Below are 57,033 nucleotides of genomic sequence, written 5' to 3'. Positions count from 1 at the left end.
TATGGCGCGAGCTACCCGTCCCGTGATCGCGGCCGTTCACGGCATTGCGCTCGGCGGTGCCGAGTTGGAGCAACCCGTGAATAGGAACTGTCGCAGCGAACGCATTAACGCCAACGCTGCAGCAACCCCGTATCACCACGGAAAAGTTCCGTACTACTACGGCAGCGCTTCCTCGCTAGTCCCGCTTTCGCTCAGCACAAAAGTAGTTCCGCGCGCGGTTCCGGATCGCGCGATTCAATCAATCAAATGCCCACTAACGGGCAGATAGATCGAGATCTTCCGTAGAATCCCTGATGTATTCAACCATTGTACATTCACTCTTTACGTGCGGATAACTACGCCCTCGGAAGCTGCAAGAAAATTAAGGAGTCGAATAGCCAGCGCGGGTAACCATGGTGAGGTACAACCATGGCCGAATGACATGTTCCGCGTTCTTAGCTGCCTTACGGTCGAACACGACTGGCGATTTGTTCTCCTCGCCGGCCTCGTTTGCTTCGTTGCAAGCGTCGTCGCCATCCATATCTTTCATCGCGCGATCTCGTCGCAATCGAGGACGCGGCTGATCTGGATTGCAATTGCGGGCGCCGCGATCGGGTACGGGATCTGGGCGACGCACTTCATCGCGATGCTCGCCTACGAGCCCGGCGTTGCGACCGGATACGGCGTGGCCTTGACGGCACTGTCGCTCGCCGTGGCAATGATACTGACTTCCGGCGGGTTCGGCTTCTCCGCCAATGCGCCCGGCCGGTGGCGCGCACCCATCGGCGGCGGAATCATCGGCGCCGGCATTGCCAGCATGCACTATCTCGGCATGTGGGCGCTTGAAGTCCCGGGCCGGGTCACCTGGTCGCTCGATCTCGTGTTCGCCTCGATCATTGTCGGCATGGCGTTCGGTTACGCGGCGCTCGCGTTCGCGGTCCGCTACAAGGATTTGTGGGGAACATTTGTCGCGGCGGTTTTCCTGACGCTCGCAATTGTCTCGCATCATTTCACGGCAATGGGCGCGGTAGAGATTGTCCCCGATCCGACGCGGACACCTGACGAGATGTCACTTTCACCCGCCTTTCTCGCCGTGGCGATTGCGGGCGTGGCTCTGTCGGTGCTCGGGATGAGCCTGGTCGGCGTGCTGGCGGATCGCCGCCTCGCCAACCGGACGCGCAAATTCGAGGAAATCATCGATCAGCTCTCGCTCGCGCGGCAACAGGTCGAAGGCTCGCAAAGGGAACTGCAGGAGCAGAAGCTCAGGCTGGATTCGGCGATCAATAACATGGGCGAGGGCCTCTGCATGTTCGATGCGGAGAAACGGCTTGTCGTCTGCAACGATCGTTACGCCAAAATGTATCAGCTGCCGCCGGAACTGTTGCGGGCGGGTACGTCACACCGGGAAATCATCGAGCATCGCATCAGCAACGGCATCCTCAAGGCCGGCACCAATGACAGCGCCGCAAAGGTGATGTCGGCCCTGAATGCGCTGCCATCCAACGTTCCGGCAAGCCGTGTCGACGAGCTCGCCGATGGTCGATTGATCTGCGTGACGAGGCAACCGATGCCCGGCGGCGGCTGGGTGGCGACGCACCAGGACGTCACCGAGCAGCGCAGGTCCGAGGCCAAGATCACGCATATGGCCCATCATGACGCGCTGACCGACCTGCCAAATCGCGTCCTGCTGAGGAAGCGATTGGAGCTCGCCCTTTCCATCACGCGCCGGGGTGGCGCCGACCTCGCGGTGCTCATGCTCGATCTTGACCGCTTCAAGGAGGTCAACGACACGCTGGGGCACCCCACGGGAGATGCGCTGTTGCAAGCCGTCGCCGCGCGGCTGCTGGGGTGTGTCAGGGAAACGGCGATGGTCGCGCGACTGGGCGGCGACGAGTTCGCCGTCATTGAGTGCGTGGAAAATCCGCTGGTGGAAGCCGTGTCGCTCGCCGAACGCATCAAGGCCGCGCTTTGCGAGCCTTTCGATCTCGGCGATCACCGGGTCACCGTCGGAACCAGCATCGGCATTGCCGTCGCGCCACGCGACGGAACCGACTCCGATGAGATTCTCAAGAAAGCGGACCTAGCATTATACTCCGCCAAGAACGGCGGGCGCGGCTCCTTCCGCTTCTTCGAGCCGGAACTCGACGAACTCATGCATGCCCGCCGCAACCTCGAACGGGATATGCGCAGCGCGCTTGCCAATGACGAGTTCGAACTGCGCTACCAGCCGATCGTCAATTTCAAGAGCGGCAAGATCGGCGGCTTTGAGGCCTTGCTGCGTTGGCATCATCCCCAGCGCGGTTGGGTGATGCCCGGCGACTTTATCCCGCTTGCGGAAGAAACCGGCTTGATCGTGCCGATCGGAGAGTGGGTGCTGCGGACGGCGTGCGCGGAGGCGGCAAAATGGCCGGCCCATCTCAAGATCGCGATAAATCTGTCTCCGGCTCAATTCAGAAGCAAGGATCTGGTTCGGGTCATTGTCAGCGCCCTGGCGAGTTCGGGAATTGCGCCACCAAGACTTGAGCTCGAGGTGACCGAAACGGCCATCATGCACGACAGCGAAGCCGTGTTCGCTGCGCTCGGTCAGCTGCACGAACTGGGCGTGCGAGTTGCCCTGGATGATTTCGGCACGGGCTACTCATCGCTGAGCTTCTTGCAAAAGTTCTCGTTCGACAAGATCAAGATCGACCGCAGCTTCGTCAGCGAGCTGACCAGCCCACAGGAAGAGTCCCGCGTCATCGCGCGTGCGGTGGTTCGATTTGCCGTAAGCCTCGGCAAGACCACCACGGCCGAAGGCGTGGAAACCCAGGAGCAATGGGACATCCTCCGCGGAGAGGCATGCGTCGAATCGCAGGGCTATTATTTCAGTCCGCCGGTAACGAGCGCCGAAGTTGCGAAAATGGTGCGCTCGCGGGCCAAGGCAGCGGCGAACGCGGCGTAGCCGGCGCGGGTTTACTGCAGTCCCGTATCGCCGCCGCTGGTGCGCTTCTTGGCGAGGTCCATCTCGGTCACCGCGATCAGGATTTCCGCGCGCGTCTTCAAATCGGGCGCTTCCAGCATCGCCTGTTTTTCGGCGGGGCCATACGGCGACATCATCGCCAGCGCATTGACCAGCGCCTCGTTGGGCGCGCTCTCGATGCCTTCCCAATCCACTTTCAGATTGTTGGCGTTGAGAAAATCGGTCAGCACCTCGAGCAGCGCCTCGCGGTCGACGGCCGCTTCGCCCTTGCGCGCGGTGAAGTCGTCAACGAAGGGAAAGAAATCCACCTTGCATTGCCGGTACGCGGTCAGCACCGTCAGCTCTTCGACCACCCGAAAGCGCGAGACGCCGGTGAGTTCGAGGATGTAGCGGCCGTCGCCGGATTCGGCGAGCTGGGTGATGCGGCCGACGCAGCCGACCTTGAACAGCATCGGCCGGGTCTCGTCCTTGCTGTGGGAAATATCCGGCTGGATCATCCCGATCAGGCGGTGGCCGTCGCGCAGCGCGTCGTCGACCATCGCAAGGTAGCGCGGCTCGAAGATGTTGAGCGGCATCTGGCCGCGCGGCAGCAGCAGTGCACCCGGCAGCGGAAACACCGGAATGATTTCGGGAAGCTCGCCGGGTCCGCGGTATTCGGCATTGATCGGCATCTGCGGCCCCGGCTCTACTGCATGAGAGGTCTATGTCTTGTGCGTATTCTTAATCCAAAACCGGTGTCCACGGTTGCGGAATACGCAACTCACGAGAACAGGATCGTCGACAGCCGCCTGCGTCCATCCACGGTCGCTTCGTCGGCGCCGCCCCACGCTTCGAAGAACTGCACCAGCTGCTTGCGCGCGCCATCCTCGTTCCACTTGCGGTCCCGCTTGACGATTTCGAGCAGCTGGTTGGTCGCTTCGGCACGGTTGCCCTGGGCGTTGAGCGCGGTTGCCAGATCGAATCGGGCTTGATGATCGAGCGGATTTGCGGCGACTTTCTGTTCCAGCTCGGTGACCGGGCCGACCGATTGCGCCTGTTCGGCGAGATCGATCGAGACCTGCACGGCCTTGACGGCGGCGTCATTGCGTTTGGATTCCGGCACCATCGCGATGGTCTGCTTGGCCTGCTCGATGGCACCTGTCGTCACGTAGCATTTCGCGAGACCGGCCAACGCGGCGATATTGGTGGAATCGATCGACAGCACCTCGGCATAGATCTGCGCCGCGGCAGCCGCATCGCCTTCGGCCAGCACGGCCTCGGCCTCCTGCAGAATTTCGGCAATATTCGGTTCGCCCGGTGCGGCCATGCCCTTGGTGAGCTTGTCGATGAAGGCGGTGACCTGGCTCTCTGGCACCGCGCCCATGAAGCCATCGGCGGGCTGGCCGTTGACGAAGGCGATCACGGCCGGGATCGACTGGATTCCCATCTGGCCGGGGATCTGCGGATGCTGGTCGATGTTCATCTTGACCAGCTTGACCTTGCCCTTGGCGGCGCGGACGGCCTTTTCGATGATCGGCGTCAACTGACGGCACGGACCGCACCACTCCGCCCAGAAGTCGATCAGCACCGGCTGGCGCTTCGATTCCTCGATGACGTCCTTCACGAAGGTCTGGGTGGTGGTGTCCTTGATCAGATCGGGTACGGCCTGCGGCGCGGGGCCGCCGCCCTGCTCAATTATCGTCACGATGTATCCTCGCCTGATGTCTTGAGAATTGGTCTCGAAAGCTGTCCCAGAGAATGGCGCCCTTCTAGCACGGAAGGGCGCGAAGTTCTCATCCGCTAGATGGCGGCTTGGTCACAAAATTCAATCGGCCCCGGCCGCGGCGTGCCGCCCCGAACGATGGGCGGCCTGCCCATCACGTGTCCAGCCGGCGCGACGAATTTACCGGGAGGGCGGATCGGGGGGATCCGGGCGGAAGTCCGAATCGCCGGGATTCCCGACAATTTGACCAGGGAATTCGCGCTGGGGAGATCGGGGAACCGATTACCGCGGTTTGGGCGCCGTTTCGGACCGATTCTCGCCAATAAATTAAGAAAATCGGGCTATCCCGGTGGCTTCGGCCGCGTTCGCACTGTTGCATTCACGGCCTGCATTTGGCATAGCTCTGCCGTTGCCGGCGAGCGATCGCCGACATCTCGGATGCGGGTGTAGCTCAGTGGTAGAGCACGACCTTGCCAAGGTCGGGGTCGAGGGTTCGAGCCCCTTCGCCCGCTCCAAGATTTCTCGCATGCCAAAGCAATGATTGAACGACAAGCCGCCGTCAGGCGGCTTTGTCGTTTGTGGCGGCGGGCGACCTGCCGCCGCGGCCTGGTTCTTTCCACCGAACCTGCATGCCATCTTCTGATACCAAGCATTGCAGCGTCGTCTTGTGCCACGCCGCGAGGATCGTGACACGAGCGGAGCTGGCAATTGTTTGAACGGGGATATCGGCAGCGCCTTGAGGCGGACCTGGTCAAATGGGTCGCAGACGGCGTGATTTCGGGCGACGCGGCGCATTCCATCCGCAAGGCGCGGTTTGGCGAAGAGGCGACCTCGCGCCTGCCCGCCATCTTCGCGATGCTTGGCGCCTTGATGCTGGCCGCCAGCGTCAGCGCCTTTGTTGCCGCGAACTGGCAGGAGATTCCACGCCTGGTCAGGCTGGTCGGCATCCTCTCGCTGATTGCGGCCTGTTTTCCGATCGCCCTTCTACTCGGCCGGCGCGGGATTCCATGGGGCTCCGATGCCGCCGTGACATTCGCCACGCTGTGCTTTGGCGCGGGCGTGGCGCTGGTCGGCCAGATGTATCATCTGCCGGGCGATTGGCCGGCTGGCGCTATGCTGGTGGCGATCGGTGCTGTGATCGCGGCCGCGCTGACGGGTAAGAGCGGCCCGCTGGTGATTGCCTTTGCGGCGATGGCGGCCTGGACGCTCGGAAGGTTCGACGACGCGCAATGGCGCGAAATCCATTGGCCGTTTTTCCTGCTGTTCGTTCCGGCATTTGCGTTGGCGCTGGGCCGCGAAAATCGCCTGGTGGCGCATGCTGCAGCACTGGCGCTGGGCGTCTGGCTGGCCGCACTGATGTGGGCGCCGGCGGATCGCCTGATCCACGGCGGCATTGTGTTCGCGGTAGCCTACATCGCGATAGGGCTGCTGGCGCTGGACCGGGACTGGCCCGCCGAGTTCCGGGCGCTCTTGCCATGGGGCGGTTGGGCCTTCGGCGTGTTTCTCTGCTTTGAAATCGAACTCGTTCTGGAAAAATCAGAACGCTTCGCGCACGCCATCGATGCGCATGTCGGCCTTGCCTATGCCGCCGCGGCGCTCGCGATCGCGGCCCTCGCGGTACTGGCACGGGGCAGGGACAAGGGGCGGCTTGTGATCATCGCGGCCTGCGCCATTGGCTTGACGATTCCGCTGATGCTGGCGGGCGGCCCCGCAATTCCGAGCCGGGTGCTGATCCCCATCGCCGTGCTCGTCAGTGCGGTGGCCTTGATCGCAGGCGGCCTGCTGGTCGGCCTCAGGACATTTGTCATGGTCGGCTACGCGGTGTTCGGCGTTTCGATATTGATCCTGCTCTGGCGCACGGTCGGCACATTGCTCGACCAGTCCCTGTTCTTCCTCGCCGCCGGCGTGGTGCTGATGGGCCTCGCCTTGGGGGCGCGCAAACTCGCAAGCTGGTCAAGACGTGCCAATGAGCAACCCTCAGGGAGTGCGGCCTGATGAGTACCGTCGACAGCTTGATCGGGCGCGTGCCGTTGCTTCCGCGCTACATCCTCGCCGCGCTGCTGCTCTGCGGACTGATCCTCGCGATGGTCTATCAACGCGCGGAAATATTGCGAAACGGCCAGGAAGTCCGGCTCGAGATCGTGCCCGTCGACCCGCGCGACCTGTTTCGCGGCGATTATGTCGTTCTCGATTATCGAATCTCGGCGGTTGACCTGCCGAAGAACACAACGACTACCTTCACACGGGGACAAAAAGTATTCGTGACCCTGCGGCCGAACGAGAACGGCAAGGTAAGGGCGGTCGCCATCTCTTCCGAACGGCCGGCCGTATCCGGAACCGATATCGTCATTGCAGGTAAGGTGACCGCGCCGTCGGTCTGTCCGTTCAACGAGAACGGAATCAGGGATTGCAAGACTGGAAGCGACGCCGCGCTCGTGAAATACGGGCTCGAAAGCTATTTCGTGCCGCAGGGCGAGGGCAAGAAGATCGAGACGACCGAAAAGGCGCGGCTGGAGGTGGTCGCGGCCGTGACGCCTTCCGGCCAGGCCGCGATCAAGCGGCTGCTGATTGACGGCAAGCCCGTCTATGACGAGCCGCCCTATTGACGGGCGGCGCCCTGCCCGCGGTATGCTTCTCTATTCGAAGAGAACGTGGCAACCTCTAGTACCCTAGGTTGCATGTTCATTTCATGCCGCGGGCGAGGCATGTCCCATGAGCCGAAAAATCATCCTGCTGTCCGACGGCACCGGTAATTCTGCGGCAAAAGTCTGGCGCACCAATGTCTGGCGCACGTTCGAGGCGCTGGATCTTTCCGGCAACGACCAGGTCGCGTTCTATGACGACGGCGTCGGCACCTCGTCGTTCAAGCCGATGGCGATCCTCGGCGGTGCGTTCGGTCTCGGCCTGCGCCGCAACGTCATCGCGCTCTACAAGTTTGCCTGCCGGAACTATCGCGACAAGGACGACGAACTGTTCGGCTTCGGCTTCAGCCGCGGTGCCTTCACGATCCGGATCGTGATGGGGCTGATCGACAGCCAGGGGCTGGTCAAAGCCGATAACGAAGCCGAACTGCATAGTCTCGCGAGTGCGGCCTACCGCGCCTATCGCCGGGATCGCTATCATGACCTGAAGCTGGAAGCGCCCTACCAGTGGTTCCGCAACAAGTTCGGCCCGCACTACCCGCCCAAGGAGGTTCGCAGGAACGTCAAGGTCAGGTTCATCGGCGTTTGGGACACGGTTGCCGCCTACGGCATGCCGGTCGACGAAATGACCCGCGGCATTCATAAATATCTCTGGCGGCTTGAACTGCCGGGCAAACATCTGCCCGCGAGCGTCGCGCGCGCCTGCCAGGCGCTGGCGCTCGACGAGGAACGCACCACCTTCCACCCGCAGCTCTGGGACGAGACCGCCGGCACCAATGGCGGAGCGGCGCTGGCCGATCCCACAGCAAAGCGCTTCATCAAGGACGAGCGTATCAGCCAGGTCTGGTTCGCCGGCGTGCATACCAATGTCGGCGGCGGCTACCCCGACGATGCGCTGGCCCACATCCCCTTCGTCTGGATGATCACCGAGGCGCAGCGATGCGGGCTCAAATTCAAGTCGGATTATGCGGGCCAGCCGCCGAGCCCCGATCACATGATATCAGATCCCGATACGTTCAAAAACGCGATCTCGAAGCGAGACAAGGACGGACGGCTGTACGATCCGCGCAAGGGCCTTGGCGGATATTATCGCTACGGGCCGCGCAAGCTGGTGCCGGCCTTCTATCCGAAGAAGCTGGAAGAAGACGAGGTCGACGTCGTCAGCGCCAAGATTCACGAAAGCGTCTTCAGGCGCATCGAGAACAACGCGCATGGCTACGCGCCGGTCGGCCTGCCGCCATATTACGACGTCGTCAAGGATGACGGCGAGGTCGTCGCGCCCGACAAGTTCAGCATCGCGCCCGCCACGCAACCCTTTGAGACGAGCGCCGCCGCGGCGCAACGCGCGCTGGCGCAGGAGCATGTCTGGAACTGGGTCTGGCTACGCCGCATCACCTATTTCGCCACCGTCGGCGCGACGCTGTGGCTGCTCGTCTTTCCGCTCCTCAGCAGCGCGCAACGCTACGATGAATATACCAGTCCGATCCGCTGGGTGTCCCACCTCGTACGGTTCGTCGGCGGATTCCTGCCGGACTTCGCGACGACCTGGATCGACGGTTACGCGCGCGCGCCGGGCTGGTTCGCCTTGATCGCTGTCCTGGTCACAGGCCTGCTGGTTCTGTCCTCGAAGATCGCGGCCCGAACGTCGAACCTGATGGCCTCGATCTGGCGCAAGTCGCCGGAAGCGCCGCAAGGGCTCCCCGACAACTGGATCTATGATCTGCGCAGCAGCCCGCTTTACATCCGCATCCAGGACACTTTGAAGCAAAAGATTGCTCCGGGCTTCTTCGCGGCGGTGTTCGTCTATCTCGGATTTGCGCTTGTCAGTCACCTTGCTTACGACGGCTGGGACATGGCCGGATATACCTGTGTGCATCGCGATTCCGATCCGAAACCCGCGGTGCTGGCCGTCAACCAGACCGCGCGCGTCGAATTCAAGACGTCGGATTTGTGCAAGGCGACGGGCATCCTGCTGCAGCATCGCGGCCGCTATTATGTGACCATTCAACCCGGCGGCAAAAGCGGCGAAGACAAGCAATGGTTCAATGGCCTCGCCCGCATCGGCACGCCGGTCGGGGGCTTCTCCAGCAAAGAGCGGCCGCAATGGTACGAGCGTGTCTATCTCTCGCTATTGCTGCCGATGCGGCGGGAATTATCCAAGGACTGGTTCCGCATCGTGCTGCGTTTTGGCGATGTCGGCGGCGAAGAAGACTCCTACGAGCCCGATCCCTATGACGACATCATCCAGTTCAATATCACGCCGACGATTGCGCCCAACGGCAAGGAAGAACTGTTCGTCTTCGTCAACGACGCCGTGATCGGCATTCCCGGTCTTTACGATTTGCTCTACCGCAACAACCGCGGCACCGCCGTGCTGTCGGTAACGCGAAGAAGGTAACGGGACGGTCGCGCGAGGTGGATCGCGATTTCGGCGATCCGACGTCGCCGGCAATCCGAGTCACGCTAAATTGACCGAGTCTCGTCGCGGACGCGCCAGATCGAACAATTGATGCCCGCGCCCAACGAGCAGCTGGGCCACGGCAGAGCTGTCCCACCGAGAACCAACACACGCACGACCTGCGGCTTTTGTGGAAGTCCGCCCATCGGGCGCGCATCGTTCGATCCGGGCGTCACGTTCGCTTGCAATAAATATTGCGGTGCAGCGCGCACTTCGCAAAAAGTCCGAAAACAAAACCCGACGAAGAAAATTTTGCACTCAATCTAATTTCGTCTGACAGGGTAGCGCAGCCCACGCTTTTCTCCTGCAATGGATGTGCTACCATTTTACGGTCTATTCCACCTCACCTGACCAAGTTCGCCTCTCGAACGTTCAAAATAATAACAGGCGCAGCCCCCAAGGCTGCATAGGGAGTGACGCGATGAAATCGGCTTTCCATCGATCTATTCTTGCGCTCACGGCGATCGTCGTCGTGGCGGGGGCCAGCCAGGCCAACGCGCAGCAGAAGGCGCTGAAGAAATATGAATCCGGCACCAAGGAATTCTGGACCAACCCGCCGCCCGACTGGTTCCTCGGCGACGAGACCGAGGCGCAGAGGGGGCAGGCGCCGCCGTCCGGCCCGCCGACCGGCGCATCGGAGGCCGAACTCGCCAAGCTGATCCCGAAGATCAAGTTGCCGGCGGGCTTCAAGATCGAGGTCTACGCCTCCAACGTTCTGGAGGCGCGGCAGATGGCCCGGGGCGACAAGGGCACGCTGTTTGTCGGCTCCTTCAGTCTCGGCAACGTCTACGCGATCAAGGACAATGGCGGCAAGAGAGAGGTCAAGACTGTCCTCAAGGGCCTCACCATGCCGACCGGCCTCGCTTTCGTCGATGGCGCGCTCTACGTCGTCGCGATCAACAAGCTTATCAAGTACGAAAACGCCGAAGCCAATCTCGACAATCTCGGCGCCGGCAAGGTGGTGTATGACGACATGCCGTCCTACGTCGCGCATGGCTGGAAATACATCGCGGTCGACAAGGAGGGCTGGTTCTACCTGCCGTTCGGACCTCCCTTCAACATCGGCATCCCGCCCACCAGCCTCTCGCAGATCCGCCGCGTCGATCCCAAGACCGGCAACGCCGAAATCTGGGCGCTCGGCGTCCGCAACAGCGTCGGCGGCGACGTCGATCCGCGCACCGGCCGCTACTGGTTCACGGAAAACGCCCGCGACTGGATCAGCGACGACATGCCGAGCGACAAGCTCAACATGATCTCGAAGATCGGCGAGCATTTCGGCTATCCCTATTGCCACCAGGGCAACATGCCGGATCCGAAATTCGCGATGGGTCACAAGTGCTCGGAGTTCACGCCGCCGGTGCTCAATCTCGGCGCGCATGTGGCACCGCTCGGCATGAAGTTCTACACCGGCAGCCAATTCCCCGCCGAGTACAAGAACAACATCCTGATCGCCGAACACGGCTCCTGGAACCGGAAAAAGTACCAGGGCGCCCGGATCAAGCGCGTGATCGTCGGTCCCGACGGCAAGAACGCCAAGCAGGAAATCTTTGCTTCCGGCTGGCTCGAAGGCGACCAGGGCTATCTTGGCCGTCCCAACGACATCATCATCGACAAGGACGGCTCGATCCTGGTGTCCGACGACTGGGCCGGTGCGATCTATCGCATCAGCTACGCCAAGAAGTAGGGCTTTAACGATCAGGGGCTGCGGTTGCTCGGGAACGAGTGACCGCAGCTTCGCGTTTTGGAATGGAACATGCTCGTCATGCCCGGACTTGATCCGGGCATCCATCAAACAAGATTCTCTTGAAGGCCGATGGATTGCCGGGTCGTAGGCAAGCGGAAGCGACGCCGTCCTTCAGACGGCTATGCCCGGCAATGACAGCGGAGGATTTGAAATGCGGAATGCGTTAGCCGGAAGCCTGCTTGCAGCCATGATGATCTGCGGCCCCACCCATGCCGCCGATATCGCCGCCGGCAAGGCGAAGGCCGAATTGTGCATCGGCTGTCACGGCGAGAACGGTATTTCGCAGATGGAGAACATTCCCTCGCTCGCGGCGCAGCCGGACATGTTCATCCAATGGCAGTTGGTGTTCTACCGCGCCGGTGCCCGCAAGAACGAGCAGATGCAGCCGATCGTCGAGCAGCTCAACAACGAGGACATCCGCAATCTCGGCGCCTATTTCGCGCAGCTGCCGCCGCCGAAGCCGCCGGCCGACGACAAGCCGGATCTGTCGAAGAAGGGCGCGCAGGCGGCCGTGGGCGGGCGTTGCGCGGCTTGCCACCTGCCGGACTACGCCGGCACCAAAGCGGTCGCCCGCGTCGCCGGGCAGCGTCAGGATTATCTCTCAAAGGCGCTGCACGACTACAAGTCAGGGGTGCGGTCCGGCGGCGGCATGGCCGCGATGGCGAGTGTCGCCTATTCCCTGAGCGAGGAAGAGATCGAGGCGCTGGCGCATTATCTGGCGCATTTGTAATTGCTGTCGTCCCTGCGAACGCAGGGACCCATACTCCGCGGCCTCTCTACTTTAGGCAGAGCGCGTAGGTCTGATCCAACAATTGACATCGGTGGTTATGGGTCCCTGCGTTCGCAGGGACGACACCGTGCGTGAAGTTCACCCCCGCTGCTTCTCATACGCCTTGAGGTGCGTGTAGGCGATGCGCAGTTTTGGCACCGGAATTTTCGCGGCGTCGGCGCGGGCGACGAGATCGCCGATCACGTGATCGGCCTCGACCGGGAAGCCCGCCTTGACGTCGCGGAACATCGACGCGGTCATGGGCGAGCCTTCCGCGGTCAGCAAACCCCGCGTGCGCTGGAAGAACGGCCCGCCCGGCGCAAAGCCTTCCGCTGACGCAACCGCGCTGGTCTCATCGAGCATGCCGAGCAGGAAATCCCTGCCGCCCGTCACCGCCAGGATGTTGCCGACGGATGTGCGCATCAGGCAGGTCGAGGCCGCGAGCGAGGCGAGGAACACCCACTTCTCCCACATGTCCTGCATGATGTGCTCGCTGGCAACCGCGCCAATGTTGCCGCTGGTGAAGATGTCGGAGATCGCACGGACGCGGTCCGACATCTTGCCGTCGCGTTCGCCGAAATTGAGCGACTGCATCGGCGCCAGCTGCACCACCTCGCGCGCCTCGTTGAGCGTCGCGGCAATCGCGCAGAGGCCGCCCAGCACACGCTCCGCGCCAAATTTTTCGTCGAGCACGTTCAAGTGCAGCATGCCGTTGAGCAGCGGGATGATCGAGGTGTTTGGGCCAACCGCCGGCGCAAAGGATTTTATGGCGTCCTCGAGGTCGAACGCCTTGCAGCTCAGCAGTACCACGTCGAATTCTTCGCTGAGCTTGTCGGCCTGCACCGTCGGCGGATTCTTCAGCGTGACGTCGCCGGCAGGGCTCTTGATGACGAGGCCGGCGGAGGCGAGTTCAGAGGCCCGCTTCGGCCGCACCAGGAACGTCACGTCGCGCCCGGCCTGAAGCAGCCTGCCGCCGAAATATCCGCCGATGGCGCCGGCGCCGACCACGAGAATGCGCATTGCTTAGCTCCGTTTGTTCTTGCTTACTTCATCTAGAGAGCCGGAGATATCACGGTCCTCGTCATGCCCGGCCAGTAGCGCGAAGCGCGTCTTCGCGCCAGGTGTGCCGGGCATCCACGTCTTAACACCGCAACAGCAAGCAAGACGTGGATGGCCGGGTCAAGCCCGGCCATGACGAATTGGTGAGGTGAAGTCGCTACCACTTCTCCCCGAACGGACGAATCTCCAGCTCGAACGTCCAGGCGCTGCGCGGCTGCTGGTAGAGCTGCCAATAGGACGCCGCGACCGAGGCCGGCGGCATCAGCAAATCCGGATTGTCGAGGGCTTCCTTGCCCCAGAGCGCTTCACGGCGCTCGCGCACCCAGGCGGTATCGACGCCGGAATCGATGATCAGATGCGCAACATGGATGTTTTTGGGGCCGAGCTCGCGCGCCATCGATTGCGCTACCGCACGCAGGCCGAATTTGGCGCTGGCAAAGGCCGCAAAACCGCTGCCGCCGCGCAGGCTCGCGGTGGCGCCGGTGAAGAAGATATTGCCCTGGCCGCGCGGCAGCATCAGCCGCGCCGATTCCCGGCCCGCCAGGAAGCCGGCCCAGCAGGCCATTTCCCAGACCTTTCGAAACACGCGGTCGGTGGTCTCCAAAATCGGGAAATTGACGTTGGCGCCGACATTGAAAATGCAGACCTCCAGCGGCGCGTGCGCGTCGGCGTCGTTGAGGAAGGCAGCGACCTCGTCTTCCTTGCGCGCATCGAGCGAGCGCGCCACGATCGACCCGCCTGACGCCTCGATCTCCTTCTTCAGCGGCTCCAGCTTGGCGCCGTCGCGCCGGCCGGCGAATACGGTAAAACCTTCGGAGGCGAATTTCTTGGCGATCTCGCCGCCGATGTAGTCGCCGGCGCCGATGACAGCGACGGTTGCGTTGCGTTTTTGCATTGGTCGTTCTCCACAGTCCTCATCCTGAGGAGCGGCGCCTTCGCCGCGTCTCGAAGGATGGAGCCAAAAGCCGGCCTGCATGGTTCGAGACGCCGCGCGAAGTGCGCGGCTCCTCACCATGAGGGGTAGGGACCTACTTCCCCGAAACCATCTCCTCGACTTCGCGCAACTGTTCCTTGCCGAAGAACATCTCCTTGCCGACAAAGAACGTCGGCGAACCGAATGCACCGCGCTCGACCGCGGCCTGCGTGTTCTCGATCAGCTTTGCCTTCACATCGGCGTCCTGCGAACGGACGAGGAGTTTCGCCGCATCGAGCCCGGATGATGCCAGCGCCTTTATGGCGACTTCCGGATCGTCCATCTTCTTCGGCTCGACCCACATGTGGTGGAACGCGGCCTCGACATACTTTTCAAACACGCCTTCCATCTGCGCCGCGACGGCGGCGCGCATCAGATTGAGCGTGTTGACGGGAAAGAACGGATTCCAGGTGTAGGGCTTGACGCCAAAACGCTTGACGAAGCGTTCGGTCTCGATCGCGTGGAACTCGCGCTTGTTCTTGACGCCGGCGAGCGTCTCGGCTGGCGACTTGTTGTTGGTGGCTTTGAAGATGCCGCCGAGCAGCACCGGGACATACTCGAATTTCGCGCCGGTCCGCTTTTCGATCGCCGGGATCGCCTCGTGGCTGAGGAAGGCGTTGGGGCTGCCGAAATCGAACAGGAACTGCGGATTGGGGCTCACGGCATCCTCCCGACGGCTTCTTATATGATTACTATCATCCAAATGAGCCTAGCCGGTCGATGCTGCGAGATCAACAGATAGAGCGGGCTGACGCCGTCAGCCCGCTCTATCGTTTTCGAGAAGTCATGTTCCCTGCACGGCCTGGTCGCTGTAGGCGAGCTTGACGATGTGGTCGCGCACATCCACCGGCCAATCCGCGATCAGTCCGGCAAAGCGTCGCCGGTCGTCGGCGAACAGGGCGCGCGAAGCTTCCTCGAAATTGACGAGGTTGCCGGCCATCGCAGACATGAAGTGGTAGGCCGCATCGCGCGCCGCGCGCAGGCGGTCACGATCGCCGCTGATGCGGCGGGCTTCATCCACCAGCTTGCGCAAGGCGACCGACGCGCCGCCGGGTTGGGTGTTCAGCCATTCCCAGTGCCGCGGCAACAGCGTCACCTCGCGTGCCACCACGCCGAGTTTGGGCCGGCCGCGGCCGCGCGGCTCCGTCGGCCCGGACTCGGGAGCAGGGGCCGCGGGTTCGGTGCGCGGAAGCCTCGCAACGATTTCGTCCTCGCTGCCGCGCAGGTCCAGATCGAGCGGTCGGCCGCTGCTGTCACTGAAGATGTGGACCGAGCTAGCCGGCCGGCCGGCACGCTTGATGGCGAGGGCCACCTGGGCAAGAGAGCCGGTAATGAAGCGCCGCTCGCCCTCGAAGGCGGTAAAGCTTTGGGTCATTTTGCGTTTCCGAAACAGCCACATGGCATATTTATACCCGGGTATATTTAGTCTGTCAATATTACCCGGATAATTTGTGGTTCCTTGGTACCGCCGCCCGTTTGTCTAGGGGCAGCAAGTCGCAAAACCGGGCAAGGCCTGATAGGGGAACAACCGAAATTCCCGGAGGGACAGCCATGCTGACGGTGCACCATCTCAACAACTCCCGCTCACAGCGCGTGCTGTGGCTGCTCGAAGAGCTCGCCGTGCCCTACGAGATCGTGCGCTATCAGCGGCAGGGCGACATGCGCGCGCCGAAAGAGCTGCGCGCCATTCACCCGCTCGGCAAGTCGCCCGTGATTACCGACAACGGCAACACCATCGCGGAGTCAGGCGCGATCGCCGAATACATCATAGGCACTTATGGTAACGGCAAGCTTATTCCTCCAGCGAACACGCCGGAGCGGCTGCGCTACACCTATTGGCTGCACTATGCGGAAGGCTCCGCGATGTCGCCGCTGCTGCTGAAACTGTTGTTCACGCTGATGCCGAAGCGCGCGCCGGCGCTGCTACGACCACTGGTGCGCAAGGTCTGCAATACGGCGCTGACGACACTGGTCAATCCGCAGCTCAAGCAGCACATGGATTATTGGGAAGGCGAACTGGCGAAAAGCGAATGGTTCGCCGGCAACGAATTCTCCGGCGCCGACATCCAGATGAGCTTTCCGCTGGAAGCCGCCGCGGCGCGCGGCGGGCTGGAGATCGGACATCCCAAGGCGATGGCGTTCCTCGAACGCATCCATGCCCGCCCGGCCTATGCGCGCGCGCTGGAAAAGGGCGGGCCGTATGTGGTGGGACGCTAACCTCTCCCGCGCTTGCGGGGTCGAGACGAGCGAAGCTCGCTCTTAGGTCGACGCGCGAAGCGCGGCGGGTGGGGGCTCTCTCCACACGAACAGTCTGAATCGCGGAGGCACCCCCACCCCGGCCCTCCCCCGCAAGCGCGGGAGAGGGGGAAGATTCAAGGCCCCACCGCCGCGATCACTTCCTTCACCAATCGCGCGAGCCCTCCGATATCGCCGGTCGGATCGAAATTGTCGCCGAGACGCACGACGACGAGACGCTGTGACGGCATGATCATGATGCGCTGGCCGAGATCGCCGGCCGCAAAGAACGCGTCGCGGGGGATGCCTGCCCGCACGCGGCTCTTGGCGCTTTCATGCTCGCTGCGATTGGTCCAGAACCCGGCGCCGTAGTCGGTGTCGAGCGTGGCGGCGGCCGAGAAATCCACCCAGTCCTCGTGCAGCAGGCGTTTGCCGCCGACAACGCCGTCATTGACAAACAGCAGTCCGAACCGCGCCCAGTCCCGCGCGCTCGCGAACATGTAGGTCGATCCCTGCAGCGTGCCCGTGGCGTCGAATTCCAGCGTAACGTTGCGCATGCCGAGTGGATTGAACAATTCGCGCCACGCAAACGCCAGGCTCTGCTCCGGTCCTCCGGCGGCATCGCGAATAATCCGTGCCAATAGCTGCGTCGTCGGGCTGGAATAGGCCCAGCGCGTGCCCGGCGTGGCGACAAGCGCAGCCTTGACCGCGAAGCCGGCCATGTCGTCCCGCAGATAGACCATCTCGCTGAAGCTGCTGGTTTCGTCGAGCGCCAGCCCGGTGGTCATGCGCAGCAAATGCTCGACCTCGATCTCGCGCCTGAGATCGCCGCGCCATTCCGGTATCGGCGCGGGCATCGAGGGCGTGACGAGGCCTTGCTGGGTCAGCACGCCAATCAAGGCATTGGTCACCGACTTGGTCATGGAAAAGCCGGGCAGCGGTGTGTTGACACCGATGCCGCTGGCGTAGCGCTCGGCGATCACCTTGCCGTCATGCACCACGACGACAGCCTTGGTGCGCCGGAACGGCGGCTCGGCCGGCTCCTCGAAGACGTGATCGAGCGCGGCCTTCAATGCGGGACTGGACGGCGCCACGACATCGGGGCCGGCAATCTCGCCCAGCAGCGGCGGCGATTTCGGTACCTTCAACGCATCGATGTCGCTCCTGAGGATATACGGCTCCTTCGTTCCGTGCCGCAGCACACAGCCGAACCCTTCATGATAGACAGCGCGGCTGCCAAACATCCACGCCGCCGACGCATCGACACTCATCGCCGTTTGATCAACGTGGAATCGCAGCGCCGTGCGCAGGCGGCGCAGTCGGGGACGCTCGATGGTTTCCGAAAACACGGTTTGCGGATCGAGCCCGGAGACGAAGGTCTTGGCACAGACATTGTGCGCGACCACGGCCGTGGCGACACGGATCGCGCGATCGGGACGGTAGATGATGCAGGCCCCCGCCGACACGGTCAGCAGCAACGCGACAGCGGTCCAACTTCGCCAGCCCACACGACTCTCCGCGGCCCGTTTCCAGCGCTACGACTTCGCTGCGGCGACCGAGGGAAGCGCCTGCACGGTGACGCCGGGCGGCGGGACGTCGTCATCGGGAACGAAGAAGTCCGGCATCAAAGGTACCGACTTGTCGACGCGGTAAGGCTCGAAGTCGCGCACGCCGCTGGCATAGAGCACCTTGTCGTCGATACAGAACTGGCCGGTGAACTCGCGGGACGGCTTGGTGAAGATGACGTAAGCGGCATCGCCCATGATTTCAGGCGTTCGGCTGGCGCGCATCATGGCGTCGCCGCCGAGGAGATTGCCGACCGCGGCGGTCGCGATCGTGGTGCGCGGCCACAGCGCGTTGACGGCGACGCCTGCGGATTTCAATTCACCTGACAGCCCGAGCACGCACATGCTCATGCCGAACTTCGCCATCGTATAGGCGGTGGAATGCTCGAACCATTTTGTCTTCATGTCGAGCGGCGGCGACAACATCAGGATGTGAGGGTTGGCGGCCTTCTTCAGATGCGGAATGCAATATTTCGACACCAGGAAGGTGCCTCGCGTATTGATGCCCATCATCAGGTCGAACCGCTTCATGTCGGTCATCTGCGAATTGGTCAGGCTGATGGCGCTGGCATTGTTGACGCAGATGTCGATGCCGCCGAACTCGGCGACGGTCTTTTCAATCGCCGCGATCACCTGCGCTTCGTCTCTGATATCGCACAGCACCGGCAGCGCCTTGCCGCCGGCGGCGCGCACCTCGTCGGCGGCGGTGTAGATGGTGCCCTTGAGCTTTGGGTGCGGCTCCGCGGTCTTGGCCGCGATCGCAACATTGGCGCCGTCACGCGCGGCGCGCAGCGCAATCGCCAGCCCGATGCCCCGGCTGCCACCGGATACGAACAGCGTCTTGCCTTTGAGGGATGTCATGGGACGACTCCATTGTGGACCATAGTCGGGGACGCGCGGCTAGATGGGCTCCCTCCCCCGCAAGGGGGGAACATACCGTTGTTCGCGGCGACACTTCAGCACATCAATCCTACGCCGTCCGCATTATCAGGCAAACGGGCGGTTGTGGCTTTACGTCACTGCCCCGCCGCTTCCGCGCCGCGGGTGCGCGGATCGGGTGCGCCCAGCAGGCCGGTAGGCGTCACGGCGATGGAATTGGCCGAGGTCTGGCCAAGTGGCACGATCACCTGATGCCCTCGGGCCTTCAGCGCGTCGAGCGTCTCTTGTGGAAAGCCGCGTTCCGCCCGCACTTCGTCGGGCATCCATTGATGGTGCACGCGCGGCGCCGCCACGGCGGCCGCAACATCCATCTTGTAATCCAGCGTGTTCACGACGACCTGCAGCACCGCTGAAATGATCCGGCTGCCGCCGGGCGTTCCCGTCACCAGCACCGGTTTGCCGTCCTTCAGCACGATGGTCGGCGACATCGAGGACAGCGGCCGCTTGCCGGGGCCGGGCAGATTGGCCTCAAACCCCACCAGCCCGAAGGCGTTGGAGGCGCCGGGGGCGGCGGTGAAATCGTCGAGTTCGTTGTTGAGCAGCACACCGGTGCCGTCGGCGACCAGGCCGACGCCATAGGGGAAGTTCAGCGTGTAGGTGTTGCTGACCGCGTTGCCACTGGAGTCGACGACCGAATAATGCGTGGTGTTGCTGCCCTCGCGTTGCGGGGTAATTTTCAAGACATCGGCCGATGGCGTTGCGCGTTCCGGGTCGATGCTAGCGCGTTGCCTCGCCGCGTAATCCTTGGCGAGCAGGACTTGCATCGGCGCATTGACGAAATCGGGGTCACCTAGATAGCGGGCACGGTCGGCATAGGCGCGCTTCATCGCCTCGATCATGATATGCAGCGAAGGGGCCGAGCCCTGCTTCATGTCGGACATCGGAAAGCCTTCGAGGATGTTCAGCGTTTCCAGCAGCACCGTGCCGCCGGACGACGGCAGCGGCATCGAGACGATGTCGTAGCCGCGGTAATTGCCGCGCACCGGCGCGCGGAGTAGCGCCTGATACGATTTCAGATCGTCCGGCGTCATGATGCCGCCGGCATTGCTGACGGCCTTCGCCAGTTTTTCGGCGACCGGTCCTTCATAGAAGCCGCGCGGGCCCTGTTCGGCGATCGCGGTCAGCGTGGCCGCCAGATCAGGCTGGATCAGCCGGTCGCCGTCACGCAGCTGCTCACCATCGGCACGGGAGAAAGACTTGGCGGAATTCGGCCAGCGCGCCATCCGGCGATACATGTCGGAGAGCGTGTCGGCCATGTCGTCGGCGACGATAAAACCGTCGCGGGCCAGTTCGATCGATGGCTGGATGATCTGTGCGAGGGTGAATTTGCCGGAGCCGTATTTCTCCAGCGCCAGCGCCAGGCCCGCCACGGTGCCGGGCACGCCGATGCCGAGCGCCGAATTGCGCGATTTATCGGTGTCGGGTTTGCCGTCGGCGCCGAGATACATGTCGCGCGTGGCGGCTGATGGCGCGGTCTCGCGATAATCGATCGCGACGTCTTCGTTGCGCTCGGCGGAATGTATAACCATGAAGCCGCCGCCGCCGATATTTCCGGCGCGTGGATAGGTCACGGCCAGCGCAAAGCCGGTCGCGACCGCGGCGTCGACCGCGTTGCCACCCTGCCGCAAAATGTCGGCGCCGATACGGGCCGCGAGTTTTTCCTGCGCCACCACCATGCCCTGTTGGGCGGATACGGCGCGAACCGTGGCAAGGTCCGGCGGTGTATAGAGGCGGCGTTGGTCCTGCGCATACGCCGTTGTGCTTGACGCAACGACGAGCGTGATGGTCACCAGCGCGCTACGCCACTTATTCGTGCAGAAAATCATCCAAAATCCGCCGCAGTTGGAGCCGGTGTGATGCCTGGCAATAGCACACGCATGATAATCGCATGCTATATGGGTTCGAATTCGACGGGCAAAACGCCTTGTCGTGATCGATGAAGGAAATTCCTGGGCATGACGGTGATTTCTCCGCAGGCATCTGGCGCTGATATCCCAGGAAAATATCCGCCCCGCGCCGCCGTCGTCAGCTGGATCTTCTTCGATTGGGCAGCCCAGCCCTATTTCACGCTGATCACCACCTTCGTGTTCGCGCCGTATTTCGCAGGCTTCGTCGCGCCGGATCCGGCGACCGGGCAGGCGCTGTGGGGATTTGCCACCGCGGCCGCGGGGCTGATGATTGCGCTGATGTCGCCGATCCTGGGCGCGATTGCCGATGCCAGCGGCCGCCGCAAGCCATGGATCGCGGCATTCGGCTTGTTGCTGGTGATCGGCTCGAGCCTGATGTGGTTCGGAAAGCCCGGCGATCCCAGCATCATCCCGACACTGCTGCTGTGCTATGCGATCGCGAGCGTCGGCGTCGAATTCGCCACCGTGTTCAACAACGCGATGATGCCCACGCTGGTGCCGCCGGACAAGATCGGACGGCTGTCCGGCACCGGCTGGGCCACCGGCTATGTCGGCGGCATCCTCAGCCTGATCCTGGTGCTCGGTTTTCTCGCCGCCAATCCGCAGACCGGACGCACGCTGTTCGGCTTCATTCCACTGTTCGGCCTCGACCCGGTGACGCATGCGGGCGACCGCATCACCGGACCGCTGACGGCGCTGTGGTTCATGCTGTTCACGCTGCCGATGTTTTTGCTGACGCCGGATTATCCGGCAAAGCTGCCGGTGCGCGCGGCGTTGCGCGAAGGTTTGAGCGAGCTGAAGCAGACGCTGCGCGAATTGCCGAAGCAGAAATCGCTGGCGACGTTCCTGCTCGCCAACATGATCTATACCGACGGGCTGGTGTCGCTGTTTGCCTTCGGCGGTATCTATGCGGCGGGCACGTTCGGCTGGCACACGATCCAGATCGGCACTTTCGGCATTGTCGCTGCGATCGCGGGCGTGTTCGGGGCCTGGCTCGGCGGCAAGCTCGATGATCGCGTGGGGCCGAAGCGCGTCATCGCGATCAGCTTGCTGGTGCTGCTGCTGGCGCTCGCCGCCATCCTGCTGGTGGACAAGGATTCGATCCTGTTCGTGAAGGTGGCGCCGCCCGTGCCCGGCGGACCATTATTCGCCGGCGCTGCGGAGCGCGCCTATCTCATCCTCGGATGCCTGATCGGCGGCGCCGGCGGTCCACTGCAGGCGGCGTCGCGCACGTTGCTCATTCGGCTCGCGCCGCAAGATCGCATCGCGCAATGTTTCGGGCTGTTCGCGCTGACCGGAAAGGTCACCTCGTTCGTCGGACCGCTGCTGATCGGCGTTGTCACGGCGGTGACTGCGAGCCAGAAAGCGGGGATGGCGCTGCTGGTGGTGTTTTTTGTCGTCGGGCTGGCGCTGTTGTGGCGGGTGCGGGAGAGGTGAGGTTGCCGCGCTCTCTCACCACGTCGTCCCGGCCTTGAGCCGGGACCCATAGCCACCGGCTTCGGTAATTTGGAAAGATATCAACTCCGACCGCTCGCAATCGAGAGGCCGCGGCGTATGGGTCCCGGCGTTCGCCGGGACGACAGTAACTAATGCCTGAAATGCCGCACGCCGGTGAACACCATGGCGATGCCGTGGTCGTCGGCGGCCTTGATCACTTCATCGTCGCGCATGGAGCCGCCGGGCTGGATGACCGCGGTGGCGCCGGCCTCGATGCAGGCCAGCATGCCGTCGGCAAACGGGAAGAACGCGTCTGACGCGACCACCGAACCCTTGGTCAGCGGTTCAGCGAGCTTCAGCTCAGCCGCGGCGTCCAGCGCCTTGCGCGCGGCGATGCGCGCGGAATCGACCCGGCTCATTTGTCCCGCGCCGATGCCAACGGTGGCGAGATCCCTGGCGTAAATAATGGTGTTGGACTTGACGTGCTTGGCGACACGGAAGGCGAATTTTAGATCGCGCAGTTCGGCGTCCGTGGGCGCGCGCCTGGTCGCGACCTTCAGCACCATGTCCTCGATCACGGCGTTGTCGCGGCTTTGCACCAACAGACCGCCGGACACCGTCTTGGCGGTGAGGCCCGGCTTGCGCGGATCGGGCAGGCCGCCGACCAGCAACAGCCGCAGATTCTTCTTTGCGGCGACGACAGCGATGGCTTCCTCGGTCGCGTCCGGCGCGATAATGACCTCGGTGAAGATTTCAGTGATGGCGCGCGCAGCGTCGGCGTCGAGCGTGCGGTTGACTGCGACGATGCCGCCGAAGGCCGACGTCGAATCGCAGGCCAGCGCCCTTTTGTAAGCGCCGAGCAGATCGCTACCCTCGGCAACGCCGCAGGGGTTGGCATGCTTGACGATGACGCAGGCGGCGGTGCGAGCCGGGTCGAACTCGGCGACGCATTCATAGGCCGCATCGGTATCGTTGATGTTGTTGTACGACAGTTCCTTGCCCTGGAGCTGGCGCAAGGTCGAAACGCCCGGCCGCTTGTCGGGCGTGGCATAGAACGCCGCGGTCTGGTGCGGATTCTCGCCGTAGCGCAGCGACTGGATCAGCTTGCCGCCGAAGGCGCGGAAATCCGGTGCGTCGTCTTTCAGCTGAAGCGCGAACCAGTTCGAGATCGCAGCGTCATAGGCGGCGGTGCGGGCGTAGGCCTTTGCGGCGAGACGGCGACGCAGTTTCAGCGACGTCGCGCCGTTATTGGCGGCGAGCTCGTCGAGCACGGATTGATAGTCGCTGGCTTCGACGACGACGGCGACGTCGTCATGGTTCTTCGCCGCAGCGCGGATCATCGCGGGTCCGCCGATGTCGATGTTCTCGATGCAGTCTTCGTATCCGGCGCCTTTGTCAACGGTCGCCTCGAACGGATAGAGGTTGACCACCAGCAGATCGATCGGCGCGATGCCGTGCGCCTTCATCGCATCCGTGTGTTCCTTGTTGTCGCGGATCGCGAGCAGGCCGCCATGTACCTTCGGATGCAGGGTCTTGACCCGGCCGTCCATCATTTCGGGGAAACCGGTGAGGTCGGATACGTCGCTGACCTTCAGCCCGGCCGCCGCGATCGCCTTCGCGGTGCCGCCGGTGGAGACGAGATCGACGCCGTGGCCTGCAAGCGCGCGGGCGAATTCAATCAGGCCGGTTTTGTCGGAAACGGACAACAGAGCGCGGGTGACGCGGCGGGGATGGTCAGTCATGGGCAAGATCCTCGGTTAAAGGGGGTGCCCAGGCGCGCGGCAGCTAGTCCCGCGCTTCCCGATGGTACTCCATCCAAGGTCGCCAGTCGCGCGAGCAGGGCTCGGTTAGCAGTTTTCGGCGCGTTTCACAACGGCAGGATCGGTCGTTTCTACAACGGCAATTCCGGCTCGCGCCGGGCGTTGCGCCTTGCGTTGGTGGCCGCGGCCGAGGTCGAGGAACGCACAAAATTCCAGCGGATCGAGGTGGCCTGCCGTGAATCTTGTCGGATCACGATCTGGGCGGTGCGGCGGGGGCCGTCATTGCCGGCCAGGAACACGCTGTCCTCGAGGTCGACCTTGTCGTCGAGCGCCTCGAAGGTCCAGACGTCGCGGTTGGGCAGCACCAGCATGACGCCGCGGGCGTCGGAAAGCCGGCTCGCCTTCACGGACGGGTGCAGATGAAACCGCAATGCAAAGTCGGTGCCGTTGCCCTTGATGCGCGAGCCCGGCGCCGGCGACAGCGTGTCCTCGCCGTCGAGCCGCGCGCCGTCAGGCGCCATCATCAGCACGCGGCGGTGCACGACGCCAAATCGCGGCAGATAGCCGTCATGCGATGTGGTCAAGAGATCGCCGTTCTCCACCGCTTCGCGATAGCTCTCCACATTGGCCGGGCCGCTGGTTACCGGCGCGCCCTGCAACAGCCGCTTCATCGCCGAGATCTCGACGAACTGGCACGACGACGTCTCGTGATAGGTCAGGGTCGAATGCGCCGCGGTGCTGCGCGCAAAGGCACGCCAATTGTCGCGGCCGGTCGACGGCATTCCGCAATTGACGACGATCCGGCTCGGCCCGGAGGACAATTCGAACGCCAGGCAGCCGGCATGCGCGTCCTGGCTGATATTCGGCGGCGGCGGCGCGCCGGTGTCCATGATGACGGTGGTGGCGCCGGCATCAAGTCGCTGAAAGCCGGTATGCGGCATGTGCGCCATCGGCACGCCGTGGGTGTCGTCATAGGCCAGCAGCGTCGCCACCAGATCGTTCGGCGCGTTGCTCATGCCGTTGAACAGCGCAAAGGCGCCGTCGCCATGGCGGAAGAAGCGCAGCATCGGCATCATGCGGTCGATCGCGTTCAAGAGCGCCGGCGGCGGCGCGATGTTACGCGCGGCAAACGTCTGGCGCAGCGGCAGCATGTCGCTGAGCAGTTCGACCAGCGCGCCGGGATTGCGCGAGATGTGCCCGCCGTCGGGGAGAATCTGCCGCTGCAATTCGTCGGACAGCCGCCGGCTCGCGGAGCGGATATGTTTTGCCTGGTTGGCGAGGCACAGCGAGGCGTAGCACAGCGCGATCAGCACCTGCACCCGCGGCACGCCGTCGGCGATGTCGAGCATGGTGTAGCGCAGATAGCGGATCTCGCGGGTCAGCCCGCGCAGATATTTGCGATAGAATTTGCCGTCGGTATCGCCGAGCACCAGCGGGGCCTGCGACAACAGCGAGATGACGCGGCGCGCCAGCACGTCAGCGCGGCGCTCGAGCGGCCGCTTGCGTCCCGGATTCGAAATCCAGTCGTCGACCAGCGAACGGGCGTTGGCGCGGGTCAGCGCGGTATCGGCCGCGCGCAGATGGCGCAGCCAGCCGAAGCCGAGCAGCGCCACTTCCCAATCTTCCGACGGCGGCTCGAGATCGAAGATCGAGCGGCCGTGGCAGGTCACGATCTTGCCGGCGAACACGAAACGGCCGGCATAGATTTCGGCGGCGCGGGTGGCGTCGGCGGTGCGCAGATCATGCGGCGCGATGATCAGCCGGTCGGCGCGGCCCGGCCACAGCCGCGACAGCCCGACGGTACTGCCGCTGGCGCGCGCGATCACGCCCCGCGTAAAGCGGCTCGCGACCAGCGTCGTAATGCGTCTGCGTTGAGCGACCGACACGCCTGACCTTGATGGGAGGAGATCTTGTGGCGAATCCTTTGTAATCCGGAAACGCGCCCAAAACACCATCTTGAAAGTGCGCGAATCACCCGATGGTCGCGAAAAACAGGTGCAAAATCAGGATTTAACCAGCCGCGCGGCGTAAAATCCATCCAGTCCGCCAAGCCGCGGGTCGTCGTGGGGCAGATGGCAGGGCAGGGTGCGCAAATCGCCGTCGGCCGTGACGATCTCGGCAAGGCCTGCGACTTCGCCGGCGTCGACCGGCGCGCGGCGCACGCCTGATTCGGTCGCGAGCAGCGCCGCGACCGCCTGCTCGCCTTCCTCCGGTTCCAGCGAACAGGTGCAATAGACCAGCGTCCCGCCCGGCTTGAGCAGGGCGACTGCCTTTTTCAGCAAGCGGAGCTGCAACGCGCTCAGTGCGGCGATGTCGGTTTCCTGGCGCAGCCACGCCACATCAGGATGGCGCCGGATGGTGCCAGTCGAGGTACAGGGCGCGTCGACCAGCACGCCGTCGAACGTGCCGTCGCCGCCCGGCCATTCGGCGCCATCGGCCACCACGTCATTGGCCTGCAGCGACAGCCGCGAAAGATTGTCGCGCAGCCGCGTCATCCGCGGCGCCGAACGATCGACCGCGGTGACGCGTGCGCCGCCTTGTGCGAGCTGGGCGGTCTTGCCACCGGGCGCGGCGCAGAGATCAACGATGCTCTTGCCGTTGAGGTCGCCGAACAGCCGCGCCGGCAGTGCGGCGGCGGCGTCCTGTACCCACCATTGCCCCTCGGTGAAACCGGGCAGCATCGTCACGGAACCTTGCAACAGGGTGCGCACCGTCCCGGTCGGCAGCGTTTCGCCGTGCAGACGGGTCGCCCATTGTGGCGCGTCCGACTTCACGGTGATGTCGAGCGACGGTTCATGGCCGATCGCAATGGCCATTTCGCGCGCGGTGGTCTCGCCATAGGCTGCGATCCAGCGCGCCAGCAGCCACGGCGGAATGTCCAGCGTCTGCGCCTTGACTTCGTCGATCAGCGGCTGGCCTTCGCGCGCACAACGCCGCAGCACGGCATTGACGAGCCCGGCATATTTCGCGGCGCGTCGGTCCGATTGCACCAGCCGCACCGAAAGGTCGACAGCGGCGTGATCGGGCACGTCCATCCAGAGAATCTGCGCAGCACCGATCAACAGCGCGCTTTGCGCGCGCGGCGCGTCGGTCGGAACGCCGCGATTGAGCAGGCGCGACAACAAATGACCGAGCGTGCCGAGCCGCCGCAATATCGTTGCGACCAGCCGCCGCATCAGCGCGCGGTCGCGATCGGCGAGCGATTTCAATCCGGGGTGGGCGCCGGCGCCGTCGAGCTGCTCGTCGAGGGTGCGGTGCTTGTGCAGCACGCCGTCGAGAATGTCGGCCGCTATACGCCGCGCCGCGAGACCGGGAACTTCGGCAGGAACTGCGAATCTTGAAGGGGGCATGGAGAAGGAATATCTCGGAAGGTGCTGAACAGGGTTTCGGCGCATGCCATCGAAGTGAAGAACTTGGAAATGAAAAACTGCTTTGGCATGCGAATATGCCAAATGTAAGAATCGCACCGGCGATTTCTTGATTGTGATGCCGGCGATGCGTTCGCCGCTGTGCTACGAGATCGGCCGCAGGAAAGTTTTGCCGGAAATTTTGCCATGACCGACGATGCCCGATCACCGTCTGCAGTTCTTCCCGGCGCCGCCCCCGGCAAGTTGCTGACGCCGGCCGCCCAGCGTGCACTCGCCGAGGCCGAAGCGCGCCGGAAAGCTGCCGAAGCCACCACCGCTCCGGCGGCACAGAAGGAATTGCAGGGTCCGAAGGGGCCCGAACCCACCCGTTACGGCGACTGGGAGCGCAAAGGCATCGCTTCGGACTTTTGAGGCGATTTGGTCCTTGCCGGAATAGCCGACTCAGCCCACCATATTGGGAATATGTACCCATATAAAAGAATAAATACTTATCGGTCCCCGCATCGAAGTGGCTGGCGGCGCCGGTTCTCGGCGGCTTGGCCCTGGGTCTTCGTGATCGCCGTCGCCGCGGGGACAATGCTACCGCTGCGGCATTGGGTGCATTGGCCGTTTCCGCGTACAGGCGATTCCTGGGCCGACAGTCAGGCGGTACGCGATGCCGAGACGATCTGGAAGAGCGCCGGCCGTCCCGATGTGCGGCACGCCGTCGACGTGATCCGCATCGTCGATGGCGACACGTTCGAGGCGCGGGTGCATTTGCCTGATGGCCTTGCGCTGAACACGCGGGTCCGCCTGCGCGGCATCGACACGCCGGAATTGAAGGCGGCCTGTCCGCAGGAATTGCAGATGGCGGAAGCCGCTGGTGACGCGCTGCGCGGCCTGCTCCGCGAAGGCGCGGTCACGATCTCGAATATCGGACCGGACAAGTATGGCGGCCGGGTGTTGGCCGACGTGGCGACGAGGAAGACCACCAGTGTCTCGGCAGCGTTGCTGGCCGGTGGTCATGGGCGCAGGTACAGCGGCGGTCATCGCAACGGCTGGTGCGCGAACGCGGGCAAGTAAGAAAAGAAAAAGCCGCGCAAGGGCGCGGCGCTTGGTAGTTTGTCATTCCGGGGCGACACGGAGTATCGAACCCGGAATCTCGAGATTCCGGGTTCACGCTTACGCGTGCCCCGGAATGACAAAGGTCGCGATCAGCGCGTCACCGTCACCTGCGTGCCGACCGAGACGCGCTGGTACAGATCGGTGATGTCAGCGTTGAGCATGCGGATACAGCCATAGGAGACAAAGCCGCCGACCGAACCCGGCGCATTGGTGCCGTGGATGGCGTATTCGCCGCCGGCCAGCGTCATTGCCGCGACGCCCATCGGGTTGCTCGGCGAGCCGCCGGGAATGACGTTGGGCATGTTGGGCTTGTCGCGCTTCACCTCGGCGGGCGGCGACCAGGCCGGGTTCTGATACTTGCCATCGATGCGGGTGGTGCCTTCCCACTGCTTGCCGGCGCGGCCGACGCCGACCGGATAGCGCACGGCGCGGCCCTGATCGAGAATGAGATAGAGGCGGCGCTCGCTGGTCTTCACGACGATCGTGCCCGGCGTGTAGTCGCCGCGGACGCCGACTATCTCCGGCCGCGCTTCTGCCGCCGACGACATCAAAACGCCCATCCCGATGGTGGCGGCCAGCGCCACCGCAATCCTCATCGACATCAATTTCTCCCGCCCACTCGCCCCCATCAGGGGGTCCTCAATGCCAACGCAAACCTATCAGAAATAGGGGTTTGCCGTCTCACCCACGCATTTTTAACCGCGTGTCTTAACCGGATGGTTTCCAAGCCGGCCGTGAGACCCGTTTCGATGGCGGAACCAAAGGAAATGTTCGAATTAAAGTAAATGACTAGAAAACAACACTCGTCAGGAAACGTCCCGGGGAGCGGTCACCACCCTGACGATTGCGTGAGCCGGCCAGGTCCGGGCGGTGTACCCACGAATTGCCAAACGCTCCGCCGCCGGTGGCGCTAGGCACCAGCCCCCCGAACATGACGAAAAATTAAACCGGGAAACCCGAACGCGGCGTCGCGACGACGCGGCTACTGGCTGCGGCCCATTTCCGGGGCGCAGGAGTTCGTCCCATGCGAGCGCTGGTTGAGACTATTTTGCTGCGCCGAGGCGTCCGCGCCGGCGGCGGTCGCCTCACAGCAATGCTGGCCGCATTGCTGCTGGGGCTATCAGCGCTTTCGGCAACCGCCGTGGCGCAACCCTCCTACGATGTGAGGGAGGAAGTTCGCGACGAACCGGTGCAGGCCGAAGCCCGCGCGGTGCTGTCGCAGTATGGACGCTTCGTGCAGCACGCCCGCTTCGGCGAGGTGTGGGTGCCGACGGTCACGCCGCAAGGCTGGCATCCCTATCCGCCGTGCCAATGGGTCAAGACCAAACAATATGGCTGGTACTACGACGACAAGACGCCGTGGGGCCAGATCGTGCACCACTATGGCCGCTGGTTCTGGGATCAGCAGATCGGCTGGGCCTGGGATCCCGGTTCTCAGTTCAGCCCCGGATGGGTGGTGTGGCGATCCAGCCCCGAATGGACGGGCTGGGCGCCGATGCCGCCGGACCAGGCCTTCCAGAACGTCTCGTCCGATCAACTCAACAACAGCGATCAGTGGATTTTTGTCGAGACCGCCAAGTTCAACAATGGTTGCGACGCGGCGCAGATCGCGCCGGTCGAACGCATTCCGGTAATTCTGCGCCAGACCAAATGGATCACGGCGTACGAATTCGTCGACGGCATCGTCGTCATTGTGCTGCCGCCTTATCTGATTGGGCCGTTCGTCCATATGCAGATCGGATTCGGTCCGTGGCCGGCGTGGTTCATGGTCCAGATGATGAAGAATTCCAATTTCGTGTGGCAGAAGACGTTGAACGCCAACGTCGCGAATGTCTGCACGCCGTCGAACGCGAAGTGAGGGAGCAATCATCATGACCCTCGCTCGGAAAATCTCGATCAACACCAGGGCGATGCTCACGCCGATGTTCGCCGCAGTGCTTGCCGTCCTCGTGTTCTCCGCATCGACGCCATCAGCGTTCGCGCAAGCGCCCGCGCAGAACTCCGTTCAGGACTCTACCAGCGCTGTGCCACAGCAAAGCGCGGCGAAGTTGCAGGACGAATTCCGCCGCGTGCTCACGCAATACGGCCGCTTTGTCCAGCACGCCAAATACGGAGAGGTGTGGATTCCCACGGTGACGCCGCAGGGATGGCGTCCGTATCCGCCCTGCAACTGGGTCAAGACCCGCAAATATGGCTGGTACTACGACGACAAGACGCCGTGGGGTGCGATCGTGCATCACTATGGTCGCTGGGTGTCGGACGCACAGCTTGGATGGATATGGACGCCGGGTGCGGAGTTCAGCCCGGGTTGGGTTGTCTGGCGCACGTCGCCGGAGTGGGTCGGCTGGGCGCCGATGCTGCCGGACCAAGACGTCCAGACGGTTTCCATCGCCGACTTCAACAGCGCCGCCTACTGGACCTTCGTCGAGACGCAGAAGTTCGCGCAAGGCTGCAACGGCGCGGCGCCGCCGCAGCAGATCCCGTTGCTGCTGACAGAGACGACCTACGTCATCGACGTCAGGCTCGTCTACGGCATCACGATCATCGTGTTGCCGGGATACGTGGTCGGCCCGTGGATCGACATCGACATCTTGTTCTCGCCGTGGCCGGCCTGGTTCCTGGCGCAGAATTTGATCGACTGGAATTTCATCTGGAACAACCTCGCCGTCATGAGCGCGGTGGCTCCGGACTGCCCGCCGGTGAGTCCAAAGCAGGGCGGCGGATACAAACCGCTGCCGGTCCACAACCCCGTGTCGCCGCTGCCGCCGCGTCTCGATCAGCCGATCGACAATAGTCCGCCGATCGTCGTCGTGGTCCCACCACCGCCGGTGTGCCCGCGCGGCACGGTGCTGGATCATGGCATCTGCCGGTTGCCGGATTTCTGCCGACCGGGAATGGTGCGGGTGGGCAATCTGTGCGTCTTCCCGACGAGACCCGATCCGTTGCCGAAGCCGCCGGTGACCGAAAATCCCTGCGCCGGGCTTAGCGGCATTGCGCTGCGGCGCTGCCTCCACGCGCACCGGCCACATGGCGGAGACGGCAAACCGCCGGTGACGGGCCCGGTTACGGGTACCGGCGACGGCCGGCCGGTCGGCAATCCACCGTCGTCGAACGGCGGCCATACCGGACACAACCCGGTTGGCGGCGCATCCGGGGCAGGCAAACCCGATGTGCGGATTCCGAACGTGATCCGTCCCCACGGTTCGGGTGACAATGTGCGGATCAAGGAGCCGGTGCAGTTGCCGAACCGCCTGCCGCCATCGACTTCAGCGCCGATGCGGCCAAATCCCAGTCCGGTGGTGATCGCACCGAGCGGCGGCGGCCTCAACAAGACGACCGTCGGCGCTGCGCCGCCGATCGCGCCCCGGCCACTGCCGGTGACCGTGCCGGAGAGGAAGACGCTCACGCGGTGAGAACCGGTTGATCGTAGTGAATTGAAGTTGAATCGGTCTGGCGGCAGGCTCGCTGCACCTCTCCCGCTTGCGGGGGAGGTCGACGCGCTCGTCAGAGCGCGGCGGGTGGGGGCTCTCTCCACTCGAACAGTCCGACTCGCGGCGACACCCCCACCCCAACCCTCCCCCGCAAGCGGGAGAGGGAGCGCAGCTCCTGCGCGGTTGCCACTTAGCCTGACTTTTTCCGCCGCTACGCCCCCGCGCCCTTCTTGTTCTGCCGGTTGTGCACGAGGTCGTCGACCACGGCGGGATCGGCCAGCGTCGAGGTGTCGCCGAGGCTTGACGGTTCGTCCTCGGCGATCTTGCGCAGGATGCGGCGCATGATCTTGCCGGAGCGGGTCTTCGGCAGGCCCGGGGCGAACTGAATGAGATCCGGCGAGGCGATCGGGCCGATGTCCTTGCGCACCCACGCCACCAGTTCCTTGCGCAGCGCCTCGGTCGGCTCCTTGCCGGTCATCAGCGTCACATAGGCATAGATGCCCTGGCCCTTGATGTCGTGGGGATAGCCGACCACGGCGGCTTCCGAGACCGCCTCATGCGCGACCAGCGAGCTTTCGACTTCGGCGGTGCCCATGCGGTGGCCGGAGACGTTGATGACGTCGTCGACGCGGCCGGTGATCCAGTAATAGCCGTCGGCGTCGCGGCGGCAGCCGTCGCCGGTGAAGTACTTGTTCTTGTAGGTCGAGAAATAGGTCTGCTCGAAACGCGCGTGGTCGCCATAGACCGTGCGCATCTGGCCCGGCCAGGATTTGGCGAGGCAGAGATTGCCTGAGGTTTCGCCGTCCAGCACCTTGCCGTCGGCATCGACGATCTCGGGCACCACGCCGAAGAACGGCCGCGTTGCCGAACCCGGTTTGAGTTTTGTCGCGCCCGGCAGCGGCGTGATCAAAATGCCGCCGGTCTCGGTCTGCCACCAGGTATCGACGATCGGGCAACGCTCGTCGCCGACCACGCGGTGATACCATTCCCAGGCTTCCGGATTGATCGGCTCGCCGACCGAGCCGAGCAGACGCAGACTCTTGCGCGAGGTTTTCTTCACCGGCTCGTCGCCGCCCTGCATCAGCGCGCGGATCGCGGTCGGCGCGGTGTAGAAGATGTTGACCTTGTGCTTGTCGATGACGTTCCAGAACCGCGAATTGTCCGGATAGTTCGGCACGCCTTCGAACATCAGCGTGGTCGCGCCGTTCGCCAGCGGTCCATAGAGGATGTAGCTGTGGCCGGTGACCCAGCCGACGTCGGCGGTGCACCAGTAGATGTCGCCGTCGTGGTAGTCGAACACGTATTGATGCGTCATCGACGCGAAGACGAGATAGCCGCCCGAAGTGTGCAGCACGCCCTTGGGCTGGCCGGTGGAGCCTGACGTATAGAGGATGAACAGCGGATCTTCCGCGTGCATCGGCTCGCACGGGCATTCCGTCGTCACCATCTTGGCGGCCTCGTGATACCAGAAGTCGCGGGTCGGGTTCATGTCCACAGCGCCGCCGGTGCGCTTGACGACGACGACCCAGTCGACGCCGCCGCTCTTGGCAATCGCGGCATCGACATTGGCCTTCAGCGGCACCTTCTTGCCGCCGCGCAGGCCTTCGTCGGCGGTGATGACGACCTTGGACTGGCAATCGGTGATGCGCTGGGCGAGGCTGTCAGGCGAGAAGCCGCCGAACACCACCGAATGAATGGCGCCGATCCGCGCGCAGGCCAGCATCGCATATGCCGCTTCCGGGATCATCGGCAGGTAGATGGTGACGCGGTCGCCCTTCTTGACGTTCCTGGTGCGCAGGATGTTGGCCATCTTGCAGACTTCGTCGTGCAGCTGGCGGTAGGTGATATGTTTGGACTCATTGGGATCGTCGCCCTCCCAGATGATCGCGGTCTGGTCGCCGCGCTTGTCGAGGTGGCGGTCGATGCAGTTCCAGGCGACGTTCAGGACGCCGTCCTCGAACCATTTGATCGAAATATTGCCGGGGGCGAAGGAGACGTTCTCGACCTTGTGGAACGGCTTGATCCAGCCGATCCGCTTGCCCTGTTCGGCCCAGAAGGCATTGGGGTCGGCGACCGAGTTCGCATACATCGCCCGATACTTGGCGTCGTCGATGAAAGCGCGCTTCGACCAGTCTGCCGACACGTCGTAAATCTTCTCGGACATCTTCCCCTCCGCTGATTGCGAGCCCTACCCGTAAGCGGTCGCAAGCCGTCTTGATTATTACGATGATTAGGCGTCACAGGGGGCCCGGACAAGGCGGAAACATCTGCGACCTTGGTCGGTTCCAGCGCTCGCCCGTGCCCCGGCCAGCCCGTTCCGGCCATCACTTTCGCGTTTTGGCGCGACCCAAAATCAACGTTATCGCGCGAATGGCTCCCATGACCGGTATCTAATAACCGGTAATCGCGGAATCGGGACTCGCAAAGGGGTTCGTTACCCCCTAAATGGCGTTTCCGGGGTGACAGGGCCCCGCCGGAACCAAGCCGTAGCAAGCGGCATTACCGGAAGAACAGGCGGAGCAGGACAACGACGGTCATGATGGATCAGGTGAATTTCGAGGCTACGCGGCCCAATTCCGCTGATCCTGCCGTCGCTTTGGCAGAAGCGCTTGGCCAGTTGCCGAAAGCGCCGCTGAAGGCGCCCGCCAAGATCCCCTCGCCGAAGGAAAAGCTCGCCAAGCATGAGCCAAAGATTACGGTCGAGTCGCTGGCGCAGGAACTCGGCCTCAAGCTCAGCGACCAGAACGAGCTGACGATCCGCCGCATCAAGCGTGGCAAGACTTATTCATTTGTTCGCGCCAACGGCACGGCGATCCGTCATGCGGGCACCATCCGGCGCCTGAACTCGATGGCGGTGCCGCCGGCCTATCAGCGGGTGCGCTATTCGCCCGATCCGACCTCGCATCTGCAGGCGGTCGGCGTCGATGCCGCCGGCCGGCTTCAATACCGCTACCACGCCGATTGGGAAAAGGTCCGCGAGCAGCGCAAGGCGCATCGCCTGGCGCGCCTGGTCGCGGCGTTGCCGAAGATCCGCCGCAACGTCTCGATGCATCTGTCCGGCGACGAGCCGACACGCGAGTTCGCGCTCTCGGCCGTCATCGAACTGATCGCCCGCACCGCGATCCGGCCGGGCAATGAATCCTACGCGCGCTTGAACGGCACCCGCGGCGCCACCACGCTTTTGAAGTCCAACGTCACGCTGGAAGACGACAGCTTCGTCCTGACCTTCAAGGCCAAGGGCGGCAAGGCCGTGCGCAAGGAATGCGACGCGGCCAAGCTCGTGCGCGCGATCGGCATCCTGCGCGGCGTGCCGGGCAAGCGCATGTTCCAGTATCGCGATAATTCAGGCACCGTGCGTACCGTCTCGACCACGACGGTGAACGGGTTCCTGCGCGAGATCGCCGGCATCAAGATTTCGCTGAAGGATTTTCGCACCCTGATGGCGTCGGCCGTGGTGCTGGAATCGCTGTCGCGGATTTCACCAGCGGCCAGCGCCCGCGGCCGCAAGAAGCAGGTGCTGGAGGCGGTTCGGGCCGCGGCCGACGAATTGTCGAACACGCCGGCGATCTGCCGCAAGAGCTACGTGCACGACACCATCGTCACCGCCTTCGAGGACGGCATCCTCGAACGTTTCGCGGCGACCATGAAGGGCTACCGCTCGCAGTCGAAGCGCGAAGCGCTGCTGGCGCAGGTCGTGACGGCGGCTGCTGCGGCGTAACTTCCGCTTGTCATGCGCGGGCTTGACCCGCGCATCCATCTTCAAAAGGGCTTTCCGACGTTTGATGGATTGCCGGGTCATAGGCGAGCGGAAGCGACGCCGTCCTTCGGACGGCTATGCCCGGCAATGACAGATTGTGAGCGCTACTGCCCGCCCACCCTTGAGGACATCTTCCGTTCATCCGCGGCAACCGGCTGCGCGTCGCGCGCCTCCTCGTCGGCAATATGCGCATCCGACAAAAACACGATATTCCGGCCGCCACGCTTGGCGTCGTAGAGCGCGTCGTCGGCCCATTTGGCGACCATCTCCGGCGCGGCGTTTTCCTGCGCGAACGCGACGCCGAGGCTGATCGTCACTACGCAGGTCGAATCGTTGGCGGGATGGATTCCGGGATTGACGATGCCGAGCGCCTCCACCGCGCTGCGGATGCGTTGCGCGATGGTCCAGGCCAGATCGGGCGTGGCATGCGCGAGAACGACGAGGAATTCCTCGCCGCCATAGCGGAACACCGCATCCAGGCCCAGCCGGACCGAGTCCTCGATCGTATCAGCCACCCGCCTGATGCAGGCGTCGCCAGCGGCGTGGCCGGCGGTATCGTTCAAGTGCTTGAACAAGTCGATATCGGCCATGATGAACGCGATGCTGGCTTTCGGAACCGTCGGGTCGCGCCAGAGCCGGTCGATCAGATCGGTCGCCGAACGGCGATTGCCGAGCCCGGTAAGCGGGTCGCGCGTCGCCAGTATTTCCAGTTGATGGTTGGCGCGCCTCAGGGCGTCGCTGCGATACTGGTTGCGCAAGGCCAGCAGGAAGGCTTTTTGCCCGAGGATCGATTGGGTCTTCCGCGCGATCGTCGCCGCATACATGCCCATCGCATAGAAGATCGACGTTCCGATTGCTTCCTTGGATTCGATCGCGGGATTGAAGATTTCAAAGCCGAAGAAGATCCCGATCGAGCAGATCATCAAGGACAGCGTCCAGACATAGTCGACGCTGAACACCACGATCGCGATCGTGTTGACGTACATGATGCAGGTGAGGAAGCGCTCGTAATTGCCACCGGCCGCGACCGCGAGGAAGCCGTAAGCAATCATGACTGATGTCATCAACAGCAGCAGCGACAAGCCTTCGACCGCGGCACTGCGCGGCTTTCTCCAGACCAGGTAGGCACAGCCGTGCATCGCCGGAACCAGCAGGCCGCTGATGATGGTGGTGTGCATGAGGAAGTCGGGCGCGAGCAGGTAGCTGATGGGCACGAACGCCATGCTGATCAGCCCGACCCAGACCATCCAGGCGCGCGCGATCTTGCTGCGTTGCGGCCAGTCCTTCCTGCGATAGGCGCGAACCATCTCCGGAGAGAACCGGATGTCGCGCGTGCGCTGGGACAGCAGCCGCTCGGCCTCGGCTTCGAGCGCCGGCGTCACGAGCACGTCCGCCGCATCGTCGCGCGGCGTCGCGTTCAGGCTGCTGGAACCCGACCTCAAGGCGTATCTCTCCCGCTGGCGTGCTTGCCGCACGCCCGGGAGTAAGCGCCCGAAATGCTAAATTTCTCCTGCAAAAGCGATCGGGGAGGATTACGGGATAAGGAATGGTTAAGTTCCTACGAGAAGGTTCAATATTACCTTCAGGTAAGGGTCCCGATACTGTGCATGGGGTTGTTTTCGCCATTTTGTGTCGACCCCGCCAGGTTTCGCCCATAGCGCGTCGGCGCTGCGCGGCCGCTACGATGCCCCTACAATCCGCCCATCTTGCAGACCATCTTCCATTCGTCCGCGGTGACCGGCTGGACCGACAGCCGCGAATATTTCACCAGCGCCATCGCGGCGAGCTTCTTGTCGGCCTTGATCGCGGCCATCGTCACCGGGGTCTTCAGCGGCTTGTCGGCCTTGATGTCGACGCAGACGAACTTGCCGGTCTTGTCGGTCGGATCGGGATAGGCCTCCTTGATGATCTCCGCGATGCCGACGATCTCCTTGCCCTCGTTGGAGTGGTAGAAGAAGGCGCGGTCGCCCTTCTTCATCGCCACGAGATTCTGCCGCGCGGTGAAATTGCGCACGCCGGTCCAGGCTTCGCCCTTGGCGCCTTTCGCAACCTGCATCTCCCACGACCACACCGAGGGCTCGGACTTCACCAGCCAGTACGCCATTTATTCCTCCGCCTTGAAGGGCCGCGTCAGCAGGCCTTCGATCGCGGCATCGATCGTCACCTTGCCGGCCAGAATCGCCGCGACCGCATTTGATACCGGCATGTCGACATTTTGCGAAGCCGCTAGCTCGATCAGCACCGGCGCGGTGAAAGCGCCCTCCGCAAGCTTGTCGCGCGCCGGCTGCTCGCCGCGCCCGAGCGCGATGCCGAGCGCGAAATTGCGCGATTGCAGGCTGGAGCAGCTCAGGATCAGATCGCCCAATCCGGAAAGCCCCGCCAGCGTTTCGGCGCGCGCGCCGCAGGCGCGACCGAGCCGTGCCAGCTCGCTGAAGCCGCGCGTGGTCAAGGCGGCCAGCGCCGAGGCGCCGAGCTTGCGTCCTTCAACGATGCCGGCCGCGATTGCCAGCACGTTCTTCGCCGCCCCGCCGATCTCGACGCCGCGAATGTCTGTCGTGTGATAGGGCCGGAAGGTGGCTGAGCCGAGCGCCTGCACCAGCGCGCTTGCCAGCGCTTCGTCCTTTGCCGCCAGCGTCACGGCGGTCGGCTGGCCGCGCGCCACGTCGTCGGCGAAGCTCGGTCCCGACAGGATCGCAGGTATCGCGTCGGGGGCGGCTTCCGCGATCACTTCGGTCATGAATTTATGCGTGCCACGCTCGATGCCCTTGGCGGTGGCGATAACCGGCGTCGCCTTCTTCAGATGCGGCGCCAGCGCCAGGGCCGCTTCACGCAAGTTCTGCGCGGGCGTTGCGATCAGGATGATGTGGGCGCCGGCCGCGGCCGCGATGCGGTTGGTGATTTCGATGCGCTGGTCAAGGCGCATGCCCGGCAGCCGCGGATTGGCATGCGCCATCTTCATTTGCGCGGCGTTTTCGGCGTTGCGCGCATAGAGGATGACATCGCGGCCCGCGCGCGCCGCGACGGCCGCAAGCGCCGTGCCCCAGGCGCCCGCGCCGATCACCGCCACGGTGTTCTCAGACGGCATCTCTAAAATCCCGCCCTGGTGTTGGCGTAGCCCGTTGGCGCCGCGGCATTGGCATCGAGCAGCCAGCGCGCGCGGGGCGGCGCATCCATCGTATCGGTCAGCCCGAGCGCCATCCGCTCGGCGCCGGCCCAGGCGATCATCGCGCCGTTGTCGGTGCAGAGCGCCGGCGGTGGAATGATCAGCGTGGTCTGCGCTTTCGCCGCCACATCCTGCAGGGCGTCGCGGATCGCGTGATTGGCGGCGACGCCGCCGGCCGCGACCAGCGCGCGCGGCGGACCGAACTGCTCGTGGAACAGCCGCAGGCCGACGCTCAATCGATCGGCGGTGGATTCCAGCACCGCGGCCTGGAAACTGGCGCAGAGATCGCTGACATCCTGCGGCTCCAACGGCATCATCCGGCTGGCCTCGTTGCGCACGGCGGTCTTCAGTCCCGACAGCGAGAAATTCGCATCCGGCCGCCCGAGCATCGGGCGCGGAAGCGCAAATCGCTTCGGATCGCCGCCGGCGGCCGCGCGCTCTACCTCCGGCCCGCCCGGATAAGGCAGCGACAGCATCTTTGCGACCTTGTCGAAGGCTTCGCCCATGGCGTCGTCGACGGTGGTGCCGAGCCGGACATACTTGCCGACGCCGACCACGGCGACGATCTGGGTGTGGCCGCCCGAGGCAAGGAACAGGCAATAAGGAAACGCCAGCGCGCAAGTCAGCCGCGGCGTCAGCGCGTGGGCCTCGAGGTGGTTGACCGCGATCAGCGGCGTGTCATGCACCATCGCGATCGCCTTTGCGGTGGTGAGGCCGACGATCACCCCGCCGATCAGGCCGGGACCCGCAGCGGCCGCGACCGCCGACAACTGCGCGTAGCCGATCCCGGCCTCTTTCATCGCGCTATCGACGATGCCGTCGAGCAGATCGACATGGGCGCGCGCCGCGATTTCCGGCACCACGCCGCCGAAGCGGGCGTGCTCGTCGGTCTGCGAGCGCACGATATTGGACAGGATCCGGCCGCTGCCGTCGCTCGCCCGCTCGATCACCGCCGCCGCGGTCTCGTCGCAGGTGGTCTCGATACCCAGCACCAGCATCGGCGTGTCGTTATCCAATTTGATCCCTTGCGTATCAGGTCAAAACAACGCTTCCGTAACCCGGTAGCATTACGAGGTCGCTAGGTGCAATCGCCGGTTAAAGCCGAAACATTTTGCGCCAAGGCTTTTTCTTGCGCCAAGGGTTGTGCCAAGGGTTGCGCCAAGACATTTTTGGAGATCTGAGGCATGGCCGTTCTCGTCACGCGCCCGCATCCGGACGATGAGGCCACCGCCACAGCGCTTCGCGCCAGGGGTTTCGAAGTGCTCCGGGCGCCGATGCTGCGATTTGAGGCGGTGCCGTTCCATGACGATGCCGATGCCCGTTACGGCGCCATCATCGTCACGTCAGCCAATGCGCTGCGCGCCATCGCGCCGCATCTGGCCGATAGCCGGCTGTTGAAATTGCCCTTGTTCGCGGTCGGCGAACACACCGCTTCGGCTGCCCGCGACGCCGGTTTCAGCGAAGTGATTGCGGCCAGGGGCGACGCCGGTGCGCTGCGCGATCTGGTGCTGGGAGCTGTGAAATCGAAGCAACTCAAGAAAGCCAGCACGCTGCTCTATCTGGCCGGCGCCGATCTCGCGCGCGATCTCGCGGGCGAATTGGGTGAGAAGGGGTTTACCGTCGTGACGCACACGACCTACCGGATGATTCCGGCGTCCAGCCTGCCGCAGGAAATATGTGACGCTTTCGTGGCGAACCGGGTTGAGGCGGTACTGCATTATTCTCGCCGCAGCGCGCGCGCCTTTTTGAACGCGGCGCGGTCGGGCGGCGTCGAAATATCGGCGCTGGCGCTGCCACAATGCTGCATTTCCACGGCCGTTGCCGCCGTGTTGCGCGATGCCGGCGCGACGCAGGTCACGGCGGCCGCCCAGGCCGACGAAAATGCCTTGTTCGAGGCTTTGAGCCGTGCTTTGCGGACCCGATTGGCCTAACCCCGCCCGATTCTGATAGGTTCAGGGTAACTCACGCTAAGGGAACCGCTGCGATGGTCGACGACAGGCCCGAAAATCAGGGATCACTGCCCGAATCGGAGCGGCCCAAGCGCGAGCCGCCGACGATCGATCTCGAGGCGAGCGAAGTGACCAGCGAGACCGCGAAAGCAGGCGATACAACGAGGGCGGATACTGCGGCGCCCGAAACCGCGACGTCTGAGGCCGCGGCGTCTGAAGCCGCGGCAGCCGACACCGAGACTGCAACCGCGGCGGAACCAGCGCCGCAACCGGTGCCTGCGCCGGCACCGGTCTCGCCCTGGATCGTTGCACCCGTCTCCGGTGCGGTGGCGGCCGCGCTCGTGATCGGCGTCGGCTGGATGCTGGGCTGGCCCGCCGTTCAGCCGGCGGCAGCGCCTCCTGCGCCGCAACTCAACGCCGCGATCGACGGTCTCACCACGCGTGTCGCAGGTCTGGAGACGAAGACCAGCAAGCCTCCCGCGCCGGTGGCCGATCCCGCTTCCCTGGCGCGGATTGATACGCTGGAAAAATCACTCACCGCGCTGCGCGGTGAACTCGCAACCGCGCGCGCGCAGAACGAAAAGCTTGCGTCCGCCGTCAACGAGGTGAAATTGGCGCCGCGTGCCGACGGCACTCCCGCACCCGCGCCCGATCTTTCCGGGATCAACGAACAGATCGCGAAGATCGAAAGCGCCGTACAGGCGCAGGCCGCGGAGATTGCACAGCAAGGCAGCAAGATTGCCGAAAGCAAGCCGGTCGAGACCAAGCCTGCCGACGATCAGCCGCTGCGCCGTTTGGTGGCGGCCGCCCTGCTCGATGTTCTCGTTCGAGCCGGCGATCCCTATCCAGCGGCATTGACCACGGCGAAGGCACTTGCGCCCAACGCCGACGTGCTGAAGCCGCTCGAACCGTTCGCGGCCACCGGCGTGCCGAACGCCGGCAAGCTCTCGGGCGAATTGCTGACGCTGGTGCCGAAATTGTCGCCGGCGGTACCGCAGGACACCGCCACGACGGGTTCGGGCATCGTCGAGCGTTTGCAGGCTGGCGCCGCCAAACTGGTCCGCATCGAACGCACCGATACCGCCGGCAATGACCGCGGTGCGGTGGTGGCGCGGGCGACCGCGGCGGCGTTGCGCAACGATGCCAATGAGGCGCGACGCGAATTGAAAACGCTGGCGCCGGCCGACCGCGCTCCGGCGCAAGCCTGGCTCGACAAGGCCGACGCGCGCGATGCCGCGCTGGCCGCCTCCCGTCAATTTGCGGCCGACGCCATGGCCGTGCTCGGCAAACCGGCACAATAGGGAATCCGATGGTCCGGATCATTCTGTTTCTGTTGTTGATCGCGCTCGGAGCATGGGGTGCGGCCTGGGTTGCTGAACAGCCCGGCGACGTCGTGCTGTTGTCGGGCAATCTGAAGATATCGACCACGTTGCCGAGGTTCGTGGCGGGGCTCGGCATCGTCATCGTCGTTGCTGTCATGCTTTGGGCCATCCTGCGCGGCTTGTGGCGCACGCCGGCGCGAATCCGCAAGAATCGGCGTGAGAAGCGCCAAGCGCGCGGCCGCCACGCGATCACGCAGGGATTGCTCGCGATCGGCCACGGTGATTCCACCGCCGCCCGCGCGCATGCGGAAGTCGCGCGCCGCCATGCGGCGCAGGATCCGCTGGCGCTGCTGCTGGAAGCGCAATCGGCGCAGCTCGATGGCGATCGCGAAGGCGCGCAGCGCGCCTTCCACGCCATGGCCGAGCGCGAGGATACGCGGCTATTGGGCCTGCGCGGCCTGTTCATCGAGGCGCAGCGCGCGGATGATCCCGTCGCCGCCGTGATGGTCGCCGAGGAAGCGCTGAAACTGTCGCCGTCTTCGTCATGGGCGTCGCATGCCGTGCTCGGGTTCTGCTGCGCCAAGAGCGACTGGACCGGCGCGCTCCGCATTCTCGACAACAATCAATCCTCGGGGCTGATCGACAAGGCGACCTATCGCCGTCACCGCGGCGTGCTGTTGACGGCACGCGCGCTTGAGCTCGAGAAGGTCGATCGCGATCTCGCGCGTCAGAGCGTAATGGATGCGGTCAAGCTGGCGCCGACGCTGGTGCCGGCAGCGGTGCTCGCGAGCAAATTTGAAAGCGAGGCGCACCAGGTGCGGCGGTCGATGCGCCTGGTCGAGACCGCGTGGCTGGCGCAGCCGCATCCTGATCTGGCCGACGCCTATGCGCATGTGAAGCTCGGCGATTCCGCGCGCCAGCGGCTGGTGCGCGTCGAAACGCTGGCGGCAAAAGCGCCCGGCCATATCGAGGGCGCGCTCGCGATCGCGCGCGCCGCGATCGACGCCTCCGAATTTACCAAAGCGCGCGAAGCGCTGGCGCCGTTCGTCACCGCGCCGACGCAGCGCGTGGCGCTGCTGATGGCGGAGATCGAGCGCACCGAACATGGCGACAGCGGCCGGGCGCGAGCATGGACCTTGCGCGCGGTGCGCGCGCTGCACGATCCGGCCTGGACCGCGGATGGCTATGTCAGCGATCGCTGGCGGCCGGTCTCGCCGGTCACCGGCCGTCTCGACGCGTTCCAGTGGCAGACGCCGGTCGCGGCCTTGCCGTCCGACAAAGGCCCCGCCATCGAATCCTCGCCGTTTGAAGAGGCGATGCTGGCGACACCGCGCCGCGCGGTCGTGCTCGAGCCGCCGGCGCCAGCCCCGGTCGAAAGCGCGCCGGCGGAACCGGCGGCCCCCGTCGCGCCGGAGCCTGTTGTCGCGCCCGCAGCTGCGGCCGCCCAGGACAACGCGCCGCCGGCCGCCAGCGTCGAACCGGAACCGGCCCCTGCTGCGGAGCCGGCACCGGCACCGGCACCGCCGCCCGCCCAACAACCGGCCCCGGCCGTTGCCGCGCCGCTGTTTCGCGCCCGTCAGGACATTCCGAAGGCGGTTCCGGCGCCGATTCCGGCCGTGATTCCCATTGTCCGGGCGCCGGATGACCCGGGAATCGACGAAGACGGCCCGCCGGACGAATTCGCCCAGCAAATCGGCCCGCCCAAGGCCCAGGCCGGCGGTTGGCGGGGATTTTTGTCACGCTGGGGCGGGGAGTAGGCTTCCGGAGCGTTTTCCAGCGAAGTGGATGCCGGTTCGCGTCAAGAAAACGCGTCAAATCAAGAATCTAGAGCCCCGTTCCGATTCAATCGGAACGGAAAAAGGCTCTAGCGCTGCGTTTTTCTTGCCAAGCCGGGCGCTGCCCGATATCAGGTGGCACGCGTTTTCGGCCCAGTTGCCGAACGCTGCGTCTGGTCCGCCGCAATAGCTCAGTTGGTAGAGCACGTCATTCGTAATGACGGGGTCACAGGTTCGAGTCCTGTTTGCGGCACCACTGACTTAGCCGGGTTTCGGCACCTTCAGCAGACCGCCGGGGTAAGGCTGGGGTAAGTTCCGGCAGGAAAAATATCGCGTCCCAACTGCATTGACGAACAACGGCTGACAGGTTTGGCGTGTGGCATGCCTATTGCCCTACCTAAGATATATTCCATAATCCATAATCCATACCTATGCGAACCCAATTCCCGCTTTGGAGCAGCGCTCTCGTTTCGACCCATGCGAACATGGTTACCAAAGGCCTTAACGAGGTCGTATAGCGAATGCGCTCGACCCGGGGGCCGCGCGCGGCGGCCGGCACGAGCTACGGGGTAGCACCCTGTGATGCGGTGTTCTGGGAAACCGCTCTGCCCCCGAGCTTATCCATCTTCTCTTCCCGGAATGCGGCTCGAAAAATGAAAAAGAATTCCGTAAATTCGAAATTCCTCCGATATCGGCCGAGCAGCCGCCCTCTTCTCTCGACCCTCTGTAGTTGTGCAGTACACAACAACACCGTAAGTCTTCAGGGTTTCGACAGCCAATAAGACCATAGGACCACCGCCGTGAAGATATTGCCGCCGAACCTCCCGCTCTACCTCTATAGGTACCGATCGTTGGCCGGCACCGCTCGGCGCGCGCGCGAAATCGAAGCGCTTACAGCACCGCACATCTGGTGTTCGGATTTCGATCACCTGAACGACCCGATGGAGGGATTTTACAGCCCGACCCCCGCGTTAAAACGCGCTGAAGATTACGACCAGATCGTCGATGACTTGTACGACGAGAAAATCAACGTCGGGATCGCTAGTTTTAGCGATACAAACGAAAACGAATTGATGTGGGCTCACTATGCTGACAACTATCGCGGAATATGCATCGAGTACTATCCGCAACGTCTCTTGGACGCTTTGAACAATCGCTATTACCTCGTGCGCGTCGGGTACGGTGACAGCCCTCCGCGCGTAACGACTAGCGATGCCGAGGATCGCCAGACAGCGGTCCGCAAGCTACTCGCACATAAGAAGTACAACTGGGTTTATGAGCGTGAGTGGCGCGTGCTCGGTCCGCTCGGACGCGCGAAAATTACTCCGGATTGCATTCGACGCGTTTATCTCGGTTCACGCATTCCGCTCCAGACTAAACGCGCAATACGTAATGCCTGTTTCGATCACATGATTGATGTCTACGCAGTAACAGTCGATGGCTACCAGCACAGTTGGCACCCACTTTAGCCACATGCCGGCACGCGCTCATTGCTTTTCACATAGGGGGACGACAATGGATATTCAGAAGCTGGTCGAAACCGAGGTCGCGAAAATTCCTCAAAACATGAAGCCAGTTTTTGAGCGAGCAGCGCATGAAGACACCGACCAGATAACCATGACGCTAAGCTATATGGCTTTCGCCTATGGGAAGGCCTTCACGAACTACGCTGAAATCGCCTTGGATGACTGGCCGAAGAAGAGCTACATCATTCAGCCGATGGTTTACTTAGCTCGGCATTCGATGGAGCTATATCTTAAATGGGCCATCGGAGCATACAAAGAGTTCACCGGTGACGACAGCGAAGAGACAAATCACCACGGGCTGGTTAAACTCTGGAATAGCCTCATCAAACTAATGCAGAAGGCAGGCGCTCCAACAGACACGCAGCTTTCCAAGCAGTGTCTGCGATTACTAAATCATATTCACCAGACCGACCCTGACGGGGAACAGTTTCGTTATCCGCACAGTAAAGCCGGCGAAAAGTACGAACTTGCCAAGGTTGATTTGGAGGAACTAGTAAAGGCACATTATCTGGTAAGCGAGTTTGCAGACGGTGCTGTTATGACGATCCCCGATCTGGCCGAGGAAATTGGAGACGATGAAGAAGCAGGCCAGTAAACACCGGGCCGTCAGTAATCGCTGAGGCTCGGACCGTTTTGCACTAGGGCGTGATAGTACTCATCCGAGCCTTCGAAATAGTGCTGGCATCCTTCCATCACATCTTTCAGTTTAGCGATAGTTACGACGCCGCTGGCAAATTTGAACTTCGCGCCGTCCTTGTTAGTCGAATAGCGAAACGCGACTGAGCCCTTGTCGAGGCAATGGAAGTCTTGAATAAGCAAACCGACGGCTTTGTCGGCTTTGCCTCCGGCTTGAGGATTCAGAGCATCGTTTAGCTGCTCAAACGCCTTCCAGAGTTCCAGCAAGTTGTGGTCCTTGTCGTCACTCAAATAGACCTCTACGTGGCAGCCGTACTCCGAGATAATTTCCTTCATAGCGACCTCCAGGCCATGACGGTAATTGAACATCATCGGATAGATCAGATAATTGACATCGAAGGGCTCGCGCTCACACTCTTCGGCCAGCAGCTTTCCTGCCTTAAAATAGCCGCGCCACAGATACATCGCGCGTTCGTAAGGGTCGTGCGAGATATCCGCATCGGTTGGCTTTGAGATGTGTTGCGTAACCCGGTCGCCATGCTTGGGCCAGCGGTACTCTTTATCAAGCAGGCTAAGGAAAGAATCGGCCATGATGCGCCTATTGTCGTTACAAAGCTCGGGAGCCAAGCTAACAAGCATCCGAAGACGACGTTGGCCGGTTGGCGACCGAGTTGTGAGCTAGATTTTGTCGGCGTCAAGGAGCCGTCTCGGGCGAGACCGCGACAGGCTGTGAGGTGTAGATAGCTTCGATCAAGATATGGGATTATTGCCAAAAAGGTCCAAGCGCGGTCAGAAGCGCAATGGCTCCGAAGTAACACCCTACGCCGTTGTCCGGCGGCGACCGCAAGGCACTGACGAAAGAACTCGGCAAGAGCCGGGCGATGGCAACCATCCTCGCCAGCCGTCTTGTGTGTGCAAAGTGCAAGGCCGTGAGCAAACGCCCATCAGCGACGCTTCTTCAGCTTGCGCCACGCTCGCGTAACCGATCCGCGTAACATAGGATAACAATGACACTTCTCATCACACTGGCGGGGGCGGGTTACGCTTTAGCATGCTCAGACATGAGGATCAGCGTGGAGAAGAATGGAGTTTTCACGCCCCTAGACGAAACATTCAACAAGCATATCGTTTTCCGTTCTGGCGGCATCAATGCAAACATCAGCTACACCGGCGTTGCAAGATGGACAATAAAAGGCCGGACGGTGAACCTGTACGACGTGATCTCCGACGCAGCCATCGAAGCCGCAGACGATGAATTAGGTTTTGGACCATTTACGCTTAAAATCGTAGACCGGATTTTGAAAGAGCTTGAGGCACCCGAATTACAGCGCTTTCGTAAGTCGCTCGAATTTGAGCTTCACATAACGGGTTACCATGAGAAAATTCCGTTTCCGTTCGTCGCCGTCTTGTCCACCTATCGCAAGGCAGCGCCTTGGTCTGTTACGTCCGATATTCAGTATGAGTATCAGTTTCCTTGGATAAGTGTCTATTTGAAGCTGGCCGAGACACCCGATGTCGTTTTCGGGGGAGCGGACCATTTCTTGACCTCGCAGGAGAAGCGCACGATCTTCGAGGCGGCGTGTAACGGTGCCGACGCTTTCAACATGGCGCGCCTCTCTGCCAAGTTGACTGAGAACGTCTCGCGGCGAACGACCGCTGTCGGACCGAAATCCGTTTCGATTGTTTTGCCAACGCAAGGATTTCTCGATACGAATTTTTGGGAGAGATCACCGACCGGAATTAATGCGTTTGTTCCGAGGATCATTTTCGCAGGCGGCGGAATGATGGGGCCTTCGGTATTTCCGGTCGAGATGCAATTGACGACGAAGGGGCATCTTCCAAAGCAAGGCTTGTTCTTCAAATCGGTCATCGCTAACTCGTACAAGAAGTCCGAGCGGCGGCGAACATTTCGTCACCGAGGCGGCAAGGCTATTCCCGGGATCATGGGCCTAATCATGCTTGCGTTTTACGGGAAGGTTCCAGACGGCTATGAAGACTTTGGCTTTGGAGAAACGGACGCGTAATCTTTTATTCACCTGATGTGGCGACAGTCGCATCCGGCTTTGCGTATTATGGGTCACCTTCTGGAGCCGTCGCCGATCCTCAACCCGGCGACGGCTTTTGCTTTGACTGCTTCAGCCTCGGCCTTTGCTGCCCCGGTTTTCTGGTGATCCACCGAAGCAAGCCTTGAAGCGCGGTCGCAAATCACATAGGGAGGATTTTGGGTCTGGTTTCTGCACCGACCATACAAGCATTATCCACGGGTTGTCCCCATGGCTTCCGCTCGCGAAATGCACGCTGTTAGCAGCGATCCAGTCAAAGTCCGCAATCTTGCTCTTGGTCTGCTCGCTCTAACAAAAACTGCCGAAAATATTTTCAAGGAATGGGAATTGACATTCTTGCGGGATATTGCCGAGCAATCGGAGGCGGTTATCGCGCTCAGTCCTAAAGAGCGCAAAGAGTCCAAATTTAGTGCGCGGCAATCCGAAGCGCTGCTTGCGTTGCGTGACTTTCGCCTGACATCCAGGCAGGCCGAAAAGCTATTCGAAATTCGCGATAGCGTTACTCTTCACCGAGACATCAAGGGTGTCAGCGTTCGCAACCTTATCGTGCGATGCAACGAAAATCGGCTTGATCTCGACGAAGGTGATGAAGAGTTTCTCGTGGAGCTTTGGAAGAGCGGAGCGACCGAACTCCGCACTCCCGCTCTGATGCGGCTCAGGAGATGCAGCGTCCAACTCGGCGAGCTTGAAAGCTACATGTAAGACGCCGGAGGCGTCGAGCATAACGACTTAGTCGATTTTTATCTCCCCGAGCAAAACTTGCGCGAGCGATTTGTCTGCTTCCATCCCGAGCGAGGCAGGCACACGAGCACTCGAAGCAGCGGCCCGGGCCGTTCGGTGACCTATTCGCGCCGTCACGTAACCATCACTCACTTCGTATTCGCCGCGACGGCCGAAGCCCTCAACCGGCATCCAATGCTTGGGATCAGCCATATAGGGGCACTCCGCCTAGTCGTAGGCCGTGCATCCCTATGCGGCGTTTACGCCAACATGAGGGCGCGGGCCACCGCTTGCTCGCCTAATAGACGGTCCCGTCTAGGTTGCGCGGCATGATCGACTGGACCACCTTTCCTGTACGGGACGGCCTCACCGCTCTGGCACTGATCGTCGCCGGCTTGAGCCTGTATATCTCGTGGAGCACCGCTCGGCAGACGAGAGCGGAGAAGTCGGTCAATGCGTGGATCACGCTCGCGCGCCTAAACACCGAGTGGTGGATCGCAACATTGAACGTCAAGAATGCCTCCCCTCTCGGCATCCAGATTGAGAAACTTGGCGTTGATCCCCCGGATTATCGGCTCGCCCACCTTTCGGAGGGAAACGCGGAAGGCACGTCCCTTGATTTGTCGATAATGGTACAAGGCTTCGCGCTTGCTTTCGATCTTAATGTTCCGCCCGGCGAAACACTGGAACGAAAGTTTTTGCTATATCAACCGGCACACAGTCGGCGCATAAGCACAAATGTCACTGTGATGTACTGGACGTTAGAGGCAAAGCAGCGCTGGGTTTTATTGCGAGTGAAGGTGCAGACCCGAAGCAATCTGTGATCGGCAGGTAGCGCCGCGTGGTCAAGACCATGCGCCCCTGGTCGGTCACGCCGACCGGGGACGATTTTGGTCGAGGTGAGCGTTTCACTCACAGCCGAATTGTCGGGGCTTCGATTGCGCCGCGATAGTTGCTCTCCATGAGCTGCTTTTGGGCGATCATGAAGTCGGTCCTGACGCCAAAGCCAGTCGGATGCAGATGGATATATCCGCCTCCAGTGACGGCGGCGAGGTCGCTCTCGGTGACTTCGCGAAGTTCGGTCTGATTCCCGCTAGACATGGCACATCCTCCCTTTAGCTCGACCGGCGCGATCATTCGCCCCGTTCCGTCGAGGTCGGAAAAATGCCCCATCTTGCAATGATGCGCTGTTCCCCAGGTGACAGCCAATGCGTGACCAGCATCACGGAGCGCCCCGCATATCGCGTTTATGTCGGCAAAGCAGAGCGCGCTCATGCACCTGCTGCCATGCTTGTCCGAACATGGAGGCGCCACATGCTGAAAACATACCTGAAGGTGAAGAGCGCCGGCCTTGTGGCGTTGCTCAACCGCCGGCTCAGCGAAGTGCCTCCCAAGCAACGTGACGAACTCGCTCGGAATTTGAAGGATGAGGCCGACATCTATCCGCGGCCGTTACTCCTGATATTCGCGTTGGTTTCGTGCGCGTTTGCCGCGCTGGCGATATTTGCTGCTATCGACGCGCGGAAATCCGGAAACTGGGTACAATTCACGGTAACGGCTCCGGGAGCGATCTTCTTTGCGTGGTGCGCGTGGGCATGGTTGCGGCGATGAATTGCTTGCGCCTGGTGATAGCATCGACGTCTTCAATATTCATCGGAAACGCTATGCCGCGGTGACAGCATTCGACGCTCATGGCAACAGTGGTACGGGCGGTGTGATCTTTCTCCCGGATACTCTTCGCATGTGCTCATGATCAGATTTGCCGGTTCGTTCCTTCCCAGGCCAAGGTTTGGGTGACCATCGGAAGCTACTTCCGGCATTTTCCACTGCCCATCCCGCGCCGTTAACCCTCCATTAACCATGTCGGCGCACCCTGCGTCGTCCCTTCTGGAAACGAGTGTGCGGCTAGAAGCCGTCTCCGCTGTCCCGGTGACGGCTTTGCCATTCCGAACCGTGGAGTAGAGCCATGTCTGAACCGGGCAAGGTGCAACTGGGGGTAAATTTGCTTTCCGCATTCACATCGACAATTGCCGTTGCGCTGGTCTTGGGCTTGCCAATGGCGGTCGCTATTATCTGGCTTTGCTCCTGATTTCTTCGCCTGGCCAGAGGGCAAGGCAGTGTTCGACTGGTGGAAATCGAAAAAGCCTTCGACGAAGTCCGCCGACCAGAGACGCGTTGGCGGATCGCACGCGATCCTCGAAGAAATACGCAGTCGCGTTCCGCGATACCTCGATGATGCCGATAACGGCAAACTGATCTATCCGGCCTGCAAGCGGGCGCTTTCGGATCTGGATGGCGATATCGGCTCGGTTTGGGATCACACCCGACTCGAAGCGATGCGATATGTCACGATGGTGCCAGGTGCGCAATTCGAGTTGCTGACCGGTGCGGACCGCCAGATCGAGATGATGAACGCTTACTTGTTTCAGCGCCCTCACGACGAGACCGTGATCGACTTCACCGGAACTGCGACGACCGATTTTGCGATTGCTATCTTGGCCGGCCTCAATTGGCTGACACATTGCGCCCAATTGTCCGGCGTTGAACTAAGCAAGCAGTCCGGCACGATTCGTAACTTTCGAAAGATTGTCACGTTGGCGCATCAATGGTGGCTCACCGAGGGAGCCGGTGAACGCGCCCGCCAATTGCTTGATAATGGCGAGCAGCCACCGCTGATGTTCTATTTGATCTGGAACGACTATACGCAACTCGCAAAACACGTCGCGGCAGCCACCGTATTTGGATCGTCCGCCAACCGTGCAGCAAAGCTGGTTGCACTTCCCGCCGGCCTCATTCCCCGTTTTGAGGCCGCTCAAGATCCTCTGGAACTGGCCGACGACGCAGCGCGGCCCCGCTAGTGGTTTGATTGGCTGCATTCCCTAAGGTTCATACCAGCTTTGGCGAGGCCGGAACCAAAGGATCTGGAACCCCGATGGATTGCGAGCGTCAGGATTTACCTGACGTCCGTACGGCCAACCCGATGCCTGGCAGACCAAGGTCAGGCTGGTCCGATCCGTTAAATCCCGTAAGGCTGGTCCGGGTTCAATTTGCTCCGGCGGAACGATATGCGCACAGCTGTAATCGCTGAGTTGGCTGACAGGCTTTCCTCCGGTTCAGGACGAAGGAACGAGGGCATATGGCTGTTCGCCGCGCTGGTGCTGACCGCCGCCATCCCGGTGCTGCTTCTCGGGGGATGGATCGCCTACATCACCGCTGACCAGGAACGCAGCTACGCGCGCAAGGCGGCCACCGAAGCGCTGACCCAGGTCGCGCATCAGATCGAAGCCGAAATTTCGCGTGAGATGCAGGTCGCGGAAACGCTGGCGAGTTCGGCCGCACTCGACAGCGGCAATTTGGGTGATTTCTATCTGGAGGCAACGCGGATAGTGGCCGCCCGCCCGCTCTGGGAGACGGCCGCGCTGACGAAGCCGGATCAGGAGCAGGTATTGAACGTGCTGCGCCCGCTCGGCGCGCCGCTCGGACCGGTCATGGACGGTGAAAGCTTCAACGCCGCCGTCCGCACGCGAAAGCCGGTCCTTGGCGGACTTGGTCCGTATCAGGCTGCGATCGGCAAACAGCTGGTGTCCCTGCGTGTCCCGGTGATCCGCGATGGTGAACTCCGTTACATCCTGACGATCGGGTTGTTGCCCGACCAGATCGGCACCATCCTCGGTCAAGCCGGACTGCCGGCCGGATGGGCCGGCACCGTGATCGATGCCAAAGAGCGAATGGTGGCGCGCACGCCCGACACGAACACCGCCAAGGCAGATGCGAAAACGCCCGCAGTGCAGGAAGCCATTGCCCGCGGCGGCGCGAATTCGCGCAACACCAAGACCAGTGAGGGCATGGATGTCGAAACCGTCCATCGCGTGCTGGCCGGCACCGAAGGATGGTCGGTGCATGTGGGGGTTCCGCTCGCTGAACTGAACGCTCCAGTGTCTCGCTCCTTGCGCCTGTTGTTTGGCGGAACCGCCGCAAGCGTCGGGCTCGCCATTGCACTTGGTCTGGTGATCGCGCGTGAAATTGCCCGCCGGCGTCGCATGGAGGCGCTCGAATCGGCGGCGGCTTTGCTGGACAGCGAAAAACGCGGGGCGCTCGCGATCGACGCCGCCGAACTCGGGACCTGGCGCTGGGATCTGCACACAAACGAGTTCAGCGGCTGCAGCCGCTTTTGCGCATTGCTGGGCCTGCCGGCCGCGCGATCGGGCGAAACAAAATGGCCTGCCGACGGCATTTTCGCGAAAGTCCAACCATCGCATCGGCCGGCGCTGGCCTCGTTTGGTGCCGCGTGCCTGGAGAGCGGCAAGTCGAGCAGCGTCGCATTTCAGATTCAGTCCGACGACCGCGGTGAGTACTGGTTGCGCGCGGCAGGGAGAGCTGAAGGGCGGCCCAACCATCGCCATGTGATTCACGGCGTGCTCGCCGACATCGACGTTTCCAAGCGCGCGGAGGCGGAGCGCTCGCATCTGCTGCGACGGCTCGCTTCCGCCCAGGAAGAGGAGCAGCGCCGGATATCACGGGAACTGCACGATCAGATCGGCCAGACGGTGACAGGGTTGTCGCTGGGCCTCAAGGCACTCGAGCAGGGGCTCGCCAGAGGAAACAACGGAGCAGCGGCGACCGAGCAGGTACGATGGCTGGAACAGCTCGCGGCGCAGATAGGCCGTGATATTCATCGCACGGCTTCGGACCTGCGGCCGACGGCGATCGACGACCTCGGAATCTTCAAAGCGATCGAGGCCTACGTTGCGGAGTGGCAGGAGCGTTATGGCGTTCGTGTCGATGTTCAGACGTTCGGGCGAGACGACCAACTTCCCGCCGATGTGGCGGCGGTGCTGTACAGGTTGGTTCAGGAAGGCTTGAACAACGTCCTCAAGCATGCCCAGGCCAGCAAGATTAGTCTCGTGCTCGAAAAGAAACCAGAAGGGTTGGCGCTGGTTCTTGAGGATGACGGAGTAGGTTTCGATCCGGAAACCTCGCAACGCAATGTGTCTGATGGCCGGGCGCCCGGATTGGGCCTTTCCGGCATGAAGGAACGCGTGGCGCTTCTCGGCGGCAAGATTGCCGTGGAATCCGCGCCGGGAAAAGGCAGTACAATCTTTGTCCAGATTCCGCTGGAAGAGCTGGTGAGCGTCAGATGACCCGCATTCGCATTGCCCTCGTCGATGATCATCCTGTCGTGCTGGCGGGCATTCGCGCGCTGCTGCTTGACGTGCCGGACGTCGAGCTCGTGGGTGAGGCGAATACGGGAGCGGCGGGTTTGAAGGCGATTTGCGAATGCTCCCCGGATATCGCGGTGATCGATCTGTCCCTGCCGGATTTCAGCGGCATGGAACTCGCGCGTCGCCTGAGCAAGCGGTGTCCGGCAGTGAAGATCATCGCGCTGACCGTTCATGAGGACCGCGCCTATGTCCACCCGGTGCTGGACGCCGGAGCGAGGGGATATCTGTTGAAGCGATCGGCCGGCGACGAACTGCTTCGCGCCATCCGGGCCGTCAACCAGGGGTCGCTCTACCTCGATCCGGCGATTGCGGAAAAGGCATCGGCGAAAGTGCCCGAACTCGCGTCGACGGGCGAGGACGATGGCGGTGAGCTCAGCCCTCGCGAAGAGGACGTCCTCAAACTCGTGTCTCAGGGATTCAGCAACAAGCAGATCGGCGGGCAACTCGAAATCAGCGTCAAGAGCGTGGAGACCTACAAGGCGCGCGCCTCCGAAAAGAAGGGGCTGCATAGCCGCGCGGATATCGTTCGCTATGGCATCAAGCAGGGCTGGCTTGCGACGCCAAATTGATCGCCTGTAACAGGCGTGAAGTCACGTGGCATTTGCTGTCCATGAGGCAACGCGCTGCGCCGCGCATCATCATCGTGGAGCGGTCTTGAGGTCACTCATCGGCACGCAGCTCTTCTTCCGCCGTTGATTCCTCGGTGCTCCCTGCACCTTCAAGACCTTGCCGGCCGAACACGAGCCGTCGTTGACATAGATCGTGGTAAAGGGATCCATCATCAGCGGTTCGTAGGAATGGAGCTTTTGGGCATAGGCCGGTTGCGCAACGAACAGCGCCGTCAGAAGCACGCGCCTTGCCAGTCGGCCCAAAACAGACGCAATGCATGTGCCGTCCTCGATGCAACCGTTACATGCGCTCACGGGCACTTCAGCGGTCCTTTTTTGAGGCTGAACGTCTCCGCCGTTGAGGGAGCGTTCGAGGACAGGCCGTGAATGATGTCGGTCACTGGTATGAGATGACGGGCGTAGACTTCTTGAAGTCTTCGAATCATGTCGATGTTTTCTGCCGACGCGTTCAAGCGAAAGCCGCCATTCGTGCAAAGCACGAACCCGTCGGTGGAAAGCCGTTCGAGCGCCTTCGCTGTTTCGGTCTCGCTGGCGTAGATGCGGGCTGCGATATCAGTCACTCCCCAGTGCTCTCCGGGGTTTGACCAAATGAGCAGCAGGGCTTCGATTTGCGCGACCGAAGCGATGTACTTCAGGATGAAGTCCCGAACCTCGCCGGGGACGTATTGGGCTGCCATGAGTTGGGCCGAGCTTGTGCGTGCAAACGAGAGAGGATTCCCTGGCGGCAGATCGTAGTGCGATTGCCAGAGGATAATTCAGCGATCATTCAGCCGGCGAGTTTGGGACCGTCGGCGTGGCTCGCGTCTCCAGGGATCGCTCCGCCCGCGCCGCCTCGCCCTCATACTCGTCGACCAGGGTCTGAAGTTTAGCTGCAAATTTCGGGTCGGCTGCGCCGACTGCCAGGCGCTTGAAAAACATCGCCCGCTCCCGCAATTGCTTGCTTCCATATGGCTTGATCAACTCGCAGTTGGGTCGGCCCACCGTCGCATTCCCCATTCTTCCGTTGCTGCGCTCGGCGCCATTCTAGAGCGCAACCAATCGTGCGGGCGTCAGGAAAAGCCTGTCAGGCGGCAGTTGCCTCATCAGCGGGATGGGAACTGCTGCCAAGGCAGCTCCCGAGATGTTCATGGCAATGGAGAGGACCCCGCAGCGGTCTGTGGAACGGCTCCGCTGCGTGAATCATTGTTGCAGATCAGGCAGACGGCTCTGGACGTCAACCGTCCGTCGACGCCTAACCGTTCGTAGCGGTGTGGCGTTCTCTCCAAACATGGAACGCAGTAAGCCAAGGGTGGACTCTTGATCGTCTTGCCATCCAGCATTTCAAAAACCCCGATCGTGAAAAAATTTGTGTAGGTCTCCCGTTATTCTTCGCTTTCGTCGGCCCCACCCGAAATCGCGACCACGACCACGAAGCCAATGGCACCCGCCGAGATGAGAGCATTAAGCCTCAATGCCGCCGGAGGAACTCCCAGCCCGTACCAGACCAGCAGCATCATCAACAATGCGGCCACGCAGGCACTTCCGAGGTAGATCGTGAGTGCAACAGCCAGCTCTATGATCCTCATCGTCGGCTCACGGCTATCTCGGATGCGGCGTTACCCTGAATAGTAGAATGACGATGATCTTCGGAACGTCAGGAAATTCCTGTCAGGTCTGCCGGCGGATAGTGCACTAGTCATTTCTAAAGCAATTCGCGGTAATGACGCTGGACGGTTCCGAGATCCGATCTGATCCAGCGGCGATAACCCTGCTTAAAGCGACCGAATCCGATCGGGTTGCTTGGCACATCTTGGAAGTACTGGGGGTTCGAATGGGGCATCACTCGCGGCGGGTGTGCGGAGCTTTGTTGTTGGCTGGCCTCGCGCCGTTTCTTGCTGGTTGCGATGAGCCGAGGGCTGCGCAAGCCGCGGCAAAGATCGAGCCCGAAGTGGGCGTCATTGCCGTAAAGCCGCATCCGCGTGCCCTGGTGCGCGAACTGCCCGGCCGCATCGCGCCCACGCGCGTTGCCGATGTTCGGTCCCGCATATCGGGCATCGTGGTTGAGCGGATGTTCCACCAGGGCTCCGAAGTAAAGGCCGGCGATCCTCTTTATCGAATCGATCAGAGACCGCTCGAAGTCGAACTGCGGGCGAGCGAGGCGTCGCTGGCCAAGGCGACTGCCGCGCTCGAACTGGCTTTGCATCAGGAGAAGCGAACGACGCTGCTCGCGAGTCAAAAGGTGGTCTCTGAAGCCCAGCATG

Annotated in this window: 52 protein-coding genes, 2 tRNA genes, 1 pseudogene and 1 riboswitch (2 of these 56 running past the window's edge); of the genes and pseudogenes, 30 read left to right on the top strand and 25 right to left on the bottom strand. The window is 62.6% G+C overall.

Going from position 1 to position 57,033, the window contains the following annotated elements:
• Positions 1–58, top strand: a pseudogene (locus ABIE49_RS21305) (enoyl-CoA hydratase); its annotated part reaches 190 nt to the left of the window's first position; the annotation flags it as partial.
• A 363-nt stretch (positions 59–421) separates the two neighbouring features.
• Positions 422–2,920: a bifunctional diguanylate cyclase/phosphodiesterase gene (locus tag ABIE49_RS21300; RefSeq protein ID WP_192739454.1), complete on the top strand. Its 2,499-nt coding sequence runs from the start codon at positions 422–424 to the stop codon at positions 2,918–2,920.
• An 11-nt stretch (positions 2,921–2,931) separates the two neighbouring features.
• Here the strand turns inward: ABIE49_RS21300 and ABIE49_RS21295 are convergent, their stop codons facing one another.
• Both ABIE49_RS21295 and trxA read right to left on the bottom strand, forming a co-directional pair.
• The gene (locus tag ABIE49_RS21295) at positions 2,932–3,609 is read right to left on the bottom strand and encodes an LON peptidase substrate-binding domain-containing protein (protein WP_192739453.1); all 678 of its coding nucleotides are present in this window, start codon (positions 3,607–3,609) and stop codon (positions 2,932–2,934) included.
• 89 nt (positions 3,610–3,698) lie between these two features.
• Positions 3,699–4,622, bottom strand: a complete 924-nt coding sequence (gene trxA, locus ABIE49_RS21290) for a thioredoxin (protein ID WP_192739452.1) — start codon at positions 4,620–4,622, stop codon at positions 3,699–3,701.
• A 458-nt stretch (positions 4,623–5,080) separates the two neighbouring features.
• On the opposite strand from trxA, the gene ABIE49_RS21285 reads away from it, so the two are divergent.
• The 6 genes from ABIE49_RS21285 (at position 5,081) to ABIE49_RS21260 (ending at position 12,214) form a co-directional block, all read left to right on the top strand.
• A tRNA-Gly gene (locus tag ABIE49_RS21285) sits at positions 5,081–5,155 on the top strand.
• Between the two features lie 193 nt (positions 5,156–5,348).
• On the top strand, positions 5,349–6,635 hold the full coding sequence (locus ABIE49_RS21280; RefSeq protein ID WP_192739451.1) for a DUF2157 domain-containing protein: 1,287 nt from the start codon (positions 5,349–5,351) through the stop codon (positions 6,633–6,635).
• Complete coding sequence (locus ABIE49_RS21275; RefSeq protein WP_192739450.1) at positions 6,635–7,246, top strand: GDYXXLXY domain-containing protein; 612 nt, start codon at positions 6,635–6,637, stop codon at positions 7,244–7,246. The genes ABIE49_RS21280 and ABIE49_RS21275 overlap by 1 nt, the downstream gene beginning before the upstream one ends.
• A gap of 106 nt (positions 7,247–7,352) precedes the next feature.
• Positions 7,353–9,680: a T6SS phospholipase effector Tle1-like catalytic domain-containing protein gene (locus ABIE49_RS21270; RefSeq protein ID WP_192739449.1), complete on the top strand. Its 2,328-nt coding sequence runs from the start codon at positions 7,353–7,355 to the stop codon at positions 9,678–9,680.
• Between the two features lie 481 nt (positions 9,681–10,161).
• A complete protein-coding gene (locus ABIE49_RS21265; protein ID WP_192739448.1) occupies positions 10,162–11,424 on the top strand; it encodes a PQQ-dependent sugar dehydrogenase in 1,263 nt (420 codons plus the stop codon).
• Positions 11,425–11,635: 211 nt separating this feature from the next.
• Positions 11,636–12,214, top strand: coding sequence for a c-type cytochrome (locus ABIE49_RS21260; RefSeq protein WP_192739447.1), 579 nt, complete (start codon positions 11,636–11,638; stop codon positions 12,212–12,214).
• Between the two features lie 138 nt (positions 12,215–12,352).
• Here ABIE49_RS21260 and panE read toward each other — a convergent pair whose 3' ends face one another.
• The 4 genes from panE to ABIE49_RS21240 all read right to left on the bottom strand — a co-directional run bounded on the left by panE (position 12,353) and on the right by ABIE49_RS21240 (position 15,660).
• Positions 12,353–13,273: a 2-dehydropantoate 2-reductase gene (gene panE / locus ABIE49_RS21255; RefSeq protein ID WP_192739446.1), complete on the bottom strand. Its 921-nt coding sequence runs from the start codon at positions 13,271–13,273 to the stop codon at positions 12,353–12,355.
• Positions 13,274–13,469: 196 nt separating this feature from the next.
• Positions 13,470–14,207, bottom strand: a complete 738-nt coding sequence (locus ABIE49_RS21250; RefSeq protein ID WP_192739445.1) for an SDR family oxidoreductase — start codon at positions 14,205–14,207, stop codon at positions 13,470–13,472.
• A gap of 133 nt (positions 14,208–14,340) precedes the next feature.
• On the bottom strand, positions 14,341–14,946 hold the full coding sequence (locus ABIE49_RS21245; protein ID WP_192739444.1) for a 2-hydroxychromene-2-carboxylate isomerase: 606 nt from the start codon (positions 14,944–14,946) through the stop codon (positions 14,341–14,343).
• Positions 14,947–15,069: 123 nt separating this feature from the next.
• On the bottom strand, positions 15,070–15,660 hold the full coding sequence (locus ABIE49_RS21240) for a DUF2239 family protein (RefSeq protein WP_192739443.1): 591 nt from the start codon (positions 15,658–15,660) through the stop codon (positions 15,070–15,072).
• A 176-nt stretch (positions 15,661–15,836) separates the two neighbouring features.
• On the opposite strand from ABIE49_RS21240, the gene ABIE49_RS21235 reads away from it, so the two are divergent.
• A complete protein-coding gene (locus ABIE49_RS21235) occupies positions 15,837–16,502 on the top strand; it encodes a glutathione S-transferase family protein (protein ID WP_192739442.1) in 666 nt (221 codons plus the stop codon).
• Between the two features lie 155 nt (positions 16,503–16,657).
• Here ABIE49_RS21235 and ABIE49_RS21230 read toward each other — a convergent pair whose 3' ends face one another.
• From ABIE49_RS21230 to ggt, 3 genes are all read right to left on the bottom strand, one after another.
• Positions 16,658–18,028 carry a serine hydrolase domain-containing protein gene (locus tag ABIE49_RS21230; protein ID WP_192739441.1) on the bottom strand — a complete coding sequence of 457 codons (1,371 nt, stop codon included), beginning with the start codon at positions 18,026–18,028 and terminating at the stop codon, positions 16,658–16,660.
• Positions 18,029–18,055: 27 nt separating this feature from the next.
• Complete coding sequence (locus tag ABIE49_RS21225) at positions 18,056–18,946, bottom strand: SDR family oxidoreductase (protein WP_192739440.1); 891 nt, start codon at positions 18,944–18,946, stop codon at positions 18,056–18,058.
• A 155-nt stretch (positions 18,947–19,101) separates the two neighbouring features.
• Positions 19,102–20,850, bottom strand: a complete 1,749-nt coding sequence (gene ggt / locus ABIE49_RS21220) for a gamma-glutamyltransferase (protein WP_192739439.1) — start codon at positions 20,848–20,850, stop codon at positions 19,102–19,104.
• A 129-nt stretch (positions 20,851–20,979) separates the two neighbouring features.
• Here ggt and ABIE49_RS21215 point away from each other — a divergent pair, with 129 nt between their 5' ends.
• Positions 20,980–22,368 carry an MFS transporter gene (locus tag ABIE49_RS21215; protein WP_192739438.1) on the top strand — a complete coding sequence of 463 codons (1,389 nt, stop codon included), beginning with the start codon at positions 20,980–20,982 and terminating at the stop codon, positions 22,366–22,368.
• Between the two features lie 149 nt (positions 22,369–22,517).
• On the opposite strand, the gene purH is transcribed toward ABIE49_RS21215, so the two are convergent.
• From purH to ABIE49_RS21200, 3 genes are all read right to left on the bottom strand, one after another.
• Positions 22,518–24,110 carry a bifunctional phosphoribosylaminoimidazolecarboxamide formyltransferase/IMP cyclohydrolase gene (gene purH, locus ABIE49_RS21210; protein WP_192739437.1) on the bottom strand — a complete coding sequence of 531 codons (1,593 nt, stop codon included), beginning with the start codon at positions 24,108–24,110 and terminating at the stop codon, positions 22,518–22,520.
• 19 nt (positions 24,111–24,129) lie between these two features.
• A riboswitch (ZMP/ZTP riboswitch) is annotated at positions 24,130–24,210 on the bottom strand.
• Between the two features lie 49 nt (positions 24,211–24,259).
• The gene (locus tag ABIE49_RS21205; RefSeq protein WP_354066910.1) at positions 24,260–26,014 is read right to left on the bottom strand and encodes a heparinase II/III family protein; all 1,755 of its coding nucleotides are present in this window, start codon (positions 26,012–26,014) and stop codon (positions 24,260–24,262) included.
• A gap of 117 nt (positions 26,015–26,131) precedes the next feature.
• Complete coding sequence (locus ABIE49_RS21200; RefSeq protein WP_192739435.1) at positions 26,132–27,478, bottom strand: RsmB/NOP family class I SAM-dependent RNA methyltransferase; 1,347 nt, start codon at positions 27,476–27,478, stop codon at positions 26,132–26,134.
• A gap of 204 nt (positions 27,479–27,682) precedes the next feature.
• Here ABIE49_RS21200 and ABIE49_RS21195 point away from each other — a divergent pair, with 204 nt between their 5' ends.
• Both ABIE49_RS21195 and ABIE49_RS21190 read left to right on the top strand, forming a co-directional pair.
• Positions 27,683–27,907 carry a DUF1674 domain-containing protein gene (locus tag ABIE49_RS21195; RefSeq protein ID WP_192739434.1) on the top strand — a complete coding sequence of 75 codons (225 nt, stop codon included), beginning with the start codon at positions 27,683–27,685 and terminating at the stop codon, positions 27,905–27,907.
• 51 nt (positions 27,908–27,958) lie between these two features.
• A complete protein-coding gene (locus tag ABIE49_RS21190) occupies positions 27,959–28,558 on the top strand; it encodes a thermonuclease family protein (protein WP_192739433.1) in 600 nt (199 codons plus the stop codon).
• Between the two features lie 131 nt (positions 28,559–28,689).
• Here the strand turns inward: ABIE49_RS21190 and ABIE49_RS21185 are convergent, their stop codons facing one another.
• Positions 28,690–29,202 (bottom strand): L,D-transpeptidase, encoded by a 513-nt coding sequence (locus ABIE49_RS21185; protein WP_192739432.1) that lies wholly within the window; start codon positions 29,200–29,202, stop codon positions 28,690–28,692.
• A 422-nt stretch (positions 29,203–29,624) separates the two neighbouring features.
• Here ABIE49_RS21185 and ABIE49_RS21180 point away from each other — a divergent pair, with 422 nt between their 5' ends.
• A complete protein-coding gene (locus ABIE49_RS21180; protein WP_192739431.1) occupies positions 29,625–30,458 on the top strand; it encodes a DUF6600 domain-containing protein in 834 nt (277 codons plus the stop codon).
• A 13-nt stretch (positions 30,459–30,471) separates the two neighbouring features.
• Complete coding sequence (locus ABIE49_RS21175) at positions 30,472–32,013, top strand: DUF6600 domain-containing protein (RefSeq protein ID WP_192739430.1); 1,542 nt, start codon at positions 30,472–30,474, stop codon at positions 32,011–32,013.
• A 229-nt stretch (positions 32,014–32,242) separates the two neighbouring features.
• On the opposite strand, the gene acs is transcribed toward ABIE49_RS21175, so the two are convergent.
• Positions 32,243–34,195, bottom strand: a complete 1,953-nt coding sequence (gene acs / locus ABIE49_RS21170; protein WP_192739429.1) for an acetate--CoA ligase — start codon at positions 34,193–34,195, stop codon at positions 32,243–32,245.
• A 372-nt stretch (positions 34,196–34,567) separates the two neighbouring features.
• Here acs and ABIE49_RS21165 point away from each other — a divergent pair, with 372 nt between their 5' ends.
• Positions 34,568–35,749, top strand: coding sequence for a DNA topoisomerase IB (locus ABIE49_RS21165; RefSeq protein WP_192739428.1), 1,182 nt, complete (start codon positions 34,568–34,570; stop codon positions 35,747–35,749).
• Positions 35,750–35,892: 143 nt separating this feature from the next.
• Here the strand turns inward: ABIE49_RS21165 and ABIE49_RS21160 are convergent, their stop codons facing one another.
• From ABIE49_RS21160 to tsaD, 4 genes are all read right to left on the bottom strand, one after another.
• Positions 35,893–37,230 (bottom strand): GGDEF domain-containing protein, encoded by a 1,338-nt coding sequence (locus ABIE49_RS21160; RefSeq protein WP_192739427.1) that lies wholly within the window; start codon positions 37,228–37,230, stop codon positions 35,893–35,895.
• A 248-nt stretch (positions 37,231–37,478) separates the two neighbouring features.
• Positions 37,479–37,892, bottom strand: a complete 414-nt coding sequence (locus tag ABIE49_RS21155) for an EVE domain-containing protein (protein ID WP_192739426.1) — start codon at positions 37,890–37,892, stop codon at positions 37,479–37,481.
• Positions 37,893–38,873: an NAD(P)H-dependent glycerol-3-phosphate dehydrogenase gene (locus tag ABIE49_RS21150; protein WP_192739425.1), complete on the bottom strand. Its 981-nt coding sequence runs from the start codon at positions 38,871–38,873 to the stop codon at positions 37,893–37,895. It abuts the gene before it with no gap.
• 2 nt (positions 38,874–38,875) lie between these two features.
• The gene (gene tsaD, locus ABIE49_RS21145) at positions 38,876–39,949 is read right to left on the bottom strand and encodes a tRNA (adenosine(37)-N6)-threonylcarbamoyltransferase complex transferase subunit TsaD (protein WP_192739461.1); all 1,074 of its coding nucleotides are present in this window, start codon (positions 39,947–39,949) and stop codon (positions 38,876–38,878) included.
• A 186-nt stretch (positions 39,950–40,135) separates the two neighbouring features.
• Here tsaD and ABIE49_RS21140 point away from each other — a divergent pair, with 186 nt between their 5' ends.
• The 6 genes from ABIE49_RS21140 (at position 40,136) to ABIE49_RS21115 (ending at position 46,118) form a co-directional block, all read left to right on the top strand.
• Positions 40,136–40,882, top strand: a complete 747-nt coding sequence (locus ABIE49_RS21140) for a uroporphyrinogen-III synthase (RefSeq protein WP_192739424.1) — start codon at positions 40,136–40,138, stop codon at positions 40,880–40,882.
• 53 nt (positions 40,883–40,935) lie between these two features.
• Complete coding sequence (locus tag ABIE49_RS21135) at positions 40,936–42,201, top strand: COG4223 family protein (protein ID WP_192739423.1); 1,266 nt, start codon at positions 40,936–40,938, stop codon at positions 42,199–42,201.
• Between the two features lie 8 nt (positions 42,202–42,209).
• The gene (locus ABIE49_RS21130) at positions 42,210–43,979 is read left to right on the top strand and encodes a heme biosynthesis protein HemY (RefSeq protein ID WP_192739422.1); all 1,770 of its coding nucleotides are present in this window, start codon (positions 42,210–42,212) and stop codon (positions 43,977–43,979) included.
• A 198-nt stretch (positions 43,980–44,177) separates the two neighbouring features.
• A tRNA-Thr gene (locus ABIE49_RS21125) sits at positions 44,178–44,253 on the top strand.
• A gap of 544 nt (positions 44,254–44,797) precedes the next feature.
• A complete protein-coding gene (locus ABIE49_RS21120) occupies positions 44,798–45,466 on the top strand; it encodes a DUF2971 domain-containing protein (protein ID WP_192739421.1) in 669 nt (222 codons plus the stop codon).
• Between the two features lie 46 nt (positions 45,467–45,512).
• The gene (locus tag ABIE49_RS21115; protein ID WP_192739420.1) at positions 45,513–46,118 is read left to right on the top strand and encodes a hypothetical protein; all 606 of its coding nucleotides are present in this window, start codon (positions 45,513–45,515) and stop codon (positions 46,116–46,118) included.
• 11 nt (positions 46,119–46,129) lie between these two features.
• On the opposite strand, the gene ABIE49_RS21110 is transcribed toward ABIE49_RS21115, so the two are convergent.
• On the bottom strand, positions 46,130–46,750 hold the full coding sequence (locus ABIE49_RS21110; protein ID WP_192739419.1) for a hypothetical protein: 621 nt from the start codon (positions 46,748–46,750) through the stop codon (positions 46,130–46,132).
• A 416-nt stretch (positions 46,751–47,166) separates the two neighbouring features.
• Here ABIE49_RS21110 and ABIE49_RS21105 point away from each other — a divergent pair, with 416 nt between their 5' ends.
• Together ABIE49_RS21105 and ABIE49_RS21100 are read left to right on the top strand one after the other, a co-directional pair.
• On the top strand, positions 47,167–48,183 hold the full coding sequence (locus ABIE49_RS21105) for a hypothetical protein (protein WP_192739418.1): 1,017 nt from the start codon (positions 47,167–47,169) through the stop codon (positions 48,181–48,183).
• Between the two features lie 249 nt (positions 48,184–48,432).
• Entirely contained in the window at positions 48,433–48,924 is a 492-nt protein-coding gene (locus tag ABIE49_RS21100) for a hypothetical protein (RefSeq protein ID WP_192739417.1), read from the top strand.
• A 27-nt stretch (positions 48,925–48,951) separates the two neighbouring features.
• Here the strand turns inward: ABIE49_RS21100 and ABIE49_RS21095 are convergent, their stop codons facing one another.
• On the bottom strand, positions 48,952–49,155 hold the full coding sequence (locus tag ABIE49_RS21095; protein ID WP_192739416.1) for a hypothetical protein: 204 nt from the start codon (positions 49,153–49,155) through the stop codon (positions 48,952–48,954).
• Positions 49,156–49,271: 116 nt separating this feature from the next.
• Here ABIE49_RS21095 and ABIE49_RS21090 point away from each other — a divergent pair, with 116 nt between their 5' ends.
• On the top strand, positions 49,272–49,766 hold the full coding sequence (locus ABIE49_RS21090) for a hypothetical protein (RefSeq protein WP_192739415.1): 495 nt from the start codon (positions 49,272–49,274) through the stop codon (positions 49,764–49,766).
• An 88-nt stretch (positions 49,767–49,854) separates the two neighbouring features.
• Here the strand turns inward: ABIE49_RS21090 and ABIE49_RS21085 are convergent, their stop codons facing one another.
• Positions 49,855–50,043: a hypothetical protein gene (locus ABIE49_RS21085; protein ID WP_192739414.1), complete on the bottom strand. Its 189-nt coding sequence runs from the start codon at positions 50,041–50,043 to the stop codon at positions 49,855–49,857.
• A gap of 213 nt (positions 50,044–50,256) precedes the next feature.
• On the opposite strand from ABIE49_RS21085, the gene ABIE49_RS21080 reads away from it, so the two are divergent.
• The 5 genes from ABIE49_RS21080 to ABIE49_RS21060 all read left to right on the top strand — a co-directional run bounded on the left by ABIE49_RS21080 (position 50,257) and on the right by ABIE49_RS21060 (position 54,733).
• Positions 50,257–50,553 (top strand): hypothetical protein, encoded by a 297-nt coding sequence (locus ABIE49_RS21080; protein WP_192739413.1) that lies wholly within the window; start codon positions 50,257–50,259, stop codon positions 50,551–50,553.
• Positions 50,554–50,908: 355 nt separating this feature from the next.
• Complete coding sequence (locus ABIE49_RS21075; RefSeq protein ID WP_283813455.1) at positions 50,909–51,031, top strand: hypothetical protein; 123 nt, start codon at positions 50,909–50,911, stop codon at positions 51,029–51,031.
• A gap of 28 nt (positions 51,032–51,059) precedes the next feature.
• On the top strand, positions 51,060–51,800 hold the full coding sequence (locus ABIE49_RS21070) for a hypothetical protein (RefSeq protein ID WP_192739412.1): 741 nt from the start codon (positions 51,060–51,062) through the stop codon (positions 51,798–51,800).
• Between the two features lie 297 nt (positions 51,801–52,097).
• A complete protein-coding gene (locus ABIE49_RS21065; RefSeq protein ID WP_354066909.1) occupies positions 52,098–54,083 on the top strand; it encodes a sensor histidine kinase in 1,986 nt (661 codons plus the stop codon).
• On the top strand, positions 54,080–54,733 hold the full coding sequence (locus ABIE49_RS21060) for a response regulator (protein ID WP_192739410.1): 654 nt from the start codon (positions 54,080–54,082) through the stop codon (positions 54,731–54,733). The genes ABIE49_RS21065 and ABIE49_RS21060 overlap by 4 nt, the downstream gene beginning before the upstream one ends.
• 69 nt (positions 54,734–54,802) lie before the next feature.
• Here ABIE49_RS21060 and ABIE49_RS21055 read toward each other — a convergent pair whose 3' ends face one another.
• From ABIE49_RS21055 to ABIE49_RS21040, 4 genes are all read right to left on the bottom strand, one after another.
• On the bottom strand, positions 54,803–55,015 hold the full coding sequence (locus tag ABIE49_RS21055) for a DUF6719 family protein (RefSeq protein WP_192739463.1): 213 nt from the start codon (positions 55,013–55,015) through the stop codon (positions 54,803–54,805).
• A 68-nt stretch (positions 55,016–55,083) separates the two neighbouring features.
• Positions 55,084–55,470, bottom strand: a complete 387-nt coding sequence (locus ABIE49_RS21050; RefSeq protein WP_192739409.1) for a hypothetical protein — start codon at positions 55,468–55,470, stop codon at positions 55,084–55,086.
• A gap of 85 nt (positions 55,471–55,555) precedes the next feature.
• Positions 55,556–55,711: a hypothetical protein gene (locus ABIE49_RS21045; protein ID WP_192739408.1), complete on the bottom strand. Its 156-nt coding sequence runs from the start codon at positions 55,709–55,711 to the stop codon at positions 55,556–55,558.
• 443 nt (positions 55,712–56,154) lie between these two features.
• A complete protein-coding gene (locus ABIE49_RS21040) occupies positions 56,155–56,358 on the bottom strand; it encodes a hypothetical protein (RefSeq protein WP_192739407.1) in 204 nt (67 codons plus the stop codon).
• A 245-nt stretch (positions 56,359–56,603) separates the two neighbouring features.
• On the opposite strand from ABIE49_RS21040, the gene ABIE49_RS21035 reads away from it, so the two are divergent.
• Positions 56,604–57,033, top strand: the 5' end (the start) of a protein-coding gene (locus ABIE49_RS21035) for an efflux RND transporter periplasmic adaptor subunit (protein ID WP_192739460.1). Its footprint extends 749 nt past the window's final position; only the first 430 of its 1,179 coding nucleotides appear in the window; it begins with the start codon at positions 56,604–56,606; its stop codon lies beyond the right edge, outside the window.

Source organism: Bradyrhizobium sp. OAE829 (assembly GCF_040546575.1).
GTDB lineage: Bacteria > Pseudomonadota > Alphaproteobacteria > Rhizobiales > Xanthobacteraceae > Bradyrhizobium.
This window is presented reverse-complemented; position numbering and strand designations above follow the sequence as displayed.

Coding starts and splice junctions, on each gene's coding strand:
- ABIE49_RS21250 (WP_192739445.1), bottom strand. CDS start 14,207: ATGCAAAAACGCAACGCAACCGTCGCTGTCATCGGCGCCGGCGACTAC.
- ABIE49_RS21045 (WP_192739408.1), bottom strand. CDS start 55,711: ATGTTTTTCAAGCGCCTGGCAGTCGGCGCAGCCGACCCGAAATTTGCA.
- panE (WP_192739446.1), bottom strand. CDS start 13,273: ATGCGCATTCTCGTGGTCGGCGCCGGCGCCATCGGCGGATATTTCGGC.
- ABIE49_RS21085 (WP_192739414.1), bottom strand. CDS start 50,043: ATGTCTAGCGGGAATCAGACCGAACTTCGCGAAGTCACCGAGAGCGAC.
- ABIE49_RS21270 (WP_192739449.1), top strand. CDS start 7,353: ATGAGCCGAAAAATCATCCTGCTGTCCGACGGCACCGGTAATTCTGCG.
- purH (WP_192739437.1), bottom strand. CDS start 24,110: ATGACTGACCATCCCCGCCGCGTCACCCGCGCTCTGTTGTCCGTTTCC.
- ABIE49_RS21225 (WP_192739440.1), bottom strand. CDS start 18,946: ATGACATCCCTCAAAGGCAAGACGCTGTTCGTATCCGGTGGCAGCCGG.
- ABIE49_RS21190 (WP_192739433.1), top strand. CDS start 27,959: ATGTACCCATATAAAAGAATAAATACTTATCGGTCCCCGCATCGAAGT.
- ABIE49_RS21260 (WP_192739447.1), top strand. CDS start 11,636: ATGCGGAATGCGTTAGCCGGAAGCCTGCTTGCAGCCATGATGATCTGC.
- ABIE49_RS21050 (WP_192739409.1), bottom strand. CDS start 55,470: ATGGCAGCCCAATACGTCCCCGGCGAGGTTCGGGACTTCATCCTGAAG.
- ABIE49_RS21265 (WP_192739448.1), top strand. CDS start 10,162: ATGAAATCGGCTTTCCATCGATCTATTCTTGCGCTCACGGCGATCGTC.
- ABIE49_RS21095 (WP_192739416.1), bottom strand. CDS start 49,155: ATGGCTGATCCCAAGCATTGGATGCCGGTTGAGGGCTTCGGCCGTCGC.
- ggt (WP_192739439.1), bottom strand. CDS start 20,850: ATGATTTTCTGCACGAATAAGTGGCGTAGCGCGCTGGTGACCATCACG.
- ABIE49_RS21150 (WP_192739425.1), bottom strand. CDS start 38,873: ATGCCGTCTGAGAACACCGTGGCGGTGATCGGCGCGGGCGCCTGGGGC.
- ABIE49_RS21140 (WP_192739424.1), top strand. CDS start 40,136: ATGGCCGTTCTCGTCACGCGCCCGCATCCGGACGATGAGGCCACCGCC.
- ABIE49_RS21080 (WP_192739413.1), top strand. CDS start 50,257: ATGCTGAAAACATACCTGAAGGTGAAGAGCGCCGGCCTTGTGGCGTTG.
- ABIE49_RS21165 (WP_192739428.1), top strand. CDS start 34,568: ATGATGGATCAGGTGAATTTCGAGGCTACGCGGCCCAATTCCGCTGAT.
- ABIE49_RS21180 (WP_192739431.1), top strand. CDS start 29,625: ATGCGAGCGCTGGTTGAGACTATTTTGCTGCGCCGAGGCGTCCGCGCC.
- ABIE49_RS21175 (WP_192739430.1), top strand. CDS start 30,472: ATGACCCTCGCTCGGAAAATCTCGATCAACACCAGGGCGATGCTCACG.
- ABIE49_RS21090 (WP_192739415.1), top strand. CDS start 49,272: ATGATCGACTGGACCACCTTTCCTGTACGGGACGGCCTCACCGCTCTG.
- ABIE49_RS21240 (WP_192739443.1), bottom strand. CDS start 15,660: ATGACCCAAAGCTTTACCGCCTTCGAGGGCGAGCGGCGCTTCATTACC.
- acs (WP_192739429.1), bottom strand. CDS start 34,195: ATGTCCGAGAAGATTTACGACGTGTCGGCAGACTGGTCGAAGCGCGCT.
- ABIE49_RS21300 (WP_192739454.1), top strand. CDS start 422: ATGTTCCGCGTTCTTAGCTGCCTTACGGTCGAACACGACTGGCGATTT.
- ABIE49_RS21130 (WP_192739422.1), top strand. CDS start 42,210: ATGGTCCGGATCATTCTGTTTCTGTTGTTGATCGCGCTCGGAGCATGG.
- ABIE49_RS21155 (WP_192739426.1), bottom strand. CDS start 37,892: ATGGCGTACTGGCTGGTGAAGTCCGAGCCCTCGGTGTGGTCGTGGGAG.
- ABIE49_RS21100 (WP_192739417.1), top strand. CDS start 48,433: ATGGCTTCCGCTCGCGAAATGCACGCTGTTAGCAGCGATCCAGTCAAA.
- tsaD (WP_192739461.1), bottom strand. CDS start 39,949: ATGCTGGTGCTGGGTATCGAGACCACCTGCGACGAGACCGCGGCGGCG.
- ABIE49_RS21105 (WP_192739418.1), top strand. CDS start 47,167: ATGACACTTCTCATCACACTGGCGGGGGCGGGTTACGCTTTAGCATGC.
- ABIE49_RS21135 (WP_192739423.1), top strand. CDS start 40,936: ATGGTCGACGACAGGCCCGAAAATCAGGGATCACTGCCCGAATCGGAG.
- ABIE49_RS21115 (WP_192739420.1), top strand. CDS start 45,513: ATGGATATTCAGAAGCTGGTCGAAACCGAGGTCGCGAAAATTCCTCAA.
- ABIE49_RS21185 (WP_192739432.1), bottom strand. CDS start 29,202: ATGTCGATGAGGATTGCGGTGGCGCTGGCCGCCACCATCGGGATGGGC.
- ABIE49_RS21295 (WP_192739453.1), bottom strand. CDS start 3,609: ATGCCGATCAATGCCGAATACCGCGGACCCGGCGAGCTTCCCGAAATC.
- ABIE49_RS21060 (WP_192739410.1), top strand. CDS start 54,080: ATGACCCGCATTCGCATTGCCCTCGTCGATGATCATCCTGTCGTGCTG.
- ABIE49_RS21075 (WP_283813455.1), top strand. CDS start 50,909: ATGTCTGAACCGGGCAAGGTGCAACTGGGGGTAAATTTGCTTTCCGCA.
- ABIE49_RS21235 (WP_192739442.1), top strand. CDS start 15,837: ATGCTGACGGTGCACCATCTCAACAACTCCCGCTCACAGCGCGTGCTG.
- ABIE49_RS21110 (WP_192739419.1), bottom strand. CDS start 46,750: ATGGCCGATTCTTTCCTTAGCCTGCTTGATAAAGAGTACCGCTGGCCC.
- ABIE49_RS21200 (WP_192739435.1), bottom strand. CDS start 27,478: ATGCCCCCTTCAAGATTCGCAGTTCCTGCCGAAGTTCCCGGTCTCGCG.
- ABIE49_RS21275 (WP_192739450.1), top strand. CDS start 6,635: ATGAGTACCGTCGACAGCTTGATCGGGCGCGTGCCGTTGCTTCCGCGC.
- ABIE49_RS21215 (WP_192739438.1), top strand. CDS start 20,980: ATGACGGTGATTTCTCCGCAGGCATCTGGCGCTGATATCCCAGGAAAA.
- ABIE49_RS21195 (WP_192739434.1), top strand. CDS start 27,683: ATGACCGACGATGCCCGATCACCGTCTGCAGTTCTTCCCGGCGCCGCC.
- ABIE49_RS21040 (WP_192739407.1), bottom strand. CDS start 56,358: ATGAGGATCATAGAGCTGGCTGTTGCACTCACGATCTACCTCGGAAGT.